This window comes from Streptomyces sp. ADI96-02 (genome assembly GCF_003846185.1).
GTDB lineage: Bacteria > Actinomycetota > Actinomycetes > Streptomycetales > Streptomycetaceae > Streptomyces.
Genome location: NZ_ML123034.1, coordinates 6,768,312 through 6,820,706, shown reverse-complemented (window position 1 = coordinate 6,820,706; position 52,395 = coordinate 6,768,312). Strand labels below are relative to the sequence as shown.

The 52,395-nt window shown below is 72.9% G+C and carries 35 protein-coding genes; 15 read left to right on the top strand and 20 right to left on the bottom strand.

Annotated features, from left to right (window positions below):
• Positions 1-52: 52 nt before the first annotated feature.
• On the bottom strand, positions 53-571 hold the full coding sequence (locus EES43_RS29765) for a GNAT family N-acetyltransferase (RefSeq protein ID WP_241192738.1): 519 nt from the start codon (positions 569-571) through the stop codon (positions 53-55).
• Between the two features lie 569 nt (positions 572-1,140).
• Entirely contained in the window at positions 1,141-1,350 is a 210-nt protein-coding gene (locus EES43_RS29760) for an MbtH family protein (RefSeq protein WP_124271647.1), read from the bottom strand.
• Between the two features lie 473 nt (positions 1,351-1,823).
• Here EES43_RS29760 and EES43_RS29755 point away from each other — a divergent pair, with 473 nt between their 5' ends.
• Positions 1,824-2,936, top strand: a complete 1,113-nt coding sequence (locus tag EES43_RS29755; RefSeq protein WP_124271646.1) for an alpha/beta hydrolase-fold protein — start codon at positions 1,824-1,826, stop codon at positions 2,934-2,936.
• Between the two features lie 49 nt (positions 2,937-2,985).
• On the opposite strand, the gene EES43_RS29750 is transcribed toward EES43_RS29755, so the two are convergent.
• The 8 genes from EES43_RS29750 to EES43_RS29715 all read right to left on the bottom strand — a co-directional run bounded on the left by EES43_RS29750 (position 2,986) and on the right by EES43_RS29715 (position 23,375).
• Positions 2,986-4,686: an ABC transporter ATP-binding protein gene (locus EES43_RS29750; protein WP_124271645.1), complete on the bottom strand. Its 1,701-nt coding sequence runs from the start codon at positions 4,684-4,686 to the stop codon at positions 2,986-2,988.
• Positions 4,673-15,568, bottom strand: a complete 10,896-nt coding sequence (locus EES43_RS29745) for a non-ribosomal peptide synthetase (RefSeq protein WP_124271644.1) — start codon at positions 15,566-15,568, stop codon at positions 4,673-4,675. Before EES43_RS29745 ends, EES43_RS29750 begins: the two co-directional genes overlap by 14 nt.
• 57 nt (positions 15,569-15,625) lie before the next feature.
• Positions 15,626-17,413: an ABC transporter ATP-binding protein gene (locus EES43_RS29740; RefSeq protein WP_124271643.1), complete on the bottom strand. Its 1,788-nt coding sequence runs from the start codon at positions 17,411-17,413 to the stop codon at positions 15,626-15,628.
• Between the two features lie 46 nt (positions 17,414-17,459).
• Complete coding sequence (locus EES43_RS29735) at positions 17,460-18,512, bottom strand: iron-siderophore ABC transporter substrate-binding protein (RefSeq protein WP_124271642.1); 1,053 nt, start codon at positions 18,510-18,512, stop codon at positions 17,460-17,462.
• Between the two features lie 232 nt (positions 18,513-18,744).
• Positions 18,745-19,587, bottom strand: a complete 843-nt coding sequence (locus EES43_RS29730) for an ABC transporter ATP-binding protein (RefSeq protein ID WP_124271641.1) — start codon at positions 19,585-19,587, stop codon at positions 18,745-18,747.
• Positions 19,588-19,625: 38 nt separating this feature from the next.
• Positions 19,626-20,687 carry a FecCD family ABC transporter permease gene (locus tag EES43_RS29725; protein ID WP_124271640.1) on the bottom strand — a complete coding sequence of 354 codons (1,062 nt, stop codon included), beginning with the start codon at positions 20,685-20,687 and terminating at the stop codon, positions 19,626-19,628.
• Positions 20,684-21,742, bottom strand: a complete 1,059-nt coding sequence (locus EES43_RS29720) for a FecCD family ABC transporter permease (RefSeq protein WP_124271639.1) — start codon at positions 21,740-21,742, stop codon at positions 20,684-20,686. The genes EES43_RS29725 and EES43_RS29720 overlap by 4 nt, the downstream gene beginning before the upstream one ends.
• Before the next feature lie 286 nt (positions 21,743-22,028).
• Positions 22,029-23,375: a lysine N(6)-hydroxylase/L-ornithine N(5)-oxygenase family protein gene (locus tag EES43_RS29715; RefSeq protein ID WP_124271638.1), complete on the bottom strand. Its 1,347-nt coding sequence runs from the start codon at positions 23,373-23,375 to the stop codon at positions 22,029-22,031.
• Between the two features lie 249 nt (positions 23,376-23,624).
• Between EES43_RS29715 and EES43_RS29710 the strand changes: the two genes are divergently transcribed.
• Positions 23,625-24,572 carry a methionyl-tRNA formyltransferase gene (locus EES43_RS29710; protein ID WP_124271637.1) on the top strand — a complete coding sequence of 316 codons (948 nt, stop codon included), beginning with the start codon at positions 23,625-23,627 and terminating at the stop codon, positions 24,570-24,572.
• A 125-nt stretch (positions 24,573-24,697) separates the two neighbouring features.
• Here EES43_RS29710 and EES43_RS29705 read toward each other — a convergent pair whose 3' ends face one another.
• A complete protein-coding gene (locus tag EES43_RS29705; protein WP_124271636.1) occupies positions 24,698-25,378 on the bottom strand; it encodes a TetR/AcrR family transcriptional regulator in 681 nt (226 codons plus the stop codon).
• Positions 25,379-25,438: 60 nt separating this feature from the next.
• Between EES43_RS29705 and EES43_RS29700 the strand changes: the two genes are divergently transcribed.
• Positions 25,439-27,046: an FAD-binding oxidoreductase gene (locus tag EES43_RS29700; protein ID WP_124271635.1), complete on the top strand. Its 1,608-nt coding sequence runs from the start codon at positions 25,439-25,441 to the stop codon at positions 27,044-27,046.
• 37 nt (positions 27,047-27,083) lie between these two features.
• On the opposite strand, the gene EES43_RS29695 is transcribed toward EES43_RS29700, so the two are convergent.
• Positions 27,084-29,153 carry an FUSC family protein gene (locus EES43_RS29695; RefSeq protein WP_241192584.1) on the bottom strand — a complete coding sequence of 690 codons (2,070 nt, stop codon included), beginning with the start codon at positions 29,151-29,153 and terminating at the stop codon, positions 27,084-27,086.
• A gap of 259 nt (positions 29,154-29,412) precedes the next feature.
• Between EES43_RS29695 and EES43_RS29690 the strand changes: the two genes are divergently transcribed.
• From EES43_RS29690 to EES43_RS29680, 3 genes are all read left to right on the top strand, one after another.
• Positions 29,413-30,009 carry a DoxX family protein gene (locus tag EES43_RS29690; RefSeq protein ID WP_124271634.1) on the top strand — a complete coding sequence of 199 codons (597 nt, stop codon included), beginning with the start codon at positions 29,413-29,415 and terminating at the stop codon, positions 30,007-30,009.
• Positions 30,010-30,259: 250 nt separating this feature from the next.
• Complete coding sequence (locus EES43_RS29685) at positions 30,260-31,714, top strand: carotenoid oxygenase family protein (protein ID WP_124271633.1); 1,455 nt, start codon at positions 30,260-30,262, stop codon at positions 31,712-31,714.
• 155 nt (positions 31,715-31,869) lie between these two features.
• Positions 31,870-32,298, top strand: coding sequence for a pyridoxamine 5'-phosphate oxidase family protein (locus EES43_RS29680; protein WP_124271632.1), 429 nt, complete (start codon positions 31,870-31,872; stop codon positions 32,296-32,298).
• Positions 32,299-32,375: 77 nt separating this feature from the next.
• On the opposite strand, the gene EES43_RS29675 is transcribed toward EES43_RS29680, so the two are convergent.
• Positions 32,376-32,627, bottom strand: a complete 252-nt coding sequence (locus EES43_RS29675; protein WP_124271631.1) for a hypothetical protein — start codon at positions 32,625-32,627, stop codon at positions 32,376-32,378.
• Between the two features lie 367 nt (positions 32,628-32,994).
• Between EES43_RS29675 and EES43_RS29670 the strand changes: the two genes are divergently transcribed.
• Positions 32,995-35,208 carry a HelD family protein gene (locus EES43_RS29670; protein ID WP_124272214.1) on the top strand — a complete coding sequence of 738 codons (2,214 nt, stop codon included), beginning with the start codon at positions 32,995-32,997 and terminating at the stop codon, positions 35,206-35,208.
• Here the strand turns inward: EES43_RS29670 and EES43_RS29665 are convergent, their stop codons facing one another.
• Positions 35,209-35,577, bottom strand: a complete 369-nt coding sequence (locus tag EES43_RS29665; protein ID WP_124271630.1) for a low affinity iron permease family protein — start codon at positions 35,575-35,577, stop codon at positions 35,209-35,211.
• A 177-nt stretch (positions 35,578-35,754) separates the two neighbouring features.
• Between EES43_RS29665 and EES43_RS29660 the strand changes: the two genes are divergently transcribed.
• Positions 35,755-36,870: an AI-2E family transporter gene (locus EES43_RS29660; protein WP_124271629.1), complete on the top strand. Its 1,116-nt coding sequence runs from the start codon at positions 35,755-35,757 to the stop codon at positions 36,868-36,870.
• Between the two features lie 135 nt (positions 36,871-37,005).
• Here the strand turns inward: EES43_RS29660 and EES43_RS29655 are convergent, their stop codons facing one another.
• Positions 37,006-37,770 carry an SDR family oxidoreductase gene (locus EES43_RS29655; RefSeq protein ID WP_124271628.1) on the bottom strand — a complete coding sequence of 255 codons (765 nt, stop codon included), beginning with the start codon at positions 37,768-37,770 and terminating at the stop codon, positions 37,006-37,008.
• A gap of 378 nt (positions 37,771-38,148) precedes the next feature.
• Here EES43_RS29655 and EES43_RS29650 point away from each other — a divergent pair, with 378 nt between their 5' ends.
• The 4 genes from EES43_RS29650 (at position 38,149) to EES43_RS29635 (ending at position 43,155) form a co-directional block, all read left to right on the top strand.
• Positions 38,149-39,033: an SIS domain-containing protein gene (locus EES43_RS29650; protein WP_124271627.1), complete on the top strand. Its 885-nt coding sequence runs from the start codon at positions 38,149-38,151 to the stop codon at positions 39,031-39,033.
• 23 nt (positions 39,034-39,056) lie between these two features.
• Positions 39,057-39,923, top strand: a complete 867-nt coding sequence (locus tag EES43_RS29645; RefSeq protein ID WP_124271626.1) for a class II fructose-bisphosphate aldolase — start codon at positions 39,057-39,059, stop codon at positions 39,921-39,923.
• A 219-nt stretch (positions 39,924-40,142) separates the two neighbouring features.
• Entirely contained in the window at positions 40,143-42,557 is a 2,415-nt protein-coding gene (locus EES43_RS29640; protein ID WP_124271625.1) for a polysaccharide lyase 8 family protein, read from the top strand.
• A gap of 82 nt (positions 42,558-42,639) precedes the next feature.
• Complete coding sequence (locus EES43_RS29635) at positions 42,640-43,155, top strand: DinB family protein (RefSeq protein WP_124271624.1); 516 nt, start codon at positions 42,640-42,642, stop codon at positions 43,153-43,155.
• Positions 43,156-43,211: 56 nt separating this feature from the next.
• Here the strand turns inward: EES43_RS29635 and EES43_RS29630 are convergent, their stop codons facing one another.
• The 5 genes from EES43_RS29630 to EES43_RS29610 form a co-directional block, all read right to left on the bottom strand.
• Positions 43,212-43,397, bottom strand: coding sequence for a DUF6381 family protein (locus tag EES43_RS29630; RefSeq protein WP_124271623.1), 186 nt, complete (start codon positions 43,395-43,397; stop codon positions 43,212-43,214).
• Positions 43,398-43,505: 108 nt separating this feature from the next.
• Positions 43,506-44,546 carry an iron-containing redox enzyme family protein gene (locus EES43_RS29625; protein WP_124271622.1) on the bottom strand — a complete coding sequence of 347 codons (1,041 nt, stop codon included), beginning with the start codon at positions 44,544-44,546 and terminating at the stop codon, positions 43,506-43,508.
• Entirely contained in the window at positions 44,546-44,785 is a 240-nt protein-coding gene (locus tag EES43_RS29620) for a CDGSH iron-sulfur domain-containing protein (RefSeq protein ID WP_124271621.1), read from the bottom strand. The genes EES43_RS29625 and EES43_RS29620 overlap by 1 nt, the downstream gene beginning before the upstream one ends.
• A complete protein-coding gene (locus EES43_RS29615) occupies positions 44,769-45,458 on the bottom strand; it encodes a HemK2/MTQ2 family protein methyltransferase (RefSeq protein ID WP_241192583.1) in 690 nt (229 codons plus the stop codon). Before EES43_RS29615 ends, EES43_RS29620 begins: the two co-directional genes overlap by 17 nt.
• Before the next feature lie 158 nt (positions 45,459-45,616).
• Positions 45,617-49,444, bottom strand: a complete 3,828-nt coding sequence (locus EES43_RS29610) for a DUF4132 domain-containing protein (RefSeq protein WP_124271620.1) — start codon at positions 49,442-49,444, stop codon at positions 45,617-45,619.
• Positions 49,445-49,942: 498 nt separating this feature from the next.
• On the opposite strand from EES43_RS29610, the gene EES43_RS29605 reads away from it, so the two are divergent.
• The 3 genes from EES43_RS29605 to EES43_RS29595 form a co-directional block, all read left to right on the top strand.
• Positions 49,943-50,893 carry an ABC transporter substrate-binding protein gene (locus EES43_RS29605; protein ID WP_124271619.1) on the top strand — a complete coding sequence of 317 codons (951 nt, stop codon included), beginning with the start codon at positions 49,943-49,945 and terminating at the stop codon, positions 50,891-50,893.
• A gap of 42 nt (positions 50,894-50,935) precedes the next feature.
• Complete coding sequence (locus EES43_RS29600) at positions 50,936-51,904, top strand: amino acid ABC transporter permease (RefSeq protein ID WP_124271618.1); 969 nt, start codon at positions 50,936-50,938, stop codon at positions 51,902-51,904.
• Positions 51,901-52,395 (top strand): amino acid ABC transporter ATP-binding protein (locus tag EES43_RS29595; RefSeq protein ID WP_241192582.1); only part of this gene is annotated, 495 nt, incomplete at its 3' end. The genes EES43_RS29600 and EES43_RS29595, both read left to right, overlap by 4 nt.

The window sequence follows — 52,395 nt, the reverse complement described above, 5'->3', positions numbered from 1 at the left end:
CGGGCCGCCGACGGCCCCCGCGGCCCGCCGTCACAGGAACCGGGCGACGATCTCACAGGAACCGGGCGAGGATCCGCGCGTTCCGCCGGGGGTCCAGGGAGTCGGCCCAGGCCGCGGGAGCCTGGCGGGCGGAGGCCGGTGCGAACCCGTGGCGCAGGAACAGGTCGCCGCCGCCCGTCGTCGCCGTGAACAGCGCGACGAGAGCCCGGACGCGCGCTCCGGCCAGCGCGGCGTGCAGAAGCCCGGCTCCCACGCCGCGCCCCTGCCGGCGGCCCGCCACGCAGAAGTTGTAGAGCACGCCCACGGGCCCGGTGCTCCCGCTGGTCTCCGCCGCGTACGACCGCAGCCCGACGCAGCCTTCGAGAGCCCCGTCCGCGTCCTGCGCCACCAGGAAGTCGGTCGCGTGGGCGGCGTAGAGGGCGACCGGCCGCTCCCGCAGGGCTCCCGACCGTACGAAGGGCAGCGACAGCTCCGCGAGTGCGGCGGCGTCCTCGGCGCGGGCGGAGCGCACGACGGACGGCGGCGCGGTGAGCGTGTGCGGTCGCGCGGCGGGGCGCGGCGAAGCCGTGATCAAGACGTTCCTTTCGGGTACCGCGGGCGGAGAACGGCTCTCCGCCGCGTCATCCGCGCCTGCGCGCGGGAGAGTTGGGCCGCCGGGCCCGGGAATCGGGGAGGGAGGGCGTCAGCACGCGTGGTGCGCGCGTCCCGGCCGCCTTGACGGCGGGTCTTCCGACGCCGCCGATGCCGACGCGGGCCGCCGCCTCCATGCGTCCGGTGCGCATCGGGCAGGCCCGGGCGGGGCGTCGCCGAGCAGCACCCGGCTGCGTGTCCGCTCGGTGTGAGGCTCTGCGGGGAGTGCTCCGCGCCGGCGGGCCGCGACAGGGTCGCGACCGTACCGGCGCACGGCGTCTGCGCGTGGCCGGGGGCTCCAGCGGCGGTTGCCCGGCGACCGGGGCGAGCTGGTCGCCGACCCCGTCAGCCGGACATGCGGGGACGGCAGGCCCTGTTCGCGTGCCGGAGGCCGACGCGGAGGGCCGGGCCGCCCCCGGGGCGGCCCGGACACAACCGCGTGGCCGGCGCGCTCCGCCCCTGGGCGTCGAGCCGGTGCGCTCGCCCGCCGGGGCGGTTCGTCGTGAACGGTCAGTCGGTGGAGGCCGCGAGGGACCGGGGGCGCAGGTCGGTCCAGTGCGTCTCGACGTACTCCAGGGCCGCCTCGCGGCCGGTCTCCTCCAGGGCGACCGTCCAGCCTCCGGGCACCTCGGCGAAGGAGGGCCAGAGCGAGTGCTGCCCCTCGTCGTTCACCAGGACCAGGAAGCGGCCTTCGGGGTCGTCGAAGGGGTTGGTGCTCATGGCTCGGTTCCTCCACGGGTTCGACCGGCCCGCAGGGGCCGTGTCATGAGTGTGCGTCAATTGGTCGGTACGGTCGGCGGCCGGACGTCGCGCACGTCCGGCCGCCGGAGATGCCGTCGGTCCCCGGCGGGTCCGGCGGGCCCGCGGGAGCCTCGTGCCAGGGCTTCGGCGTCCCATCATCCCCCGGACGGCGACATACGGCCCCACCGGCTGCGGCGCTATCGTGGACGCGTTGCTCGGCAAGGGACTTGGGCCTGTTCGGGAGTCGGGGAGCCAGGAGCCGGATCGGCTACGGCAGGTCATGCGCATTAGGTTAGGCTCACCTAATGCAGGATGAGCCTAACCTCTCCCCCTCCCTCTCACAAGGAGACGTTCATGCGCCCGGTGATCGAACGGGTCAGCCCGGTGAACGGCACGGACACGCCGTCGAGCACATACCCCCGGAGCGCGGACGAGCGCTTCACCGGTCGGCGATGACCGCTCCCGGCTCCGGCCCCGTCGCCGACGACGAGAGCCCCTTCGCCGCCTTCGGTCTGCCGGGCCGGCCGGGCGCCGACGCCTTCTGGGCAGCGGCCCGGTCTCCCGCTTCCGTGCCCGCCGAGGACGGCGGGTGGCGGACGCTGTTCCTGTGGCGCGGCTCCGAGGCCGTGATCGACTTCGAGAGCTGGTCGCCGCCCGTCCCGCTGCGCCGCTGGGCCGACACGGACTGCTGGTACGCCGAGGTGGCGATGCCCGCCCGGCTGCGGGTGACCTACCGCGTCCTCGCCCGGGACGCCGCGTACGCCGATCCGTTCAACCCGGCGGGCGCGGGCGGTGACCGGTCCGTCGCCGCGACGCCGGACGCCCCGGCCCAGCCGCACTGGCCCGGCCTCGGCCCGGACGAGGTCCTGCCCCTCCCCCGCACCCGGATCCGCTGGGCGAGCGAACGGCTCGGCGGACGACGCACCGTGCGCGTGCACCCGGTGGGCGGCGGCGGGCCGGTGGTGCTGCTGCTCGACGGGGACGACTGGCTGCACCTCCACCCGGCCATGACCGCGTTCGACGCGGCCCACGCGGCCGGCGAGATGCCTCCCGTCACGCTCGTCTTCCTCCCGTCCAAGGACCGGGAGGCCGAGTTCGGCTGCCGGCCCGAGCTGTGGGAGGCGGTGCGGGACGAACTGCTGCCCCTGGTGGCGAAGTCCGGCGTGCCGGCCGACCCGGAGCGGATGGTGGTCGCCGGGCAGAGCCTGGGCGGGCTGAGCGCGCTGTACGCGGCGCTGGAGTTCCCCGGCCTGGTCTCGCGCGTCGCCTGCCAGTCGGGGTCCTTCTGGTGGGCCCCCGGCGCCGTGGACCTGCCCGACCCCTTGGGCGGCGCGCTCGGCGGCGCGGTGGCCGAGCGCCTGCGCCGGAGCCCCGACCTGTCGGGGCTGCGGTGCGCGTTCGACGTGGGCGAGCACGAGACGCGGATGCTGCCCCACTGCGAGCTGACCGAGACGCTGACCGAACAGGCCGGCGCGGCGGTGCGGGTCTCGCGGTCGGCGTCCGGCCACGACCGGGCGGGCTGGCGGCAGGCCCTGCTCACCGACGTCGCCTGGGCTCTCGCCTGAACGGCTCCGGGGACGTGTGCGGAACACGTCCCCGGAGCCCCTGGTGGTGCTACCGGGCGACGGCCAGGCAGTACGCCTCGTCGCCGGCGAGGAGGTTGCGGTGCGTGTCCTCGGCGGTGATGACGCCGTCGTCCAGGACGAGCACCCGGTCGGCGGCGTCCAGAAGGGCGGGGCTGCTGGTGATGACGAGCGTCGTCCGGCCCCGCCGCATCCGCGCGACGTTGCGCGCGATGAGCTGCTCGGTGACCGCGTCGACGGCCGTCGTCGGATCGTGCAGCACCAGCACCTCGGTGTCGGCGGCGAGGGCCCGGGCCAGCGACAGCCGCTGCCGCTGCCCGCCGGAGAGATTCGCCCCGCGATCGCGGACCTCGTAGTCGAGTCCATCGCGGTGGAGCGCGACGACGTCGGTGAGCATCGACGCCTCGACGGCCTCGGAGACCGCCCGGCCGGAGCCCGACGGGTCGATGTTCGTCCGGAGCGTGCCGGCGAAGATCTCCCCGTCGTACGGGTTGACCAGCATGTGCTCGCGCACCGCCTCGATCGCGAGGTCCTGGATCTCCTCCCCGCCCAACCGCACCGCTCCCTCGTACGCGTGGGGCGCGACGTTCACGGCGAGGACGGAGGCGAGGTCGGCGGCCGACCGCGGCTGGTAGACGGCGATCGCCACGAACTCGCCGGCGGCCACCGAGAACTTCAGCCCGCGCAGCGTCCCGTGCCGGACGCAGTCGACCTCCAGAGCGCCGCCCGGCTCGGGGCGCCGCGGCCCCGGCGTCGCCACCGGCGGGGCGGACAGCACCAGGGCCATCCGCTCCGCCGACGCCCGCGCCATCATCACGTACTTGGGCATCTCCGAGAACATCTTCAGCGGTTCCATGATGAACTGCGCCAGGCCCACGGCCATGACCAGTTCCCCGATGCTGATCCGCCCCTCGAACGCCAGCCAGCCCGCCGTCAGGGAGACGGCGGCGGCGAGGACCGCGTTGAGGGCCAGCGCGGTGCCCGCGTACGTGCCGTTCACCCGGGCGACGGTGATCGCCTGGCGCTTGGCGTCCGTGGAGACCTTGCGGTAGGAACCGAACGCCGCGTGGTTGCCGCCGAAGCCGTGCAGCGGGCGCAGGCCGATGATCAGGTCCGCGACCTTGGCGCCGGCGCGGGCGACCCGGGCCTGCTGCTCCTGGGTGCTGGCGCCGATCCGTTTCGACATCACGGCCAGGATCGACAGGATCGCGACCGTCCCGGCGATGACCAGGAGCCCGAGCCGGATGTCGGCGAGGCTCAGCGCCACCGCCGCGACCACCACGGCGACCAGGGAGCTGATCAGCAGCGGCACCACCTCGATGATGTCGGCGGTCTGGTCGGCATCCTCGGTGGCGATGGTGAGGATCTCGCCGGACTTCAGGTCGACGTCCCGGGCCACCGGCTGGAGCCCGCAGGCGGCCACCTGGACCCGCCAGCGGTGGGCCTCGGTCGTGTTGGCCTTCTGCAGGACGCGCATGCCGAACCGCCACGACAGGGACACCGTCGTGATGATGACGGCCAGCGCGCCGATCGACACGCCGAGGGAGCCCGGGCTGCGGTCCTGCATCGTGTGTTCCACGATCAGGCCCAGCGCGATGGGAAAGGCGGTCTCCCCGGCCTGGTACAGCCCCATGAGGACGGTGCCCGAGATCATCGCGCCGATGTTGCGGCGCAGCGCGGTCCGCAGGATGGCCGACCCCGGTCGGGGCCGCTGCGTGTCAGGAGTTTTCATCAAGGTGGCGGGCAATCGCTTCCGGGGTTCGCAGGGTGAACAGATCGCGGATGGTGACAGAAGGACCGTACTCCCGGCGGAGCAGCCCGATCAGCCGCACCGCCAGCATGGAGTGTCCGCCGAGGGAGACGAAGTCGCTCACCGCGCTCACCTCGTCGTCGTCCAGGTCCAGCGCCTCGGCGAAGAACTCGCAGACCACGGTCTCGGTCTCCGTCTCGGGGCCGCGCTCCCCGCCGGTGGTCAGCGCGCCGAGCGGCTTCGCCTCCGGCAGCGCCTTGGTGTCGGCCTTCCCGTTCACGGTCAGCGGGATGCCGTCGACCCGGGCGAAGTGCGTCGGGCGCAGGAAGTCCGGCAGTCCGGCCCCCGCCTCGCCGGCGACCCGCGCCAGATCGGCGGAGTCCTCCAGTACGAGGTAGGCGGCCAGCCGGTACGCCCCGTCGACCTGCGGATCGGGCTGGGCGACGGCGGCGACGAAGCGCACCGCCGGGTGGGCGGCGAACACGGCCTCCACCTCGCCCGGTTCGACCCGGTGTCCGCGGATCTTGACCTGCTGGTCGGTGCGGCCCAGGTAGGAGAGGTTCCCGTCGGGGCGGCGGACCACCAGGTCCCCCGTGCGGTACATGCGCTCGCCCGGCTCGCCGAACGGGCAGGCCACGAAGCGGTGCGCGGTCTGCCCGCTCTGCCCGAGGTAGCCGCGGGCGATGCCGATCCCCGCCACGTAAAGCTCGCCGGGCACCCCGTCGGGCAGGGGACGCAGCCACGGGTCCAGGACGTAGACCTCGGTGTTGTCGATCGCCACGCCCACCACCGGGTCCTGGCACTCGAAGGTGCCGACGCCGAGGGTGTTGATGGTGTACTCGGTGGGCCCGTACAGGTTGTAGCCGACCGTACCCTCGGTCTCGGCGAGCCGCTGCCACAGCGTCGGCGTGACGGCCTCTCCGCCGAGCAGCACCAGGGCCGGCCGCCGTTCGGGGTTGTCGAGCAGTCCTTCGGCCACCAGTTGCTGCGCGTACGTCGGCGTCACGTTGATGACGTCGATGGCGTGCTCACCGCAGTACTCGACGAGCCGGGGCGCGTCGCGGCGCAGTTCCTCGTCGCAGATGTGGACCTCGTGGCCGTCGGCGAGCCACAGCAGCTCCTCCCACGACATGTCGAACGCGAACGAGACGGTGTGCGCGATCCGGAAGACCCGGTGGTCGTGCTCGGCGAGGACCGGTTCGAAGATCCGCCGCTGGTGGTTGACGAGCATGTTGGTGAGCCCGGCGTACTCGGTCACCACGCCCTTCGGCTTCCCGGTCGAGCCGGAGGTGTAGATCGTGTACGCGGGGTGGCGCAGGCGGTCCGGGTCGTCCGGCGCGAACGTGACGTACGGCTCGGCATCGGGCAACGGCCGGTCCAGCTCGATCAGTTCGCCGCTCAGCCGGGGCGAGACGGCACTGACCGTGAGGATCACCTCGGGCCGGGCGTCCGCGACGATCCCCGCGATGCGCTCGTCCGGGTGGTCCAGCTCCAGCGGTACGTAGGCGGCCCCGACGCGCAGCACCGCGAACAGCGCGGCGATCCAGTCGAGGGAGCGCGGTATCGCGAGGCCCACGGTCGTCTCGGGGCCGATGCCCCGCTGGGCGAGTACGCCCGCCACGGCGCGGCTGCGGTCGCGGAGTTCGGCGAACGTCCACCGCGCGTCCCCGGCGACCAGGGCGACCCGGTCCGGGTCGCGGTCGGCCGCCCGGTCGAAGCGGTCGACGACGGTGTCCGTGCCGACCTCGGTGCGCTCGGCGGGCTCGGGGTCCGGCCCCGGTCCGGGGAGCGCGCCCAGGAGTCCGGTCGATCCGGCGACGTCCGCCAGTACGCGCAGGTAGGCGTCGAGGAGACCGCGGGCGTGGTCCGGGTCGCCGTGGCGGTGTTCCAGCTTGACCGTCAGCCGGTCGCCGGGCGTGACGACCCAGGTGTACGGGTAGTGCGTGGAGTCGTCGGCCTGCACGGAGGTGATGCCGTGGCGGGCGTTCATCCGGGCGAAGGCGTCCATGTCCAGGAAGTTCTGGAGCACGAACAGGTTGTCGAAGAGGGTGTCGTGCCCGCTGGCCCGCTGGATCTCGCCAAGTCCGAGGTGTTCGTGCTCCATCGCCTCGACGCGGGCCGCCTGCACGGCCGACAGGTACGCGCCGACCGTGTCGCCGGGCCGTGCCCGGGTCCACAGGGGCACGGTGTTGAGCAGCACGCCGACGATGTCGGAGTGGCCCTCGCCCTCGCGGCCCGAGACGGTCACGCCGAAGACGGCGTCGCCGCGTCCCGTGCGGGCGCCGAGGAGGAGGCCGAACGCGCCGGTCAGCACCGAGTTCAGGGTGACTCCGTGCACCCGGGCGGCTTCGCGCAGCCGGTCGGACAGTTCGGTGGAGAGGGTGTGCACGAGGGGGCTCGGCAGTTCCTCCGAGAGGACCGGCGCCGTTCCGGCGAGGAGCGTGGGGCCCGGCAGTCCGGCCAGGTGCTCCGCCCAGAAGCGGGTCGACACGGCGGGGTCCCGGGCGTCGAGCGACCGCGCGTAGTCCTCGAAGCTCGGCACGGCCGGGGAGGCGTCCAGCGGTTCGCCCGCGAGGACGGCCCGGTAGGCGTCGAACAGGTCGCGCAGCACGATCTCGCGGGACCAGCCGTCCCAGAGCAGCAGGTGGTAGCTGAGGAGCAGCCCGTCGCGGCCCTCGGGCAGCCGTACCACGGTCACCCGGATCAGCGGCGGCTCGCCCGGGTCGAACCCGGCCGCGCGGTCGCGGGAACGCAGGTCCTCCACGTCGGCGTCCGCGGCCAGTTCGACCGTGCGGACGTCGATCCGGCGACCGGCCCTGAGGACCTGGACCGGGCTGCCGTCGTCGTCGGTGGTGAAGCCGGCGCCCACGACGGGGTGGCGGGCGATGACGTACGCCATCGCGTCGGCCAGCGCGTCGGTGTCCAGGCGCCGGTCGAAGGTGAAGTAGCTCTGCGCGACGTAGTGTCCGGCCGCGCCCGCCATCTGCGCCTGGAAGTACAGGCCCCGCTGGAGCGGGGTGACCGGCGCGGTGCGCTCGGCCGTCGCGGAGGCACGCTGGATCTGCTCCAGCGCGGTGAGCCAGTGGTCGGTGATCTCGTCGGGCACGCCCTCGGCGAGGGTGAAGGAGGCGTGCAGGCTTCCGGTGGCGTCGTCGGTCCAGGCGTTGACCTCGACGGCGTACGGGCTGCCCTGGTCCTCGCCGGTGACCTGGAGCGCCTGGGACTCGCTGCCCCGGCCGAGGTAGTTGAAGAGGACCTGCGGCCGGGCGGTCAGCAGCGGGGCCGTCTGCGGGTTGAGGTAGCGGAGCCGTCCGTAGGCGACGTGCCCGTGCTCGTCCGGCTGGCGGGCGGCGATCTCGCGGGCCGCCTCGACGGGGTCGGTGTGCGCGGTGAGCCGCACGGGGGCGATGGAGGTGAACCAGCCGACGGTGCGCGAGTAGTCGTGGTGTTCCAGGGCCGGGACGCGGCCGTGCCGCTCCAGTTCGACGGCGAGGTCGGTGGGTGCGGGCTGGACGCGGGTCAGGGCGGTGCGCAGGGCCCCGCACAGCAGCTCGGTGAGGCCGACGCCGAGGGCGGCGGGCGCGGTGCGCGTGACGCGGTCGCTCGCCTCGGGCGGCAGGACGACCGTGGTCTCGCGCGGTTCCCGGACGGAGGGCAGCAGCGGCGGCGCCGCGAGCGTGGTGATCCAGTGTCCGAGGTCGTCGGCCGCGTCGGCCGACCGGACCGTCAGCGCCTCGGCGTACTCGGCGTAGGACGTGGTCGGCGGGGCCGGGGCGGCCCCGGTCAGGGCGCCGGCCAGGTCGTCGAGGAGGACGAGCCAGGACACCGAGTCGACCGCAAGGTGGTGGACGGCGACCACCAGGGTGCGGGTCGCCTCCAGCCAGGAGAACGCGACGACGTTCCCGGCCTCGGGGTCGAGCCGGCCGGCGGCCTCGTTCGCCGCGGCGGTCGCGTCGGCCGTGTCCACCGGTTCGACGGCGGCCTCGCGGGCGGGCTCGGTGCGCAGGCTCCACACCCCGTGCTCGATCCGCAGCCGCAGGCGCAGCGCCGGGTGTGCGGCGATGACGGTGTCAGCCGCGCGGCGGATGTCGTCGAGGCTCGTTCCCTCGGGCGCGACCAGGCTCCTGGCCTGGGCGAACCGGTCGAGCGAGCCGCCCAGTTCCCGCTGGCGCAGGATGATCGGCGTGGCGGGCAGCGGGCCGTCCTCGTGGCGCGCCGGTGCGGGCGCGGCGGCGCGCGGGGCGCTGGTGGCGAGGTGGCCGGCGAGCGCGCGCGGCGTCTTGAACAGGAAGACGTCCCGGGGCGCGATGGGCAGGCCGATCGCACGGGCCCGGTTGATCACCGTAATGGCGACGATGCTGTCGCCGCCGGCGCCGAAGAAGTCGGTGTCGGCGTCCACGTCCGCGCTGGGCAGCGCGTGGGCGAAGATGTCGACCAGGGCGTCGACGGCGGAGTCGGCCGCGGGCCCCGCCGGGCTCTCCGCCCGGGTCTCCTCCCGCGCGGCGCGCTCGGTGAGCGCCTTGCGGTCCAGCTTGCCGTTGACCGTCAGCGGCAGCGCGTCGAGGGGCAGGACCCGGCCCGGCACCATGTGCACCGGGAGCTTGGCGGCGAGCAGGGCGGCGAAGTCGGCGGGCATGCCGCCCACGACGTGTGCGACGAGGTGGTCGCCGCCGTCCGCCACGGTGACGGCCGTGTCGACGACGCCGTCGAGCTGCCGGACCGCGGCCTCGACCTCGCCGAGTTCGATGCGGAAGCCCTTGAGCTGCACCTGGTCGTCGGCGCGGCCAGCGAACTCCAGCTCGCCGTCGAGCGTGCGGCGGGCGAGGTCGCCCGTGTGGTACATGCGGGAGCCGTCGGCCGCGTACGGGTCGGCCACGAAGCGGCCCGCGGTGAGCCCCGGGCGTCCCAGGTAGCCGAGCGACACCTGGTCGCCGGCGACGTAGATGGCGCCCACCCGGCCCGGCGGCACTGGCCGGAGCCGGTCGTCGAGCAGGTAGGTGACCAGGCCGGGGATGGGGCCGCCGATCGGGCTGACGTCGTCGCCGAGGCCGAAGTCCTCCTCGGTGAGCACCCGGTGGGTGACGTGCACGGTGGTCTCGGTGATGCCGTACATGTTGACGAGCTCGGGCGCGACCGCGCCGTGCCGCTCGACCCAGCCGCGCAGCCGTCCGAGGTCCAGCGCCTCGCCGCCGAAGATGACGCGGCGCAGCGCGGTGAGCGGCCGGCCGGCGTGCAGGTCGGCCTCGATGAACTGGTAGAAGGCCGACGGGGTCTGGTTGAGCACGGTCACACCGCGCTCGTGGACGAGCCGGTGGAAGTCGACCGGCGAGCGGGTCAGCGCGTACTCCGGCACCAGCAGCTCGCCGCCGTGCGCCAGAGCGCCCCACAGCTCCCAGACGGCGAAGTCGAAGGAGAAGGAGTGGAACTGGACCCATACGTCCCGCGGTCCGAAGCCCATGTCGGGTTGGGTGTTCGCCAGCAGCGCCACCACGGCGGCGTGCGGTACGGACACGCCCTTGGGCCGGCCGGTGGAGCCGGAGGTGTAGATCACGTAGGCGGCGTCGTGCGGGCCGACGTCGGGCGCGGTGTCGGCCGGCGGCAGTTCGTCGCCCTGCACGAGCACCCGGGCGTGCACGCCGGCCCGGTCCAGCAGCCGGGTGAACCGGTCGCGCTGTTCCCGGTCCACCAGGACGACCTGCGGGGCCGCGTCGGCGAGGATGTACTCCAGCCGGTCGTCCGGGTAGGCCAGGTCCAGCGGAACGTACGCGCCTCCGGCGGAGACGACCGCGACGAGGGCGACGACCTGCTCCAGTGAGCGCGGGACGGCGACGGCGACCCGTCGGCCGGGGCCGACTCCGGCCGCGCGCAGGGCGCGGGACAGCTCGTCCTTGGCGTCGGCCAGTTCGCCGTAGGTCATCGACCTGGTGGTGCCGTCGAGGGCGCACTGGGTGAGGGCGGTGGCCGACCGGTCGCGGGCGGCGGCGGCGTCGAACAGCTCGCCCAGGGTGGTGGGGGCGATCCGGGCCGGGGCCTTCGCCGCCCGGGGGGCGAGCGCGCCGACCGGGGCGTCGGGCCGGTCGAGCAGGCCGGCGAGGGTGGAGGTGAAGGTGTCCAGGATCGCCTCGGCGCTCTCGCGTCGCAGCAGGGCGCCGTCGTAGATGAGGTTGAAGCGGGGCCGGCCGTCGAGGCTGCGCTCGACCACCAGCGTCAGCGGGTAGTGCGGCGCGCCCTCGTTGACGATGTCGGTGATCGCGAGGGTGTGGTCCGGACCGCGCAGGGCCGCCACGTCGGTGGCGACGTCGAACACCACCAGGGTGTCGAAGAGGGAGCCGGCCCCGGCCTGGCGGCCGATCCTGGCCAGCGAGACGTGCTGGTGGGCCAGTACCCGGCTCTGGTGGTCCCTGACCGCCGCGAGCAGGTCCGCGGCCGTGGTGGCGGCGGTCCAACGGGCGCGCACGGGAATGGTGTTGATGAAGAGGCCGACCATGTCCCGGATGCCGGGCACCTCGGCGTCGCGTCCGGACACGGTGGAGCCGAAGACGACGTCGGCGCCGTGCAGGATGCCGCCCAGCGTCACGGCCCACGCGCTGTGCACGGCCACGCTGAGGGGTACGCCGGCCGACCGGGCGGCGGGGTCGACGTCGTCGGCGGGTTCGGCCGTGACGTCGGCGAACCGTTCGGAGGGGGTGTGGCCCTCGGCGACGAGCGAGGGGCCGGGCAGGTCAGCGAGTTCGCGGCTCCAGACCCGGTCGCTCTCGTCCTGGTCGCGTTCGGCCAGCCAGCTGACGTAGTCGCGGTAGCCGCCGAGCGGGTAGACGGCTCCCGGCGCGTGGTACTCGGCCAGCAGGGCGCGCAGCATCGGCGGCACCGACCAGCCGTCGGCGATGATGTGGTGCACGGTCTGCACCAGGACCGTGCGGTCGGCGGCGCGGACCAGGGTGTAGCGCATGAGCGGCCCGGTGGCGAGGTCGAAGCCCGCGCGGCGGTCCCGCTCGGCCAGCTCGCGGATCTCCGCGTCGGTGATGGAGGGCCGCTCCAGCGTGGTGAAGGGCGCTCGTACGCCGCTCTCGAAGACGGAGACGACCCGGCCGTCGGCGAGGGCCGTGAACCGGGCGGCCAGGTTGGGGTAGAGCTCCAGCAGCCGGGTGGCCGCCGCCGCCAGGCGGTCGGCGTCCACGTCGCCGTCCAGGGTCAGCAGCTGCTGTTCGACGTAGCTGCCCGTCGCGTCGTCGTCGAAGACCGAGTGGAAGTACAGGCCCTCCTGGAGCGGGGTCAGCGGCAGGACGTCCCGCAGCGCCGGTCCGTCCAGGTCGTCGACGTCGGCCTGGGAGAGCCGCACCAGCGGGAAGTCGCTGGGCGAGTGGCCGCCTTCGTCGAGCGCCGCGAGCGCGGTCAGGGCCGCCTGGAAGTATCCGCCGAGGGTGGTGACGTCCTCGTCGGTGAACACGCCCTCGGGCCAGGAGACGGTGGTGACCAGCTCGTAGGCCCCGCTCGCGTCGGGCTCGGCGATGGCGTTGAACTCCAGGGCGCGCGGCATGCGCATCCGGGGGTCGCGCTTCTCGCCCAGCTGTCCGGTGGTTCCGGCGAGCTGCCAGTCCCCGGCGGAGCCCGCGTCGAAGCGGCCGAGGTAGTTGAAGAGCACCTGGGGCACGGGGGCGGCCTGGCCGGCGGCGGTCAGGTAGCGCAGGGCGCCGTAGGAGAGGCCGTTGCTCGGCACCCGCGCGAGGTCCTCCTTGACCGCCTTGAGGGCGGCGGCCAGGTAGGCGGGGTCGGTGAGGTCGTCCGCCGCGCCGGGGTCCACGGTGACCGGGAAGAGGGTGGTGAACCAGCCGATGGTCCGGGAGAGTTCCGGCTCGAAGCCGGCCGCGTCCGCGACGAAGCGGCCCTCGCGGCCGTGGCCCTCCAGCTCGATGTGGGCGAACGTCTGGTCCTGGCCGCGGTCGCGACGCCAGCGGGCGAGGGAGACGGCGAGCGCGGTGAGCAGGACGTCGTTGACGCCCGCGTGGAACTTCGCGGGTATCTCGCCCAGCAGCGCGGCCGTCACCCCGGGTCCGACGGAGAGGGTCCGGGTCCGCTCCCGGGCCACGGTGTCGGCCTCGGTCAGCACGCGCCTGCCGATCAGGGCGTCCGGCGCGGGCGGCGGGGCTCCGAAGTACGCGCGGTCGGCGTCGAAGGCCGTGCGCTCCAGCAGCTGCGTCCAGCGGCGGAAGGAGGTGCCGACGGGAGGCAGCTCGACGGGGGCGTCCGCCGTGAACTGGCGCCAGGCCGTGGCCAGGTCGTCCATGAGGATGCGCCAGGACACGCCGTCGATGACGACGTGGTGGGCCACCAGGACGAGCTGACGCGCCTCGCGTCGCCACACGGCTCGGAGCATCACGCCGTCGTCCGGGTCGAGTCCGCCGGTGGCGAGCTCGACGCACTCCTCCAGCGGGCCGTCGCTCTCCTGCCATCCGGCGGCGGCGGTTCCGGCCTGCGGGATGTCGAAGCTCCAGCGCTCGCCGCGCACCAGCCTGGCGCGCAGCATGTCGTGGCGTTCGAGGACGGCGGCGAGGATGCGGTCGAGGGCGTCCGGGGTCAGGCCGGCCGGGGTGTTCAGGACGACCGACTGCACGAAGCCGTCGATCGCGTCGGTGGTGCGGCCGAGCCACTGGACGATGGGCGAGCCCACCACGGAGCCGGTCGCGACGTCGCCGTGGTCCACGGTGGCGACGTCCTCGCGGCCGGCCACGGCGGCCAGCGCGCCGACCGTGCTGTGGGTGAAGATCTGCCGTGCGGTGACGTAGAGGCCGGCGTCGCGCAGGGCGCTGAGCAGCGAGATGGCCAGGATGCTGTCTCCGCCGAGCTGGAAGAAGTCCTGGTCGACGCCGACCTGTTCCAGTCGCAGGACGGAGGCGACGGCCGCGCACACCGTGCGTTCCTCGTCGGTGGCGGGCGCCGCGAGGGAGCCGGCGTCGACGGTGGGCTCCGGCAGGGCGCGGCGGTCGATCTTGCCGTTCGCGGTGAGCGGGAACTCGGTCATGACGACGAGGTGGGTGGGCACCATGTACTCGACCATGTGGGCGGCGGCCCATGCCTTGACGTCGTCGGCGCGCAGGTCCTGCTCGCCGGCGGCCGGGATGACGTAGCCCACCAGGTAGGTGCCGCCGGCGGTGTTCTTCTTCGCGACGACGCAGGTGTGCCGTACGCCGGGGTGTTCCGCGAGTCCGGCCTCGACGTCCTCGATCTCCAGCCGCATGCCGCGGATCTTGATCTGGTTGTCGGCGCGGCCGAGGAAGTCGAGCGAGCCGTCCGGGGCGTAGCGGGCCAGGTCGCCGGTGCGGTAGAGCCGGGAGCCGTCCGCGGCGAAGGGGTTCGCCACGAACCGCGAGGCGGTGAGGCCGGGGGCGTTGACGTAACCGCGTCCCAGGAGGAGTCCTCCGACGTACAGTTCGCCGCCGACGCCGACCGGGACCGGGCGCAGTTCGTCGTCCAGGACGTAGAGCTGGGTGTTGGGGTTGGCCTTGCCGATGGACGTCGACAGGCGTTCGGCCGCGCCGCGGTAGATGACGTGGGAGACGCCGATGGTCGTCTCGGCGGGGCCGTAGCCGTGGTACATGGGGATGTCGAGCCGGGTGCGGAACCGCTCGTACAGCTCGGGGGTGAGGACCTCGCCGCCGCACCAGACGTGCCGCAGGCTGTCGAGGCGTCCGGTGTCGCCCGCGATCTCCAGCAGCACGTCCAGCATGGACGACACGAGGTAGGTGAAGGTGACGCGCTGTTCGGCGATCACGCTCAGCAGGTGGTGCGGGTCGCGTTCGCCGCCGGGCCGCAGGACGACCAGCCGGCCGCCGGAGACCAGGGGCAGGAAGATCTCGTTGATGGAGATGTCGAAGGACAGCGGGGCCTTGAAGAGCGACGCGTCGTCGTGGCCGAACCGCAGGATCTCCTCGACCTGCCACAGCAGGCGCTCGCTGATCGCCTCGTGCCGGATCATGGCGCCCTTGGGCCGGCCGGTGGAGCCGGAGGTGAAGATGACGTAGGCCAGGGCGGTCCCGGCGACGGCCGTCCGCGGGGCTTCGGCCGGGTGGGCGGCGTACTTCCAGTCGCCGAGGTCCACGGCGAGGGCGTCCGGTTCACCGGCGTCGGCCTTGCCGGTGGCGTTGAGCTGGAGCACCACCCGGGCGTCCTCGACGACGACGGCGCGGCGGGCGGCGGGCCACTGGGGGTCGAGCGGCACGAACGCGCACCCGGCCTGGAGGACGGCCAGGAGGCCGATGACCATGTCGGCGGAGCGGCCGAGCGAGATGCCGACGACCTGCTCGCCGGTGAGGCCGCGTTCGACGAGGTGGTGGGCCAACTGCGCCGAGTGCTCGGCTGCCTCGCGGTACGTCAGCGACCGGTGCTCGTCGACGACGGCGACGGCGTCCGGCCTCAGGCGCGCCTGCTCGCGGAACATCTCCATGATGGTGGGGCGTATCCGGTCGGCGTGGGTGTCGTTCCACCGGGCCAGGGCCTCGATCCTGGCCGCCGGACCGTCCGGGCCCAGGGTGCCGAGGGGCCGGTCGGGGAAGTCGGCCAGGTCGTCCAGCGCGCGTTGCGCGTCGGCCTGTGCCACGCCGGCCGGCAGGCCGATGCTCCCGGCCCGCGCGTCGGTCTCCCAGCCGTCGGTTCCGCCGCCGCCGTTCTCGACCCATCCGAGGACGTCGGCGAAGAGCGTGGCGGGCGTGAGGTCGATGCCCTCCGGGCCCGTGCCGGTCGCCCAGTACGCGAGGGCGACGGCGCACGCCTCGACGATGGTCCGGTCGCCGTAGTCGCCGGTTCGACGGCGTACGTCGGCCAGCCGGGTGGGGGAAAGCAGTACGCGGGGAGCGCTCGGTTCCATCATCGGAGTCTCAGCATCCTTCCAAGGTATGCGAGTTAGCCTAGCCTCAGTAAGGCTCGCCTAACTACCTTCTCGCCAAGCGCGCCACAGTCGGGCGTACTGGCCGCCCAGGGCCACCAGCTCCCTGTGCGTTCCTTCCTCCACCACGCGTCCCGCGTCGAGCACGGCGATGCGGTCCGCCGCCATCGCCTGCGTCAGGCGGTGGGCCACGAACAGCGTGGTGCGGCCCGAGCACGCGGCCAGCACGGCTCGTTCCAGTTCGGCGGCGCCCTCGCTGCCCGCCTCGGCGGTCGACTCGTCGAGCACCACGACCGGGGACCGGCTCAACACGAGCCGGGCCAGGGCGATCTGGGCCACCTTGGTGACGTCCAGGCGCTCGCCCCCCTCGCCGACCATGGCGTTCAGGCCGTCCGGCAGCAGCTCGACCCAGTCCCCGGCGCCGACGGTGCGCAGCGCGTCCATCAGCTCGGCGTCGCTCGCGTCGGGCGCGGCGAGTCTCAGGTCGTCGGCGAGCGTCCCCGAGAAGACGTGGGTCTCCTGGGTCAGAATGCTCACCAGGGCGCGCGCGCCGGCCTCGTCCAGATCGGCGAGGTCGTGCGAGCCGATGCGCACCGATCCGGCCTGCGGCGTGCCGGTTCCGGCGATCAGCGCGGCCAGGGTCGATTTGCCGGCGCCCGTCGCCCCGACCAGGGCGAGCGAGCCGCCTGCCGGGATGGACAGGGACACGTCCCGCAGGACCGGTTCGTCGGCGCCGGGATAGCTGAAGGTCAGCCCCTTCACCGCGACCGGGTGCGGCGCGGCGCCGGCCGGCGGCACCGACACGTCGCCGACGAGCCGTTCTTCCGCGGGCTCGCCGAACACGCCGACCAGGCGGGTGAGGCTCGCGCCCGACTTCTGCGCCTCGTCGAAGGTGAACATGATCGCGCCCAGCGGGGTGAACAGCCGGTGGAACATCAGCGGGGCCGCCGAGACCTCGCCCAGCGTGGCGGCGTCGGCCTCCAGCAGGGCGTAGCCGACGACCAGGATCAGGACGAGCCCGATGAACTCGGCCCGGTTCTCCCTGCCGACGAACCGGCCGAAGAACCGGAACACGTCGACCCCGAGATCGCGCACCCGCCACGACTCGGTGGTGACCTTCTCGCGGACCGAGTCCTCCAGGCGGTAGGCCCGGACGGTGTCGATCCCGTTCAGTCCGCTGATCAGCGCCTGGGCGCGGTCGGCCTGGGCGATGCGCTGTCTGCGGTAGAGCGGTGCGGAGCGGGGCAGGTACCAGCGCAGCGCCAGCGCGTACGCGGGCAGCGCGCAGGCGCCGGCCAGGCCGAGCCGCCAGTCCAGTCCGAACATGCCGACCGTCGCGATGACGACCAGCACGCCCGCCGAGAAGACCGTGGGAATGGCCGTCCGGATGCCCTTGGACAGTACGGCCACGTCGTCGCCGACGCGGGAGAGCACATCGCCCCGGCCGACCTGTTCGACGCGTGCGCTCGGCATCCCCAGCACGGCCCGGACGGCGTCCTCCCGCAGACGCGCGAGCAGATCCGCTCCGAGCCGCCCGATGAGGTACGTCGAGGCCGCGGTGGCCGCCGCGCCGAGCAGCGCGGCGGCCCCCATCAGCACGCCGACGGTGAGCAGTATCGAGCGCGACCCGCCCCCGACCACCCCGTCGACCACCCGGCCCAGCAGCAGCACCGGGAGCACCTGGAGTGCGGCTCCGGCCACCGTGGTGAGCACCGTGGAGACCGTCAGCCAGGGGGCTTCGCGGCAGTGCCGGGCGACCCATCGGGCGGCTTCGCCCCCGGTCGCGGTGCGCAGTTTCGTCGAGACGACGCGGGTGTCGGTGGCACTCACACAAGAACCAAATCTCGCCGGGGACGGGACTGTCGGATCGTCATCTCTACTTGGCCGACTTGACGAGCTCGTCGATCGCGTAGGGCAGGGACAGCAGGGTGCCCTGGGACATCGCGGCGCCGACCGCCGGGCCCTCGCTGTCGAGCAGGTAGGAGACCTTGCCGTTCTTGACGGCGGGCAGGTTGCTGAAGAGCTTGAACTTCTTGAGCGCTTCGGTGTCCGCCTTGTCGTTGATGACGAAGACGCGGTCGACGTCGATCAGGTCGATGCGCTCGGGCGAGAGCTCGGTGGAGAAGCCGCCGTCCGCGATCTTGTCGATCTCGGTCTGGTACGTGAAGCCGGCGCCGGTCAGGAGCCGGCCGCGCACGTCGGTGGAGGTGAACGGCGCGATCGAGTCCTTGTACCAGGAGAACGCGACGGCGGTCTGGCCGGCGAACTCCGGGTTGGCCTTCCTGGCGGCGTCCAGCTTGTCCTGGATGCCCTGGACCAGTTCGGCGCCCTCCTTCTCCTTGCCGAGCGCCTTCGCGATGTGCACCGCGTTGTCCTGCCACGGGGCGCTGAAGAGCTCCTTCTCGCCCTTGGTGCGGCCCACGGTCGGAGCGATCTTGGAGAGCTTGTCGTAGGCGGCCTTGTCGACCTCGGAGTAGACCGCGATGATCAGGTCCGGGCGGAGGGAGGCGATCTTCTCGAAGTTGGGGCCCGCGTCACCGTTCTTCATGATGACCTCGGGGCGGGCGTCGCCCCACTTGTCCTTCACCCAGGGCCACTGGGTATTGATGTCGGGCGACTGGCCGGCCGGGTTCGGGTACTGGTCGACCATGCCGACGGGCTTGATGCCGAAGGCCAGGACGGCCTGGTCGTCGGTGTAGCCCACGGTGACGACCCGCTTCGGAGCCTTGGTGACCTCCGTGGATCCGAACGCGTGCTCCACGGTGACCGGGAACGCGCCGTCGGCCGCCGCCGCGGGGGCCTTGTCGCTCTTCTCGTCCGCCGTGTCGGAACCGCAACCCGCGAGAAGACCGACGCCGAGAGTCGCGGCGGAGACTGCCGCGGCGAGCCGCTGCCACGGCTTCACGAGCGTCGTTCGATGGAGAAGCATCCGGAATCCCTTGCTTTCGTGCTGTCCACTGCGCCCTGTGTCAGGGCAGCCAAACCTTAGCCTGGATAGTGAGGTCAGCCTAGCCTAACTTTTTAACTTTCCTGAGTCGGAGATCAGTTGGTTCCCCCACACCGGCGCAGGACTCCGCGCACCTGCCCGCAGCAGCGCGAGAAGGGCGGGCCGGCGTCCCGTCAGAAGCCGCCGGGACGGCCTCCCGTCGGCCTTCCGCGGCCTACTGGCCGACGCGGACGTGCGTACGGCCTATCGGCACGATGAGCGGCCGGTCGCCGACCGGGTCGTCGATCACACGGGCGTGCAGGCCGAACGCGTCGTGCAGCAGCTCGGCGGTGACCACGTCGCGCGGATGCCCCTGTGCCAGGACGGCCCCGTCCCGCATGACGACGAGGTTGTCGCTGTAGCGCGTGGCGAGGTTGAGGTCGTGCAGCACCATGACCACGGTGCACCCCGACTCGTGGAGGTCGTCGACCAGGTCCAGCACGTCGATCGCGTGGGCCAGGTCGAGGTAGGTGGTCGGCTCGTCCAGCAGCAGCAGATCGGTGCCCTGAGCCAGGGTCATCGAGATCCAGACGCGCTGACGCTGACCGCCGGACAGGGAGTCGACGGGGCGGTCGGCCAGGTCGGCGACGCCGGTCATGGCCAGGGCCCGCCGTACGACGTCGGCGTCGTCGGAGGACCACTGTCGCAGCCAGCTCTGGTGCGGGTGGCGTCCCCTGGCGACCAGGTCGGCGACGGTCAGCCCCTCCGGGGCGACCGGCGCCTGCGGCAGGAGCCCGAGCTTCTTCGCCACGTCCTTCGTCCGGAGCGTGCCGATGTCCTCGCCGTCCAGCACCACCGTGCCGCCGGCCGGTTTGAGCAGTCGCGTCAGGGTGCGCAACAGCGTGGACTTCCCGCAGCCGTTGGGGCCGATGATCGTGGTGATCACTCCGGGCGGAATCGCCACGTCGAGCCCGTCGATGACCGTACGGCCCCCGTACCCGACCGTGATGCCGCGGGCCGCGAGCCGTGCGGTGTCCGGGGCCCCGGGTGCGGTCCCGGTGATGAACTGAGCGGCCACAAGTCCCCCTTGTTGAGGTTCGCCTTACTTCTTACCATCTACCTGACGTTCGCCCGTACCAGCAGGTAGACGAGGAACGGGCCGCCGATCGCGGCGGTGACCACGCCGACCGGAAGACTGATCGGCAGCGCCGCGCGGGCCACCAGGTCCGAGCCGATCAGCAGCAGGGCCCCGACCAGACCGGAGGCGATGACCGGTGGCGTCGGCCACTTGGCCAGACGCATCGCCACCTGCGGCGCGACCAGCGCGACGAACGGCACCGGCCCCGCGGCGCTCACTCCCACGGCGGCCAGCAGGACGGCGCACAGCAGCAGGACCGCCCGCACCCGGTTGAAGCGGACGCCCAGTCCGGCGGCGACGTCGTCGCCGAGGTGCATCGGCTTGAACTGGAAGGCCACGGCCGCCACGACCGCCAGGAGCACCAGCGTGCACCAGAAGGCGGTCCGGACCTCCTCCCACGGCCGGTTGTCCAACGAGCCGACGAGCCACGCCTGGGCGCGGGCCACGTCCCGGATGTCGGCCGAGACCAGCAGCCAGGTGGTGATCGCCTGCGTCACGGCGGTGACCGAGATGCCGATGAGGATGAGGCGGAAGCCGTCGACGCCGCGCCGCCACGCCAGGAAGTAGACGAGCAGCCCCGTGCCGAGACCGCCCGCGAGCGCCGCCGCCGACAGCCCCACCGAGCCGGCGACCGCCGCCGCGGTCCCGCCCGTCACCGTCACCAGGAACACCGCGACGGCGGTGGCTCCGCCGGTGATGCCCAGGATGTCCGGACTGGCGAGCGGATTGCGGGCGACCGACTGGGTGAGCGCCCCGGACGTGCCCAGGGCGATGCCCACGACGAGGCCGGCCAGGGCCCGCGGCATCCTCAGGTCCATGACCACGAACGCGTCGACCTGTTCGCCTCGGCCGAGGATCGTGGCGATCACCCGGGGCAGGGCGATCGGGAAGTCCCCGATGCTGATGGAGAGGCAGAAGACCAGGAAGGTCGCGGCCGCCAGCAGCAGCGTGACCAGGACGAGCCAGGGCCGCCAGACGAACGACACGTGGCCGAGCCGCACGCCCGGCGCCAGCGATGGGTTCACTTCAGTCCCGTTCATGCGCTCTTGAACTTCCCTCGCCAGACCAGGACCGCGAAGAAGGGCGCGCCCAGCAGGGCGACGACGACACCCGCGTCCAGTTCGCCCGGCCGCACCACGAGGCGGCCCACGATGTCGCAGACCAGCAGGAAGCCGCCCCCGAGCAGGCCCGCGTACGGCACCAGCCAGCGGTAGTCGGGGCCGGTGAGGTACCGGGCCACGTGGGCCACCATGAGCCCGAGGAAGGCGATGGGGCCGCAGGCCGCCGTGGCCGCGCCCGCCAGCAGGGTGACGGCCGCGATGCCGACGGTCCGGCTGAGGGCGATGTTCACGCCCAGCCCCCGGGCCACGTCGTCGCCGAGGTTGAGCAGGTTGAGGGCCGGCAGCGTGATCAGCGCGAGGAGCAGTCCGGCGGCCACGAAGACGGTCACGGGCCGGATGACGTCGAATCCGACACCGGCCACGGAGCCCGCGTTCCAGAAGCGCAGCGCGTTCAGCGACTCCTTGTCGGTCAGCGCGACCGCCGTGGTCATCGCGGCGAGGAAGACGGTGACCCCTTGCCCGGCCAGGGCGAGCGTCAGCGGATTGCCCGCTCCCCTGCCGATGCTCGCCAGGCCGAAGACCACGACCCCCGCGACCGCCGCGCCCGCGAAGCCGAACCAGACGTACTGGAACGGGTCGGTGAAGCCGAACAGGGCGATGCCCGCCACGACGGCGAACGAGGCGCCCGAGTTCACCCCGAGCAGACCGGTGTCGGCGATGGGGTTGCGGGTGTAGCCCTGGATCAGCGCACCGCCGACGCCCAGGGCCGTGCCCGCCACGAGCGCGAGGACGGTCCGGGGCACGCGCACGGTCTGCACGATGAGCCGGATCTCGGTGAGCCGCTGGTCGGGGTCGGGCGTGCCGAACAGCCCGTGCCAGACCTCGGCCGGGCTCAACGCGCGTGCGCCGACGGCCAGCGACACGCCTGCCGCGATCACCAGAGCCACCGCGAGGATGCCCAGCCCCGCGACCCGCCGCCCACGGGTGTCCGTAGCCTCCCCGGGCACGGGGCGTTCCACTGCAGTCGTGCACATGTCGACGAACGATATCCCTTGGTTCGAACAGAGACGCACGGACGGTCGTGCGCCTGATCGGCCGTGCGCCTGGCCGGTCGTGCGCCTGGTGCTCGCGCGGGGCGCGTGCCGCCGTATGCGCCCCTGACGCGGAGTCGCCGAGCGGCTGCGCGCCCGACCCCCCGGCACGCGGCCGAGGGGCCGGGCGCTCGACCCGCGTGCGCCGGGGGCGGTCTGGGGCCTGTCTGATAATTCCCGCCTGCCTCACGACGCCCTGCGGGCGACGACGGGAATGGTCGGACAGGCCCTAGCGGCCGGTTCCCCCGGCGACCGGACTGGCCTCGTCAGAGGTGGCCTTGACGCGCCGGTCGAGCAGCGAGTCCAGGATCTCGCCGACCCGTATCGCGGTGTTCGACAGCAGCGACGTCGTGATGCCGTGCGTGTGCTCCGTACCGCCCTGGAGGTAGATGCCGCAGTGCAGGTAGGGGTCGGTCGCGAGCCGGTAGTCGCGCTCGACGCGGACACGGCCCTCGTCGTCGCGCAGGCAGCGCTCGGCGACCTCGCCGAGGAGGCCGAGCGGGTCGGCGGGGCTGTAGCCGGTGGCGAACACCACGACGTCGGCGTCCAGCGAGGACTCCTCCTCGGTCACGAGGGACTTCACGAGGGCGTGGACCCGGTCGGGGGCCTCCTCGACGCCGGTGACCCGGGAGACGTTGATGAAGCGCAGCCGCTCGGTCCCGAGGACCTTCTCCCGGTACATCTGCCGGTAGAGGTCGTCGATCAGGTCGATGTCCACCACGGAGTAGTTGGTGTTGCCGTGGTAGGCCATGAGCCGGTTCTTGACGCTGTCGGGCGCCGCGAAGTAGTCGTCGACCGCGCCGGGGTCGAAGATCCGGTTGGCGAAGCTGCTGTCGTCGGCGGGGCTGTAGCCGTAGCGGGAGAAGACCGCGCAGACCTCGGCGTCCGGGAAGCGCCGGTGCAGGTAGGCGACGTTCTCGGCGGCGCTCTGCCCCGCGCCGACGACGACGAACCGCGAGGGCGAGGCGCCTTCCAGTCCGTCGACCTTCCGCAGCAGGTCGGAGTTGTGCCAGACGCGTTCGCCGCGCTCGACGCCCTCGGGCATCCGGGGGCGCAGACCGGTGCCTATGACGAGGTTGCGCGCGCGATGGGTCTCCAGACCGCCGCCGGAGCGGACGGTCACGTCCAGGTACTCCACGACGCCGTCGTGGACGAACGGCGTGACGGAGACGACTTCGTGGCCGTAGGAGACCATGTCGTCGACCTTGGCCGCGGCCCACTCGAAGTAGTCGTGGAACTCCACCCGCAGCGGGAAGAGGTTCTTGTGGTTGATGAAGTCGATCAACCGGCCCTTGTTCTGCAGGTAGCACAGGAAGCTGAACTCGCTGGACGGGTTCCGCAGGGTCACCAGGTCCTTGAGGAACGACACCTGCATGGTGGCGTCGTCGATGAGCATGCCGCGGTGCCAGCCGAAGCTCGGCTGCTGCTCGAAGAAGTGAGCGGTGACCGACTCCTCCCTGCCGACTTTGGCGTTGTGCTCACTGAGCGCGATCGCCATGGCCACATTGGACGGGCCGAAGCCGATGCCAATGAGGTCGTGGACCAGTGGTGCGTCGCCAGGAAGAACCTGTGACATGTCACTCCCATCGTGCGGGAAAGCCGCCTGTCAGGCGTGGGGGAAAATACGAAAAGATGGGCACGCCGACAGAGCTGCCCACTTGAACTTAGGTGAGCCTAAGCTAATCTTGCGGTGTTGTCGACCGGGGCAAAACGGACGGCTGCTCGTTGACAGCTCATCAACCGCTGCGCGACGTAGCACTGTTGCAGCATAAAGTAAGGCTTGCTTTACTTGCCGCGATCTATCCCTGCTCCAAGGAGGAACCCCATGCGGGTCGTCATGTTCGGTTACCAGACCTGGGGCCACCGCACCCTGCAAGCCCTCCTGGAGTCCGAGCACGACGTCGTGCTGGTCGTGACCCATCCCAAGAGCGAGCACGCGTACGAGAAGATCTGGAGCGATTCGGTCGCCGACCTCGCCGAGGAGCACGGCGTCCCGGTCCTGATCCGCAACCGCCCCGACGACGAGGAGCTGTTCGAGCGCCTCAAGGAGGCGGACGCGGACATCATCGTCGCCAACAACTGGCGCACCTGGATACCGCCGCGCATCTTCGGCCTCCCGCGCCACGGCACGCTGAACGTCCACGACTCGCTGCTGCCGAAGTACGCGGGCTTCTCCCCGCTGATCTGGGCGTTGATCAACGGCGAGTCCGAGGTCGGCGTCACCGCGCACATGATGGACGACGAGCTCGACGCCGGCGACATCGTCCGGCAGGAGGCCATCCCGGTCGGACCGACGGACACGGCCACCGACCTCTTCCACCGCACCGTCGACCTCATCGCCCCGGTCACCATCGGCGCCCTCGACCTCATCGCCTCCGGGCAGCCGGAGTTCACCCGGCAGGACCGCTCCCGCGCGAGCTTCTTCCACAAGCGCTCCACCGAGGACATCCGCATCGACTGGACCTGGCCGGCCCAGGACCTCGAACGCCTGGTCCGCGCCCAGTCCGCGCCCTACCCCAGCGCCTTCACCTTCCACCGGGGACAGCGGCTGGAGGTCCTCTCCGCCGTGGTGTCCGAGGGCCGCTACGGCGGGACGCCGGGGCGCGTCTTCTACCGGGAGGGCGAGGGCGTGGTGATCGTCGCCGGAGCCGACGCCCGCACCGGCCGCAACCACGGCCTGGCCATCACGCGCGTACGGACCGAGGACGGCCGCGAGCTGCCCGCGAGCGAGTACTTCACCTCCATGGGCGGCTACCTCACCGCCCGCCCCTGACCGACCGGCAGCACAGCCCGCCCCGAGGACGGCCCCGGCACCGCACGCCGCCGGGGCCGTCCTCGGCGTACGGACCCACGCCCGTGATACGCGTACGGGCCCCGCCGCAAGTGGACGCGGCGGGCTCAGGCCCCGTCCCGGATCGCGGCCAGCAGGCGGGAGCAGCGCACCGCCATGTCCCGGGCGGACTGGTCGGGGTGGGAGATCCACCAGCCCACGAGCGCGCTCACCGTCCCGGTCCACACGTGTTTGAGCGCGTCCGCGTCCAGCGGATCGTCGTCGCCGTGCGCGCGCAGCACCTCGGCGGTCCCCGAGACCGCGAGCGCGTCGATCCGTCCGCGGTGGCGCCGCGCGGCGGTGTGCAGCTCGCTTCCGGGCCGCAACGTCCTGTCGTACAGCACGAACCAGGCGTGCCGCCGCCCTTCCAGGGTGCGGAAGACCGCTTCCAGGACGAGTTGGGGGACGCTCGCCCCGGGAGTGCCGGATCCGGGCGGGCCCTCGGCCATCGCCGCGTCGACGGCCGACACGAGAGGGGCCGCGATCGCCTCCAGGCAGGCGAGGTAGAGCCCGTCCTTGGAGCCGAAGTACGTGTAGAGCAAGGGCTTGGTGACGCCGACGCGCCGCGCGATCGAGGCCATGGAGGCGGCGGCGTGTCCGTGCCGGCCGAACTCCTCCGTCGCCGCGCCGAGGATCTGCGCCTCGCGCCGCGCCCGGGGAACGCCCTTCGTCCCCACCGGGTTCGCCGCCGCGGGCTTCGCCCGTGCGGATTCGGCCGCGGAGTCCGACGCACCTCTTGCCGTGTCCATGCCCGGACTATACGTTGCAGTAAATTACCTCGCGGTAAATTACCGGAAGGTCATATGCCCATGGACACGACCTCGACATCGCGCCGAGCCGGCCACGCCCGGTCCTGGTGGGGCTGGGGATCCCCGGAACGGGCGCTGCCCGACGCGGAATGCCTCGCGCTGGCGCAGCTCGTCCCCGGCGCGGCACACGCCCCGCGGCCCGTTCCCCCCATCGCCTCGCTCGACCTGCCGCCCGCCCGGATACCGATGTCTCCGACGCTCGCCCACCTGATGTCGGCCGCGCCCGCCGACCGGGCGGCGCACACGTACGGCAAGGCATTCCGCGACGTCGTGCGCGCCCTGGACGGCGACCTGTCGGCCGCCCCGGACCTGGTCGCCTTCCCGCGGGACGGGCGGGACGTGGCGGACCTCCTCGACTGGGCCTCCGGCGCCGGCGTCGCCGTCGTCCCGTACGGAGCGGGCAGTTCGGTGGTCGGCGGGGTCGAGTACCGCGCGGGTCTCCACGCGGGCGTCCTGTCGATGGACCTCTCGGGGCTGAACCGGGTGCTGGAGATCGACCGCGTCAGCCGGGCGGCGCGCGTCCAGGCGGGCGTTCTGGGTCCCGATCTGGAAGCACAACTCAGGCCGCACGGGCTGACGTTGCGGCATTTTCCGCAGAGCTTCGAGTTCTCGACACTCGGCGGATGGCTCGCCACCCGGGCCGGCGGCCACTACGCCACCCTGCACACCCACATCGACGACCTGGTCGAGTCCCTGAACGTGGTGACGCCCGTGGGCGTCAGCCGGTCGCTGCGGCTGCCGGCCTCCGGAGCGGGCCCCTCCCCGGACCGGCTGTTCCTCGGTTCCGAGGGCGCGCTGGGGGTGATCACCGAGGCGTGGATGCGCCTTCAGGACCGGCCGCTGCACAAGGTCTCCGCCTCGGTGGCGTTCACCGGCTTCCCGGCCGCGGTGGAAGCCCTGCGGGCCATCGCCCAGTCGGGCCTGCACCCGGCCAACTGCCGTCTGCTCGACCCCGGCGAGGCCGCACTGTCGGGGGTCGCCCGCGGCGGGGAGAGCGTACTGGTGCTGGGGGTGGAGTCGGCCCACGGCCCGGTGGACGGCCGGCTGGCCGAACTCGTCGCCCTGGCCCGCGACCACGGCGGCTCCCCCGCGGACCCGGCCCCCGACGGCGGGGGCTCGGCGGCGGACGCGTGGCGCTCGGCGTTCCTGCGCATGCCGTACGTCCGCGACGGGCTGGCGAGGATGAGCGTGATCAGCGAGACGTTCGAGACGGCCTGCACCTGGGACCGCGTACCGGAGCTGTACGAGGCGGTGCGCCGCGAGGTGGGGGCCGCCGTGCACCGGGTCACCGGATCCCCCGGCCTGATCAACTGCCGTTTCACTCACGTCTATCCCGACGGAGCCGCCCCCTACTTCACGGTGGTCGCTCCGGGCCGCCCCGGGCAGGAGGTCGCGATGTGGGACGAGATCAAGTCCGCCGCGACCGAGACGCTCGGCGAGCACGGCGCGACGGTCACGCACCATCACGCGGTGGGACGCGACCACCGGCCCGGCTACGACCGCCAGCGGCCGGAGCCGTTCGCGCTCGTGCTGCACGCCGCCAAGCGCGCACTCGACCCGGCCGGGATCCTCAACCCCGGCGTGCTGATCGACGCGACGGCCTCCTGACCGGACGCCCCGGGGGCGTGCGGCCCGCCGCGTGCGCTCAGGGACGCGGCGGCGTGATGGACCCCTCGATGCGGCGGAACTGGTGGGCGAGGCCCGTCATCCACACCTCCAGGTCGACCGGCAGCGGCGCCTGCGGTACACCGCCCGCCGCCGGAAGGAGAGACGCGCCGGGCACCGGTCGGCCGCCGGTGAGCAGGAGTGCGATCCGGTCGGCCTCCGCCTCCAGGTCCGCCGCCGTGCCCCTGGCCCGCTCGATGGACGGGGCGGTGGGGGCCGCGAGCGGGCGGAGGCCGAAGCGAGGCAGCCAGTGGGCGCCGAGGATGATGTGGTTGGCCGAGATGAGCACCGCGTGCCAGTCCGCGCCGCCGGGCTCCCGGGCGCTCGCGGACTCGCTGCGGTACTGCCCGTACGCCGCCTCGGCCAGGCGCAGGAGATGGACGCTCGGCAGGGTCTGGGGTGAGGCGCTCGCGCCGGACGACGGTTGCAGCAGTTCCTGGGCCGTCACCGGCACCAGCGTGCCGCAGGAGCGCAGCAGCCGCGCCATCGCGCGGTGGACTTCCCGCCCGGCCCCGGCCGGCCAGGCCAGCAGCCCGCACAGCAGGCCGATCACGCTGCCGGTGACGACGTCGATCATCCGGGCCTCGGAGAGCCGCCAGGTGACCGGCGAGACCTGCGCGAAAGCGGTGGCCACGATCAGGGTGAACAGTCCCTGCGTGTAGGCGAGCCCGAGCAGCGGCCCGAGCGCGAAGCCGACCAGCATCGCGGGGGCCAGCAGGCCGGCGTAGACGTCGGTGTGCGTGCCGAGTCCGACCAGGAGCAGTCCCGCCACCAGCGCTCCGACGGCCGTCCCGGCCACTGCCCGGCGGACCGCCTGCCAGGTCTCGCCCGCCGTGGTGCGTCCGAGCGTCAGCACGGCCAGCAGCACCCAGAACCCGTGAGCCAGATCGAGGTACCCGGCCACCAGTCGGGCCGCGGTGAGGCCGAGTGCCGTCCGCACGGCGTTCTGGAACAGCACCGATCTGAGCGTCACGTTCCCGGTGACCCGCCGGGCCCACAGCCTCGGGTTGGAGAGTTCGGCGTACCAGAAGAGCCGGCGCGGTACGGGCGGTTCGGTCGGCCTGCCGTGCACCCCGATGTCGGTGGTGATCTCCACCATGCGCGCGGACTCGGCCAGGGCCAGCACCCGCGACTGATGGCGCAGCACGTCGTCCGGCGGCGCGCTGCCGGGCGGCCCGGACGTCAGACGGACGCGCTCCGCCTGGAAGCTCCGCATGGCCCGCTCCAGTTCCCCGGCGGCCGGCTGGTCCTTTCCGGTGCGCAGGAAGCGCGCGGAGGCGGTGCACAGCTCCGCGACCCGGCCCAGAAGCGTCGCGGAAGCGGGATCGACGGCCGGCGACGGGGCCGCGGCCAGCGCCGCCAACTGGTCCAGGAGGCGGCGTACGGTGCGCCCGCCCTGTTCCAGCGCGCGCTCCCGGCGGCCGGCGCCCGCCGGGCATTCCGCGGGCGGGACGTCGCGCAGGCGGAGCCGGGAGCCGGCCTCGCGAAGCTCCCCGGGCGTCGGCCCGCCGGGCGACGCGCCCCGGGCGGCCGTGTCCAGCGCGGTCGCCAGCCGATCCCGGTAGGAGTCGGCGGGCGGCTCCGGGAGCAGCATCTCGCAGAGGGCGAGCACCAGCGTTCCCACGGCCAGCCCCGACAGCCGCTCCGCCAGCGACCCGGGAGCGTACGGCGGGAAGCAGGCGAGCATGTAGAAGAGCTGGAGGCCCGGGGCGGCTCCGGCCGCACGGGGCCCGGCCACGGCGGCGAAGGCCAGGACGAAGCCGACGACGAGCATGCCCGCGGCGGCGGCCCAGGTGTGAGCCGCGAGGAACGTTCCGAGGATCACCAGCACGAGGGCCACGGGAAGGGCCCGCAGCACGACGGACGCCCGCTGCCGGCCGGACCCGGGGATGGCGGAGAGCAGGCCGAGCGCGATGGGGGCGAAGAGCGCGTAGACGGCCGCGATGGGCTGCCCCGCCGCGTACAGCAGCGGGTAGAAGCCGGCGCTCACCGCGACGGTCACCCGGACCGCCCGGCGGAGGATCGGGGCCCTGTCAGCGCCGGTGATCACACCCGCGTCCCCTTCGCTCCGGACCGCGTGCCCGGCCTCGCGCGCGCGGCGCTCCCCGGGCGCGGAGCCCGGTGCGCCGGCAGCGGCTGTCCGCCCATGCCGCCGTTCCTCCTCTCGGCCGGGACGGCGGCGTGGTCGGCCGCCGCCGGCTCCTGCCCGTCATTGTCGATCAGCTCCGCGTCCCCCGCTCGCGGTACCGCCGGACGCGGTCCGTCCTCGGCCACGTATGCCGGGCGCCGCACCGGGCAGACGACGGGGCATGGCTGTCCTGAGAAGAATCGCCCGGCCCCTGCTGGCCGCACCCTTCGTCGCCGGGGGCCTGCGCACTCTGCGCGACCCGCACGGGGCGGCCCCGGCCGCCGAGGCGGTCGCGGTGCCCCTGGCGCGACGTATCGGCCCGCTCACCGAGGACCCCGTCCACCTGGTCCGGATCAACGCGGCCGTGCAGTTCGGCGCGGGCGCGCTGCTCACACTGGGCAGGTTCCCGCGCTTCGCCTCGCTCGCCCTGGCCGCGAGTCTCGTGCCGACGACTCTCGCCGGCCACGCCTGGTGGAAGGAGGAGGACCCCGATCGGCGCACGCTGCAACGGCTCCAGTTCGCCAAGAACCTGGGCCTGATCGGCGGGCTGCTCATCGCCGCCGCCGACACCCACGGCAAGCCGTCACTCGCCTACCGGACCCGCACGGCGGTGTCCCGGGGCAACAGGACGGTGCACCGTGGGGCGACCTGGGCAGGCGATCGCGCCCAGCGGGTGGCGGCGACGGCCGGCAGGTCGGCGTCCGACGCCGTGCACGGGACCGGGCAGGCCGTCCGCTCCGTCGCCGGCTCGGCCCGCGAGGCCCTGCCGGGCGGCTGATACCGGGCGGCCACCCCGCCGCATGAGGGGGCGCGTACCGGCCCGGACGGGGCGGGTACGCGCCCTCTCGACGTACGCGCCCCCTCGACGTACGCGCCCTCTGGACGTACGCGGGAGGCGCTCGGCGATCGCTCCGCCCGCGAGCTTCGCGAACCACGGCTCCTCCCCGACGCGACAAGTCGCCCGGCGGCACCCGCGGTGGTCGAATCGAGGGAGCGCACGCCGCTGCCTTACGCCGCAGGAGGTCACGATGAACGCCCAGGCCGCCACGTTCGACCCGTCGCGGGTCGCCCACCTCACCGGACGGTTCGCCCCGGTCACCGAGGAGGTCGACGAAGCCGCTCTCCAGGTCGTCGGCGAGATACCGGCCGATCTCGACGGCTCCTACGTACGCAACGGGCCCAATCCCCGCTTCACGCCCATCGGCTCCTACCTGTATCCGATCGACGGCGACGGGATGCTCCACAGCGTCCGCGTCTCGCAGGGTTCGGCCGGCTACCGCAACCGCTTCGTGCGGACGCCGAGCCTCCGCGCCGAGGAACGTGCGGGACACGCCCTGTGGGGCGGCGTCGAATCGCTGGTGACCCCGGGTCCGGAGGAGGTGGGGCCCGATCTCGCCAACACCTTCAGGGACATGCCCGACATCAACGTGGTGCGGCACGCGGGGCGGCTCCTCGCCCTGGCCGAGTCCGGCTGCCCGTTCCTGATGAGCCCGGAACTGGAGACCCTGCGCAAGGAGACCTTCGGCGGGCGACTGCCCGCGGGCATCACGGCGCATCCCAAGATCGATCCGGTCACGGGCGAGATGGCCGTCTTCTGCTACGCGCTGGAACCGCCCTTCCTCACCTGGTCGCTCATCGGTCCGGACGGGACCGTCCGGCGGGGCCCGACGCCCGTGGCCGGTGCCGACCGACCCGTGATGATCCACGACATGGCTCTCACCGAGCGGTACCTGGTCCTCGTCCTGGCGCCCGCCTTCTTCGACATCGAGGCGGCCATGAGCGGCGGGGCCTTCATCGCCTGGCGCCCCGAGGAGGGAACCCGGGTGGTGCTCATCCCCCGGGACGGCGGGCCCGTCCGCTGGGCGCACGACGACGCGTTCTGGCTCTGGCACACCGTCAACGCCTACGACAACGCCCCGGACGGCGACGTCGTGCTGGAGTACGTGCAGTGGCCGAGCCTCACGCTCGGGCCGGCCCCTCTCGACGCGGGCAGCGGAACGTACAAGGGGCTGACGAGGGCCGTCATCGATCCGGTCGCCGGCACCCTGCGCCGCACGCAGTTGGACGACCGGAGGATCGAGCTCCCCCGCATCGACGACCGGATGACCGGCCGCCCGCACCGGCGTTCGGCCGTCGCCGCCGACAGCGGCCGGACGGCCGGGCTGCTGTCCGGCGAGTACGACGCGCTGCGCTGGTACGACCACCGGGGCTCGGAGACCGCCTCGCAGACCTGGAACGCCGGAGACCTCTCCGTCGGCGAGCCGGTGTTCGCCCCGGCGCCCGGACCGGACGGCGGCGACAGCGACGGCGGATACTGGATGACCTTCGCCACCGACCGTACCGACGGCACGAGTTGGTTCCTGATCATCCCGGACCAGGACCCCGCGAGCGGCCCCGTGGCCCGGGTGCGCATCCCCGTCCGCGTGCCGCTCGGCCTGCACGGCGCCTGGCTGCCGGCCGAGGACGACGGCGCGACCGGCTGAGCCGGCGGGCTGACGGCGGGCTGACGGCTCAGCGGCCTCGGTGGCTCGGGGAAGAAGCCGACGCGTGCGGCGGCGACGGGACGCGGGACGCCCGGTACTGCATCCTGGAGACAGGACAACCGGACGCAGCACGACCAGTCGATGAAGGAGTGCCCGTGGCGCTGACCCACGAGGAACGCGAGCAATTCCTGGCCGAGCCGCATGTCGCCGCGCTGGCCGTGGCCTCGGCGGAGAAGGGGCGCGCCCCGCTCACCGTGCCCATCTGGTACCAGTACGCGCCGGGCGGCGACCTCTGGATCATGACGGGCCGCGACTCCCGCAAGGGAAGGCTGATCGCCGGGGCCGGACGGTTCAGCCTGATGGTCGACCGCGTCACGCCGACCGTTCGGTACGTGTCCGTCGAGGGCCCCGTCGTCTCGACGCTCCCGGCAACGCGTGAACAACTCGTCGAGATGGCGTCGCGCTACCTGCGGCCCGAGAAGGTCGACGCCTACGTCGACTTCGCCTGGCGGGAACACGGGGAGCAGGTCGTCATCTCCATGCAGCCCCGCCACTGGCTCAGTTCGGACCTCGGCGAGGTCTGACCCGCACCACCTCTCCGCGCGGTGACGGAACAGGGCCCACCCCGTGCGGGGTGGGCCCGGTCGTGCCGCTGGAGAGGTCAGCGGCCCTGAAGGTACTCGGCGTAGAAGTAGCCGCGCTCGGCGCGGAGGTGCTCCATCTCGCCCTTGGCGTAGGTGATCCCGTACGGGCCGCCCAGGTTCAGGAACTCCCCGCTCGCGCGGTGCCCCTCGATCTCCTGGTAGCCGGCGGCGACCTTTCCGCCCTCCCGGTCGGACGCGGCGGCGGGGGCGGCCGCGACGAATCCGGCGACGGCGACGGTGGCCAGGGTGAACGCGATACGGCGAAGCATGAGTGCTCCCTCTCGGAGTGCGTACGTAACGAATGGTTCCGAGATCCAACCCTTACCCGCAGACGCGCCGCGGACGTGAGGACACGCCCCCTCCGGACGGAATGCACCTGGACGGACGCAGAGTTGGGTGCGCACTCGCGCGGGGGCCGGCCTCTCAGCGCCGACAGGTGCGCTCCGGGCCCGACGCCGCCCGCCGCCCGCCGCCCGCCGGGACAGCGGAAATCCCCGGTCCGTAATTGCGCCCCGGGGATTTTCGCGCGTATATTGGATTCTTCTGCGTGAAACGAAGAAAGGCCCCGCGAAGGGGCCTTACAAGAGGAACCATATCCGGCGGGGAGTTGTTTTGTCAAACCGGGAGAGCGTCGAATTGCACGAGGAGCAGGAATTCATCGACCGGCTCCACGACCGTGTCGACGATCTGCGCGGAGTCGCCGCGCGGGGCGTCGAGGAGGCGCTGACGCCGGTCGGGACAGGGCTCCAGGCCCGGCTGGAACGGGACGTCCTCGTCGCGGAGCGTTCGGGCCTGCTGGCCGCGCTCAACGCGGTGGACGGCTCGCTCTGTTTCGGCCGCATCGACTTCGCCGACGGCACGTCGCACCATATCGGCCGTGTCGGCATCCGCGAGGACGACTCCGCGCGCACGCCCCTCCTCATCGACTGGCGCGCGCCGGTCGCCCGGCCTTTCTATCTGGCCACCGGCCACACCCCGATGGGGTTGCGCAGACGTCGCCACATCGCCACCGAGGGGCGTTCGGTGACCGAGCTCCATGACGAGATCCTCGACCTCGGGGACCGGGAGCGGACCGGTTTCGAGGATCCGAACGGCGACACCGTCCTGCTGGCGGCGCTCGACGCCGCGCGCACCGGCCGCATGGGCGACATCGTGCGGACCATCCAGGAGGACCAGGACCGCATCATCCGCGCCCCGCACCGCGGTGTGCTGGTCGTCGAGGGCGGCCCCGGCACCGGGAAGACCGCGGTCGCTCTGCACCGGGCCGCCTTCCTCCTGTACGAGCAGCGCGAGCTGCTGGCCAAGCGCGCCGTGCTGATCGTGGGCCCCAACCCGGCGTTCCTCCAGTACATCGCCGAGGTGCTGCCCGCGCTCGGTGAGACGGGGGTCCTGCTGGCCACGCAGGCGGAGCTGTTCCCCGGAGTGCGGGCGACGGGCTCCGACACGCCGCGCGCGGCGGCGGTCAAGGGCGGCGAGGCGATGGCCGAGGCGCTCTCCCTCGCCGTACGCGACCGGCAGCGGCTGCCCGAACCCGGTGCCGCGCTGGTCATTCCGCACGACGACGGCGGTGACCTGATCCTGGACTGGGAGATCGCCTACGAAGCTCGGCAGGCGGCCCGCGACACCCTGCTGCCGCACAACCTCGCCCGCCCCCACTTCGCCTTCCGGGTCATCGACGCGCTCACCGCGCAGCTCGCCGAGCGCATCGGCGCCGACCCCTACGGCGGGCCCAACTTCCTCGGTCCGGACGACATCGCGCAGCTCGGGCGGGGCGTGGCCGTGAGCAAGGAGGTGCACGCCGCCGTCGACGAGCTGTGGCCGCCGCTCACCCCGGAGGGCTTCCTCACCGAGTACCTGGCCGATCCGGTCTACGTGTCGGACGCGGACGCCGAAGCCATCAGGCGCTCGCCCCTGGAGAGGCGCTGGACGCCCGGCGACGTACCGCTGCTCGACGAGGCGGCCGAACTGCTCGGGGTCGACGACAGCGCCGAGCGGGCCGCCGCCGAGGCCGAGCGGCAGGAGCGCGTCGCCTACGCGCAGGGCGTCCTGGAACTGTCACGGGGTTCGCAGTCCTACGAGTTCGAGGACGAGGAGTCCGAACTCCTCGCCGCCCACGACATCATCGACGCCGAACGCATGGCGGAGCGCCAGGAGGAGGCCGATCACCGCAGCGCGGCCGAACGTGCCGCCGCCGACCGGAGCTGGGCGTTCGGGCACATCATCGTCGACGAGGCGCAGGAGCTGTCGCCCATGGCGTGGCGGCTGCTGATGCGGCGCTCGCCGACCCGGTCGCTGACGCTGGTCGGCGACCCGGCGCAGACCTCCGAGGAGGCGGGCGTCGGTTCGTGGCAGGAGATCCTGCGGCCGTACGTCGGCGACCGCTTCGAGCACGTGAAGCTGACGGTGAACTACCGGACGCCCGCCGAGATCATGGAACTGGCCGCAGCGGTGGTGCGGGAGAAGGACCCCGCCTTCGAGCCGCCCGGGGCGGTGCGCTCCACCGGCCGGACGCCGTGGCGGCGGAACGCGGGCGCGGATCTGGCGGGCGCGGTGGCGCGGGCGGTGGTGGAAATGACGCCCGGGGAGGGGCGGCTGGCGGTGATCGCGCCACGGGAGCTGCACGAGGAGATCGCCGCTCCGCTGGACGGAGTCGCGGCCGGCGGCGAGCCCGACCTCACCCGCCCGGTGGTGCTGCTGGACCCGCGCCAGGCCAAGGGGCTCGAATTCGACCACGTGCTGGTCGTGGAGCCGGGCCGGTACGGCACGAGCGATCTGTACGTGGCGCTGACCCGGGCCACCCAGCGGCTCGGCGTCATCCACCGCGAGGAGCTGCCCGCGGCGCTGCGCTGATCACGTCTCCTCCTCGATCCTGATGGCCTTGCGCAGCTCCTGCTGGGCCGGGCCGACGTCGCCCCGCTGGCCCTCCAGAAGAGCGGCGGCGATGGCGTCGAGCTTGCGCTGGACGGCGTGCTCCGCCCGGCGCTCGCTGTTCTTGAGCAGGGCGAGCAGGAGCAGGGTCACGGCGGTCATCGATTCGCCGGCGAGGAGCATCCACGTCAGGGGCGCCTTGGCGATGTGCACCCCGATCACGGTGCCGACGAGGAGCAGGCACACGCCGAAGAAGGCCGGACTGCTGGTGAAGTTCGACGCCTTCTCGGCGAGTGTCCCGAAGGCGCCGCGCTCGTTTCCGCCGCGCTGCGCCGGATGTTGCAAGGTCATGCGGCGCTCGTACCCCAGTTTGCGGCCGTGGCACGGTGCCGGGGCGAAAGTGCGGCGCGGATCACGGGCCGATGGTCGGCGAACCCTCCCTCACCAGGGCATTTCACCGGATCCTGCGTTCCGCTCCGGATGGGCGGGCGTGCCGGGGTGGAGGCGGGAAGCCCATAGGGTGACGCCATGTCTTCGACGCTGAGTTCGAGAAGGACCGCTGCCGCCCTGCGGAGATCGGCGCGTGTCTCCGCTGAATCGCTGCTGGTCATCGTCATGGCCGGGGTCACGCTGTGGCTTCTCGGCCGGATGTGGTCCGTCGTGTGGCCGCTCATAGTCGGCCTTTTCCTCACCACGCTGACCTGGCCGGTGGCCCGCTTCCTGCGGCGGCGCGGCTGGGCTCCGGCCCTGGCCGCCTCGGTGGTGACCGTCCTGTTCCTGCTGGTCGGCACGGGCATAGTGGCGCTCATCGCGGTGCCGGTGGCGGACCAGTCCGGCGAGCTGGCCGACGGCGTGGTCGAGGGCATCGAGCGGCTGCGCGAGTGGGCGGCCGGGCCTCCGCTGAACATCGGGGACGACCAGATCACCGGCGCCCTCGACTCGGCGACCGCGCGTCTCCAGGACAGCGTGGGCAGCATGGTCACCACCGTCGTCACGGGGGTGAGCACCGTCGTGAACGGGCTGGTCACCGCCATCCTGGCGCTCTTCTTGATGTTCTTCTTCCTGAAGGACGGCCCGCGCTTCCTTCCGTGGCTGACCCGCCAGCTCCCCGGCCGGCTCGCCACCGACATCCCGACCGTGGCGGAACGCGGCTGGAACACGCTGGGCGCGTTCGTGCGGTCCCAGGCGTTCGTCGGTCTGCTCGACGCGGTCTTCATCGGGCTCGGCCTGTGGCTCCTGGACGTGCCGCTGGTGCTGCCGCTGGCGGTGCTGACGTTCGTTTCCGCCTTCGTGCCGATCATCGGCGCCCTGTTCGCGGGGTTGGTGGCGGTGCTCATCGCGCTGGTCTCGAACGGCATCACGGACGCGTTGATCGTGCTGGCGATCATCGTGGTGGTGCAGCAGTTGGAGGGCAACGTGTTCCAGCCGATGATCCAGAGCCGCGGGCTCGGGCTGCACGCGGCCGTGGTGCTGCTCGCCGTGACGCTGGGCGGGAGCCTGGCCGGCATCGTGGGCAGCCTGCTCGCCGTTCCGGCGGCGGCGCTGATCGCCGTGGTGTGGAACTACGTGCGTGAACAGCTCAGCGATCCGCCGCTGGAGCCGGAGGCCGCGGAGACGCCGCCGGGTGCGTCCGTGCCCTCGTAGCCGCGGGCGCGGGCCGGGGCGGCGGCGGGGAGGAGGGAGCCCACGGCGGTGGCCGGGCTCCCTCCTCCCCGCCGCCGTCCTCCGCGTCGAGTACGCCTCTCCCCCGCCGCGTCGCGGGCCCCGGGCGGGCGCGGTTCAGAGCCCGGTGCCTCCGGTGGCGTCGACGCACTGGCCGGTGACCCAGCGCGCGTCGGCGGAGGCGAGGAAGGCGACGACGTCCGCGATGTCGGCGGGGCTGCCTATCCGTCCGAACACGGAGTGCGCCGCCAGGGCCGCCGCCGCCTCGGGCGTGCGGCGCCGTCCGGCGTTCATGTCCGTCGCCACGAACCCGGGGACGACCGCGTTCACCGTGATCCCGCGCCCCGCCACCTCCTTGGCCAGCGCGCGGGTCATCGTCTCGACGGCGCCCTTCGTCATGGCGTAGGTGACGGATTCGGGGAAGGCGATCCGCGCGGCGGCCGACGAGATGTTGACGATCCGCCCGTCGTCGCGCAGGAGTTCCAGGCCCCGCTGTATGAGGAACAGCGGGGCTTTCACGTTCACGGCGAACATCCGGTCGAAGTTCTCGGAGGACGCCGCGCCGATCCGCCCGGACCCGCTCACACCAGCGTTGTTCACCAGGATGTCCAGCACCGGGCTCTCGCCCTCGGCGGCCATCCCGGCGGCGAACCCGCCGTAGAGCGCTTCGGCGTCCCCCTCCACCCCGAGCGGGGCTCCGACCGCGAAGGCTCTCCCGCCGTCCTTCCGTATCGCGTCGACGACTTCCAGGGCGGCCGGCTCACGCGTCCCGTAGTGCACGGCGACCAGAGCGCCGTCACGGGCGAGACGCCGGGCGATTCCCCGGCCGATCCCCCGGCTCGCACCGGTGACCAGAGCGACTTTTCCGGCCAGTGAATCCATGGAACCACCCCTGTACGTCGAAGAATTCATTCCCGCAAACCAGGCCACCCTACCCACCGCCGCCTCCCGGCCGCGGACGTGGACGGCGCGCTCGGGAGCCCCGCCGGGACGTGCGGCGACACCCGCCCCGAGCACCGCCCGGATGACGCGATGTGCGCGCCGGATGCTCACTTCTTGCGTTCACGCGCACCGGACCGTGCGCATCGGCGACGAGCCCTGTCGCGGTGTTCGCGGCCGTCCGGTACGGATGCCCTGCTCGCGCCGGGGTCGGAGTCCGGCGGGCAGCCACGGACGACCTTGAGCCTGCTGCTTGATATTGCTTGAAACGGGGGCCTAATATGCAGCTTCGAGCATCCGGAACCAGGGACGGGAAGAGCAATGACGCATGTGGCGCAGGAACTGGCCAGTCAGCCCGACTGCTGGCAGCGGGCGGCGGGAATGGCGGACGGTCTCGCGAGCCGGCTCCCGCGGACCGGGGAGCGCATCGCCGTGATCGGCTGCGGCACCTCGTACTTCATGGCCCAGGCGTACGCGGCCCTGCGCGAGGGCAGCGGACAGGGCGAGACCGACGCCTTCGCCGCGTCCGAGTTCCCGGCCGCCCGGCAGTACGACCGTGTCGTGGCGCTGAGCCGGTCCGGCACCACGACCGAAGTGCTCGGCGTCCTCGCCCGCACCCGGGGCACCGTTCGCAGGACCGTGCTGATCGGCGACCCGAACACCCCGATGGCGGCGATGGCCGACGACACGGTGGTGCTCGACTTCGCCGACGAGAAGTCCGTCGTGCAGACCCGCTTCGCGACGTCGGCCCTGACGCTGCTCCGCGCCCACCTGGGCCTGCACCCCGACTCGGTCGTCGAGGACGCGCAGGTGGCGCTCGCCGAGCCGCTGCCGGCCGGGCTGGTGGAGTGCGGCCAGTTCACCTTCCTCGGGCAGGGCTGGAGCATCGGGCTCGCCAACGAGGCGGCGCTGAAGATGCGCGAGGCCGCGCTGGCCTGGACGGAGGCGTATCCGGCGATGGAGTACCGGCACGGCCCGATCAGCATCTCCACCCGGTCCACCGCGACCTGGATGCTCGGCGACGCCCCGGCCGGGCTGGCCGACGAGGTCCACGCCACGGGCGCCCGGTGGGTGGCCGGCGGCCTCGACCCGCTGGCCGAGCTGGTCCGGGTGCAGCGGCTCGCCCTGGCCGTCTCCGCCGCCCGCGGCCTCGATCCGGACCGGCCGCGCCACCTGACGCGTTCGGTCATCCTCAGCACGGCCTGACGGCCTCTCACCACGGAGTTGCCATGCCCATCGCCGCCACCGGCGACCTGATCGCCGCAGCCGCCGCGCAGCGCACCGCGGTCGCCGCGTTCAACGTCATCACCCTGGAGCACGCCGAAGCGATCGCGGAGGGCGCCGAGGCCGCCGGGACGCCGGTGATCCTCCAGATCAGCGAGAACGCCGTCGCCTACCACGGCGGCAGGCCGCGCCCGCTGGCCCGCGCCGCCGCGGAGGTGGCCGAGGCCGCCGCCGTCCCGGTCTCGCTCCACCTGGACCATGTGCAGTCCACCGAGCTGCTGCACCGGGCGGCGGACTGCGGATTCAGCTCGGCGATGTTCGACGCCGCCCGGCTGTCGTACGCGGAGAACCTGACGACCACCCGCGCCGCCGTCGTGTGGGCGCACGAGAACGGCCTGTGGCTGGAGGCCGAGCTGGGCCAGGTCGGCGGCAAGAACGGCCAGGCTCCGCTCGACGCCCACGCGCCGGGAGCCCGCACCGATCCGGAGGAGGCCAGGTCCTTCGTGGCCGCCACCGGGGTCGACGCGCTGGCCGTGGCGGTCGGCACCTCGCACGCCATGACCTCGCGGGACGCCCGCGTCGACCACGAGCTGCTGGGCCGGCTGCGGCAGGCCGTGCCGGTGCCGCTGGTACTGCACGGCTCGTCCGGAGCGTCGGACGAGGAGCTGGCGCGGGCGGTGTCCGGCGGCATCGCCAAGGTCAACATCGGGACGGCGCTGAACATCGCCATGACCGGCGCGATACGGGAGAGGCTCGCCCAGGACGCGCGGGGCGTCGATCCGCGGGCCTACCTCGCGCAGGGGCGGGACGCGATGGCGCGAGCGGTGACCCGGCTGATCTCGGTGCTGCCGCGCACGGTGGCGGCGGTCTGATCCGGCGACGGCCGGGGACGCGTGCGGCGACCGTACGCGACCCCGGCCGTACGCGTGCCCGGCCTGGGCGACCCGGCCGTGCGCGTGCCCGCCCGGCCCCCCGCCCGACACGCCCCGGCCCCGTCGTCGGCCTCCGCTCGAAACGCTCCCCCTCCGGATACGGTCCCGTTCGGCCGGACGTCACGCAACGTCACGTCACCGACCGACCCGGAGCCTCCCATGACATCTGCCTGGTCGCGCCGCGGCTTCCTGACCTCCTCCGCCGCGCTCACGACCGCGGGCGGCGGCGCACTCCTCACCCCGGCGGCCCGTGCCTCGGCCGCCGAGGATGATCCCTACGCCTCGCTGCGCGCCACCTGGAGCGCACTGCTCCTCGGCGAAGGATTCAGCCCGACCGCCGAGCCGTTCAGAAGCCGGCTGGCCGCGCTGGGAACCCGCGCGGCGCGCTGGCTGGACGCCATGGACCCGGTGGACGGATCGCTCTGGCCGGACGCCGTCTTCGCCGATTCCGGCCCTGGCGCCGACGCCGACGCCGATCCCTCCGGCCTCTCGGCCAGGATGGCCGACAGCTTCACCCGCCTCCACACGATGGCGCAGGCCTACCGGCAGCAGGGGACCGGACTGACCGGGAACAGCGGTCTGCGCGACGCGGTCGTCACCGGCCTCGACCACCTCGACGGCCAGGTCTACAACGACCGCCGGAGCCGGTACGGGAACTGGTACAGCTGGCAGATCGGCGCGCCCCAGGCGCTGCTCGACGTCTGCGTCCTGATGGCCGACGCCCTCACGCCGGACCGGATCGGGCGCTACTGCGCGGCCGTCGACCACTTCGTGCCGGACTCCGCCGTCGCCTCGTACACCGGCACCAGTACGGGCGCGAACCGGGTCGACCTCTGCCGGGTGCTGGCCCTGCGCGGGATCGTGGGCGCGAGCGCGGCCAAGCTGACCCTCGCCCGCGACGCCCTCTCCCCCGTCTTCCCGCAGGTCGCCGAAGGAGACGGCCTCTACGCCGACGGCTCGTTCGTCCAGCACACCACCGTTCCCTACACCGGCAGTTACGGCTCCGTGCTGCTCGGCGGGCTCGGCATGCTGTTCGCGCTGCTCAAGGGAACCGCGTGGGAGGTGACCGATCCGAAGCGCCAGGTGGTCTTCGACGCGGTCGAGAACGCCTGGGCGCCGTTCCTGTACAACGGCCTGGTGATGGACGGTGTCGCGGGCCGCGCCGTCAGCCGCGGCGAACAGGACGACCACCGGCGCGGCCACTCGATCCTCGCCTCGATCGTGCTGCTGGGAGCCGGGGCGTCGGCCGCCGAGAGCGCCCGGTGGCGCGGGCTCGTCAAGGGCTGGGTGCAACGCGACCGCTACAGCCCTCCGATGGACGACCCGACCCTCGCGCCCAGCGCCCTCGCCCGGATCGCGTCCGTCGTCGACGACACCGGGCTCGCCGCGCTCCCCGAACCGGTCGGGCACCGCCTCTTCCCGGACATGGCGCGGGCGACCCACCGGCGACCGGGCTGGGCCGCCTCGCTCAGCATGGCCGGCCGGCGGACCACGTACTACGAGAGCGGCAACGGCGAGAACCCGCGGGGCTGGCACACCGGGTCCGGGATGCTCTACTGGTGGGGCGACACGTTCGCCAACGGCCAGTACAGCGACGCCTTCTGGCCGACCGTCGACCCCTACCGCCTGCCGGGCACGACGGTCTCGCGCAGACCTCTCGCCGACGGGGAGGGCGGCGACTGGGGTGTGTCGCTGCCCGAGGCGGACTGGGTCGGCGGGGTCACGGACGGGAAGCGGGCGACCGTGGGGCAGCACCTCAAGGGGCTGTCCAGCACCCTGCTGGCGAGGAAGTCGTGGTTCTTCCTCGACGACACCGTCGTATGCCTGGGAGCCGGCATCCGCTGCCGGGACGGCGCGGCTGTCGAGACCACCGTCGAGAACCGGAACCTGGGGCAGGCCAAAGACGCCGTCCTCACGGTCGACGGCGCGGCGACGCCCGCCGGCCGCCCGTGGTCGGCGACGCCGGCCGACGTCTCCTGGGCGCATCTGGCCGGGCACGGCGGTTACGTCTTCCCGGGCCGGGCGTCCGTCGGCGCGCTGCGGGAGGAACGGACCGGCCGCTGGCGCGACATCAACACCGGGGGCTCGACGGCCGACGTCTCGCGCACCTACCTCACCCTCTGGTTCGACCACGGCCGGGATCCCTCCGACGGCTCGTACACCTACCAGTTGCTGCCCGGGGCGTCCGAGCGGCGCACGGCGGCCAGGGCGGCGGACGGCGGCCGGCTGCGCGTGCTGGCCAACACCGACGACCGGCAGGGCGTGTCGGTCCCCTCGCTCGGGCTGAGCGCCGTCAACTTCTGGTCCGCCGCCGTCGCCGGACCGCTCGTGGCGGACGGCCCCTGCTCGGTGATGGTCACCGAACACGCCGACCGCACGGCCACCGTGTGCGTCGGCGACCCGACGCGGACCCGCACGGCCCTGACCGTCACCTGGAACCGACCCGTCGCCTCGGTCCTCGCCCGGCCGGCGACGGTCGTCTCGGCCGCCGCCGGAGCGGTTCTGCGTCTCGTGTTCGGCGATCTGTCCGGCACCCGAGGGGCGACGCAGACCGTCCGGGTGCGGCTGCCCTGAAGCCGCCCGGCGGTCGTCCCGTGCGCGGAAGTCCGCCGGGCGGGATACTGGCGGCCGGCACGCGGCGATGAGGAGCATGATCATGACGAGTACGAGCGACGAGCGGGTGGGCCCTCCCTCCTTCGGGAGCGAGCGCGAGACCCTGCGGGCCTTCCTCGACTACCACCGGGCGACCCTGGCGATGAAGTGCGCGGGGCTGACCGACGACGAGCTGCGCGAGCGGTCCATGCCGCCGTCGACCCTGTCGCTGCTCGCCCTGGTACGGCACCTCGCCGAGGTGGAACGCGCCTGGTTCCGGCGGACGTTCGAGGACGGCGAGACCCCGATGCTCTGGTCCGAGAAGATCGATTTCCAGGCGGCGTACGACGTGAGCGGGTCGGGCCGGGCCGAGGCGTTCGCCGCCTGGGAGGCCGAGGTGGAGACCTCGCGGCGCATCGAGCGCGAGGCCCCGTCCCTGGACCTGGCCGGCTACCAGCCGCGGTGGGGCGAGGAGGTCTCGCTGCGGATGGTCATGGTGCACGTGCTGCTGGAATACGGCCGGCACAACGGGCACGCGGATCTGCTGCGGGAAGGGGTGGACGGGACCGTCGGCGCCTGATCCCGGGCCGCGTCCGCCGCCCGCGCGGCCCGCCGCGCCGAACGGCCCGGAGCCGCTCAGGACGGGTGCGGGCCCGGCTGTCCCGCCGTCGGCTCCGGCTCCTCGCCGAGCAGCCGCAGGGCCTTCTCCCGCAGGCGGCGGCTGTGCTCGGGGTCCGTCGCGCGGTCGGCGGCGCGGCTCAGCTCCTCGGCGCGCTCACGGGTGCGGCGGGCTCGTTCGACGGGGCTGTCGGGCAGGTTCATGGCGGTGTCCTCCGTAGTGGGTCCTCCGTCGGCAACGGACGCTGCGCGGTGCGGCCGGAGCCCCAGCGTCACCGGAGTCGGCCCGGACCGCATCTCGTGCTGCTGCGTTCAGTGACGTTCGGCGGGCGTGAGCGCCGGGGAGAGCGGCCGGAGCAGGGCTGTCGCGCTGTTTCGCCAGGAGGCGAGGAGACGGGCGGCGAGCCGGTCCTCCAGCAGCCCGGTGGCCTCGATCCCGAAGGCGATGTCTCCCTCCAGCGCGGGTTCGTCGGCGAGGAGCCCGCCGACGACGTCCCGCCGCACCACCTGCTCGTGCACGGCGTCGGCCTCGACGTGTTCGTCGTAGAAGCGCTGGGCCGCGGCTCCCGCGCCCAGCCGCCGGAGCGCCGAGGCGAGCCGGCGCGAACCGGGCGACGAGGTGATCTCGACGGCGGCGAAGTGGCCGACGAGCGCGCCCCGCAGGGAGCGGTGGAGCCCGAACAGCGACATGAGGTTGACGGTCGCGAGGAGTTCGCCGGGCGCGGCGTCCAGGTAGTGCCCGTACGCCGTCTCCAGCGACAGGTCCGCCATCAGGTCGGCGAACAGCCGGGCGTGGACGTCCGCCTCCCGTCCCGCGCCGAACTCGTCGAACTCCACCGCCGCCATCGCCGCCTTGGCCCGCCCGTACAGGCGCGGAAGCACCCAGGCGTGCGGGTCGGCCTCCTTGAGGTGGTACAGCGAGCGCAGGGCGGCGTACTCGCGTACGTGCCACAGCTCGCCCTCGGCGTCCAGGAAGCGGCTGACGCTGCGGCCGTCGTCGCCGACCGGCTCGACGAGGAGGGGCGCCAGCGCGCCGTCCACCGTACCGTCGGTGCGGACGCCGGCGCGCAGCGCCCGCAGGAAGCGGTGCTCCAGGGCGCGGCGCAGCTCCAGCAGGCCGGGGTCCCACTCGCGTTCGGCGTCCACGCCCGCGAAGCCCTGGTAGTGCAGTTCGTACAGGACGTAGAGGGCGAGTTGGAGGTCGTCGCCGCCAGGGTCCGCGCGGGCGACCAGGGCGGGTCCGACACCGTGCGGCCCGGGGCCGCGCAGGGCTGCGGTGACGGCGGCGGACAGGGGGCCGCGCGGATCCGGGAGGGCGGGGCGGTGCCGCCGGGGCTCGGGGCGGGCGGGCATCAGGCCGCTCCGCCGCTGTCGCCCGGGGCGCCGCCGTTGCCGGGCCTGACGCGTCGGCGGTGGCTGGTGTCGCACCAGGGGTGGGTGCGGGTCCGGCGGCAGGTGCAGATGGCGACGGTGAAGCGGTCGGACGTGTAGCGGACTCCGTCGTCGCCGACCACCTCGACGGGCCCTTCCACCAGCAGGGGGCCGTCGCGGCCGACGGTGATCCGGCACGGGCGGTCAGCGCTGTTCGGCACGGACGACCACCAACTCCTCCCGGTCGGCCCGCCGGTCCAGCAGGTCCCGGCCGTGCAGCCAGGACATCCGGGACAGGACGACCGGCCCGAACGGTACGTGGGCCACGTCGCTGACGGTGGCGGACAGTCCGTGCTCCGCCAGCCGCCGCAGGGTCTTCTCCGTGCCGCACAGCCCGGAGTGGACCATGAGCAGAACGCCGCCGGCTCGCAGCAGGGAGGGGGCGGCCTCGCAGATGCGGTCCACGACCGCCCGCCCGTCGGGACCGGCGTCCCAGGCGCGGGCGCTGCCGCGGCGCGGGGGCGGGCCGTGCGGGGAGGGCACGTACGGCGGGTTGCTGATGACCAGGTCGTAGGTGCGGCCCGGGACGGGGGCCGCCAGATCGCCGCGGTGGACGGCGACCCGCCGCCGGGCTATCAGCGCGTTCAGCCGGGCGGTCAGCACGGCCCGGCGGGCGACGTCGACGGCGGTCACGTTCGCGCCACGGCGGGCGGCGGCCACCGCGAGGAGTCCGCTTCCGGTGCCGAGGTCGATCACGTCGGCGCCGGGACGGATGGCCTCCCGGGCCAGCGCCCGCAGCAGCAGATGCGTGTCGTGCTGCGGAGCGTAGACGCCGGGCAGGACGCGTACGCGCCGACCGGTCGGGGCGGTCAGCGCCGGCAGGGCTGCGGACACGGGTCACCTCCAGCACGTGCGGGCCGCGTCGATCGCGGGCGTCCCACCCCCCAAGGCTCCGCTCGTTCCGCTCGGCGCGCCATTCCTGCGATCGCGCAGCGTGACCGGCCGGGCGCTCCGGCCGGTCACGAGCCGACGCGCCGGGCCGGGCACTGCTGTCACCGCGGCTCTTCCAGGAGGGAGGTCAGGTCGAGGAGCAGTTCGGAGGCGGTGAGGGCGTCGATCTCGCCGAAGCACGCGTCTCCCTGCCGTGCGTTGCCGTCGATCGAGACGTCGGACAGCTCGACCGTGCCCGCGTAGTCGATGTCGTTGACGTTGAAGCCGTCGCGGGGCATCACGTTCACCGTCCGGCCGGGACCGAGCACCTTGAAGACACCTCCGAAGCTGCCGGCGTCCAGGACTTCCATGCGCTGCCAGCCCCGCTCGGTCAGGCCCAGGAGCGCGCCGACGGCGACCGACTCCTTCTCGAAGCGCGGAAGCCGCCGCCCCTTCGCCTCTTCGGGGGTGAAGGCGAGGACGGGGCGAGCGAGCTGGGGGAAGGGCTGGAGGATCCCGTGCGCGGCGAAGACCTCCCGCCACGCGTCGACGGCGTCCGCGAGGTGCAGCGGGTGCGGGAGGGTGACGGTCGCGTCGTCCGGCAGCGCGTACGCCTCTTCGCCCTGGCCGGTGAGGGAGCCGTCCTCGGTGACGCGAAAGGTCCGGTCGCCGGACGGGTGGCTGCTCCGCCACACCAGTCGGCGGGACAGGTGCCGCATCAGGGGATGGTGTGCGAACAGTTCGCGGAACTCCGTCGCCGTCCAGTCGCCGCCCCGCACCATCGCCGTTTCCAGCCGCCGGATCCGGTCGCGAGCGACGGTCCGTACGTCCTTCTTCAGGGCGCTGAACCGCTTCCGCTCGGCGGTCGCGAGGTCGGTGTCGTCGGCGGTGCCGGGCTTGGGCAGGTCCTTGCGGCGTTTGCCGCCGCCGTCCAGGACGTAGGGGCGCAGGAGTTCGTCGAAGCCGACGGTGAATCGGCGCGGTCCGTAGTCGATGACCGCGGTCCCGTCGGAGCGGAGCCCGAGGTCGGGCACGAGCCGGTCGGACAGCTGATCGGGGGTCAGGCCCCGGGTCGCGGCCACCTCAGCGATCTTCTCTACGGCGCGCTCCTTGAGGCCGGTGAACTTCACCCGTTGCGCGATGCCGTGCAGATGCGTCAGGGCCACGTCCGTGCCGATCTCGGCCAGAACGTCCAGGCCGTCCACCGCACGCCGGTGCGCCGACTCGCCCGGCCAGGCGCGGATGACCGGGGTCAGCCGGCGTACGGTCTGGTCGTCGCCGACCCGCCCCAGTGCGGTGAGGGCCCAGCTCTCCTTGGCCGGCATGTGGGCCTGACGCCAGCGTTGGAACAGGCACCACGCGAACTCGGCGAGCGAATCGGGTTCGCAGAACTCCTCGACGGTGTCCAGCCCCGGGTACGGTGCGCCCGGCTTGCACAGGGCGAGCATGGTGATGACGTGCCGGGTCGCCTCGGCGGGCAGCGCGCCTCCGGTGCGTACCGCGATCTGCGGCAGGAGCCCTGGGTCGGACCAGTCGGGCGCCTTGGGCATGGTCCGGGGCAGGCCGGTGAGCAACGGGTCGGCCGTGTCGATCAGTTGGCCGATGACGGCCGCTGCCTCAGTCCCGTACGCCTCGGCCGCTTCGCGTACCGCGGTGTCGCCGTGCCGGGAGGCTATGCGCAGGAGCGCGGCCTCCGCGGCCCGCCGGGCCCCTCCCGTCGGACCGACCGCGTCCGGTACGAGGAGTTCGGCGGCGCGCGGTCCGTGCCGGTCCAGCCAGGCGCGCGCGACGGGCGCCGACGCCGCGAGCCGCACCAGCCAGTCCGCCGCGATACGGGCGATGTCGGCGCTCACGAACGGCATGAGCAGTCGTCCGGCGATGTGCGGCTGACGGGCCGCGAGCCGGACGAGAAACGTGTGGGCGGTGAGCCCGAACAGGGCGGTGAACGGCCTGAGGACCTCGCGCCCGTCGCTGAAGTAGCGGGGCGCCCAGTCGTCGAGCAGTGGCGCTATCCGGGCCGTGGGGAGCTCCATGTACCAGCCGGCCACGCGCACCTGGTCGGACAGCCTTCCCTCCCGCAGCAGTCCCTCGTCGTACCGCATGGACTGGGGCCAGGGCCAGGGCACGTAGTCGCTCGGGGTGGCCGCCCACTCCTCGCGCTCGCCGGGCAGCCATGCCTCCCGCGGTTCGGCGGGCGGGGTCAGGCCCGGTACCGTCCGAGCCTTGGCGGTCCTCCGCGGCTTCGTCCAGGGAGGGCTGGTCAGCAGGTCCGGGAGGTTCGTGGCGTCCGGCAGTCGACCGGAGCCTTCGAGGATCGTCCGTACGGTCTCGGCGCCCGGCGCGTCGAGCGTGTGGAGGTGTTCCTCGGTCAGCTCCGGGTGGGCGCCGAGGTGGGAGACGAGCAGGGAGCGGGTCACCGAGTCCGGCCCGTCCGCCGCGGCGGCGCGTGCCAGCAGCCGCAGCGCGCGTACGGGATAGCGTTCGGCGGCCTGGACGACGTAGGGCCGCACGGCCTTGTCGCCGACGCGGTCCAGCAGAAAGGAGAACGCCCGGTCCGTGGGGACGTGGAGCAGCGCACGACGCAGGTCGGTCGGATTGCGGTACCCGTGCCGCCAGCTCCCCCACACCTCCAGTCCGTGGGTGACCAGGTCCTCCACGGCCGTGCCGGCCCCGTCGGCCACCGTGGCGAACTCCGCCGGGGAGGGTGGTTCCCGGTCGTGTTCGGTCAGGATGGAGATCTGCTCCGCCGTCACCGGCAGACACCGCAGCAACGCGCGCAGATCCCCGCCGAGGCCCGCCAGGCGGGCGGGATCGGCGAAGCAGTCGGCGACCCAGGCGGTCTCGGCGGGGGCGAGGTAGGCCGCCACGACCTGCCGGGCGAAGCCCTCGCGGCGCTCGGCCAGCCGGGCCACGGCCTCGTGGTAGGTCTCGTCGTCGCAGGCCGCGAGCAGTTCGCGGACCCGGTCGAGCGCTTCGCGCCGCCCGTGGCGGAGCGGCGGATCGGCGACGGTGACGGCGGCGACGGACGGGTGGATCGGTCCGGCCATGTCGGACACCCTGTTCCCGAGTTCGGCCAGCTCGTCGCTCTCGTCCGCGGAGTCCGCTCTCCCGAACAGGGCGAAGGACCGATTCCACAGTTTGTCGCGCAGGCGTGTCAGGCGGGGATCCTCCTCGTGCTCCCACACGACCTCGACGTCCAGCATCGCGACAGCCGCGCACGCCGCGAACGGCAGGCCGTGCGCAGCGGCCCACGCGTCGACGAGAGCCGCGCGGCCGATGTCCAGCGTGGTCGCCATGGTGCCGATGACGGCCGCGCCGAACGGATCGGCCGCGCCCTCCAGATGGGCCAGGGCGGCCCGGACCAGCGCGGGGTCGGTCCGCTCGCTGAAGGTCGCCGGAGTCCAGTGCCCGCGGTCGCGCAGCGACTCCAGCGTCCGCACGTGCAGCGCCGGGTCGGGGGCCGCGGGCCGGCGGGGCGCACCGCCCCTGCGGGGGTACATCCGCTCGCGCCAAGTCGCGGGGAGCCGGAAGGTGTCCTCGTCCCGGCGGTTCGCGGGCACAGGCGCGTCCGGGGCGGGCGTCTCCGGCGCGGGCGTCTCCGGCGCGGGCGTCTCCGGCGCGGGCGTCTCCGGCGCGGGCGCGTCCGGCACAGGCGCGTCCGGCACAGGCGCGTCCGGCACAGGCGTCTCCGGCTCCTCGGCCGTCCCGGTGTCCGCACGTACGGTGACGGCCGGGGTGGCTCCGGCGGTCACCTCCTGGTAGCCCTTGCGTTCCTTCTGCGTGATGGTCCGGGCCAGGTGAGCCCGCGCCGCCGCGTCGTCGGCGAATTCCTTGTGCTGCTCCTGGCCCTGCGTGCCGGTGCGTCCGTAGCGGACCGTCACCGTCGTACCCGACAGCCCGGCCTCCCAGAACTTCGACGAGTCCTCCCGGTGGAATTCCCAACGCCGCATGACGCTGACCGTCCTTTCTTCTCGCTGTGCTGGTACGGCAACCGTTCAGGGTCCTGGCGCCGGTCGTCCGGCTCGTCCCACAACCGGAACCCTGGCATCCGCCACTGACATCGCCCGGCTGCCCCGAACGGAACGACGCCCGCTTCCACCAGACGCATTTCCCGAAGAAAGCCCAGGTCACAGGCGTGTGCTGCCGTACGGTTCCGTGAGTGCGGCGAACAGGAACCGCTCATCATCACTGCTCAGTTCCCCTCGGGCCGGCCGATCCAACAACGGGGCGCGGAAGGCCGAACGCAGATGTGCACCGGTGTGCGGGCCGGAAGGCGCGGACGGAGAAGCGTACGAAGAAGAAAAGCGGAAACACCGAAATGCTCGTCGCGCAGTTCGGCGAACAAGCCAGTTCCGAATGGCAAGATGTCGGAACACGCCAGGTCGCCGCACTCGAATGTGACGGCACGAGCGACTGGACATTCCCCCACTTGTCGCAGGAGCACCACCATGACTCCGAACACCACCCCTGACACGACCGCAGCCAGGCCCCGAATTGCCGCGGTCGGCGCGATCGCGCTCGCCGGCGCACTGATCCTCGCCGGTTGTGGTGACCAGACGGGATCGAGTTCCAGGGAGAACGGGGGCAGCAGCGCTCCCCTGTTCCACAAACTGCCGAAAAAATACCAGGATTCCGGCGTCATCAAAGTCGGAACGGACGCCACATACACGCCGATGGAGTACGAGCAGGGCGACAAGATCGTCGGAATCGACCCCGATATCGCCGCCGCGCTCGGTGCGGAGCTGGGCGTCATGTTCCGATTCACCAGCGGCACCTTCGACGGTCTGATCTCCTCGCTCAATACCGGCCGCCAGGACATCGTGATGGCCGCCATGAGCGACACCAGGGCCCGCCAGGAAGGACTGGACGACAAGGGCAAGAAGACCGGTGAGGGCGTCGACTTCGTCGACTACTTCACCTCCGGCGTCTCGCTGCTGGTCAAGAAGGGCAACCCGAACAAGATCGCCTCGCTCGACGACCTGTGCGGCAGGACCGTCGCCGTCCAGCGCGGCACGATCTACGAGGACACGTTCAAGGCCCAGGCCGCCACGTGCAAGAAGGACGGCAAGCGCACGCTGACCATCGAGGCGTTCGACACCGACGCCGAGGCCCAGACCCGGGTGACGTCCGGCGGCGCGGTGGCCGACCTGAACGACTACCCGGTCGCCGCGCACATCGCGAAGACCGCGGGCGGCGGCAACGACTTCGAGATCGCGGGAGGCCAGGTGGACGCCGGTCTGTTCGGCATCGCGATCAGCAAGGACAACACCCAACTGCGCGACGCGCTGAAGGACGCGCTGAACGCCATCATCAAGAACGGCACGTACGCCAAGATCCTGAAGAAGTGGGACGTCACGAGCAGCGCCGTGACCGAAGCGACCATCAACGCCGGCAAGTGATCCCTGACGTACTTCGCCCCGTTCCGCCGAAGGGCAGCCACGGTGACTGACAATTCCGACCGACCGCCGGCCGACGAGCCTCCGGAAAGGCCGTCGGCGAGCAAGGAGCCGCCGCCCGCGGCACACCCCGAGCAGATCAACGCCATTCCCGTGCGGCACTGGGGACGCTGGGTCTCCGGCGTGGTCGTGGTGGCTCTGCTGGTTCTGCTCGTCTATTCGTTCGCACAGGGTGACATCGACTGGGACACCGTCGGAAGCTTCATCTTCGACTCCCGAATCCTTTCCGGCCTGGGCCACACGGTGCTGATCAGCGTGCTGTCGATGCTGATGGGTCTCGTCCTGGGCATCGTCTTCGCGGTGATGCGACTGTCGAACAACCCGGTCACGGGTGCGGTGTCCTGGCTGTACATCTGGTTCTTCCGCGGCACTCCGGTGTATGTGCAGCTGCTGCTGTGGTTCAACCTCGCACTCATCTTCCCCATCCTGAACCTCGGGTTCTACAAGGATCAGATGGTCGACGTGATGACCCCCTTCGTGGTGGCCCTGCTGGGCCTCGGCCTGAACGAAGGCGCCTACATGGCGGAGATCGTCCGGGCCGGCATCCAGTCGGTCGACGAGGGCCAGACCGAGGCGTCGCACGCGCTCGGCATGTCCAGCGGCAAGACCACGCGGCGTGTGGTGCTGCCCCAGGCGATGCGCGTGATCGTGCCGCCGACGGGCAACGAGTTCATCAACCTGCTCAAGACGTCGTCGCTGGTCTCGGTGGTGCAGTACACCGATCTGCTCCGGGCCGCGACGAACATCAGCGCCACGTCGTTCGCGGTCATGGAGATGCTCCTGGTGGCCTCGTTCTGGTACCTGACCCTGACCAGTGTGTTCAGCGTCGGCCAGTACTACGTCGAGCGGTACTACGCCCGCGGTTCGCAGCGGCAACTGCCGCCCACCCCGTGGCAGAGGATCAGGTCGAACCTGCGGTTCGTCTCCGCGGGCCGGGGAGGTGCGTCCGTATGACCGCGATGGTGAAGGCCGAAGGCGTCCACAAGTCCTTCGGCTCCGCGCACATCCTCAAGGGCATCGACCTGGAGGTCGCCCCCCGGGAGGTGTTCTGCGTGGTCGGTCCGTCCGGCTCCGGCAAGTCCACCTTCCTGCGGTGCATCAACCACCTGGAGAAGATCAACGCAGGCCGGCTGTGGGTCGACGGCCATCTGGTCGGATACCGCCAGAAGGGTGACAAGCTCTACGAGTTGAAGGAGAGCGAGGTCGCAGCGCAGCGCCGGGACATCGGCATGGTCTTCCAGCGCTTCAACCTCTTCCCGCACATCACGGCCCTCGCGAACGTCATGGAGGCTCCGGTCCAGGTCAAGCGCGAGACGAAGGCCGTGGCCCGGGAGCGGGCCGAGCGGCTGCTCGACCGGGTGGGCCTGGCGGACAAGGCGGGGAGCTACCCCTCCCAGCTCTCCGGCGGGCAGCAGCAGCGGGTCGCGATCGCCCGCGCGCTCGCG

Bases quoted from the DNA above. Each gene is read 5' to 3' on its own strand.
- EES43_RS29760 (WP_124271647.1), bottom strand. From the start codon at position 1,350: ATGAGCACCAACCCCTTCGACGACCCCGAAGGCCGCTTCCTGGTCCTG.
- EES43_RS29755 (WP_124271646.1), top strand. From the start codon at position 1,824: ATGACCGCTCCCGGCTCCGGCCCCGTCGCCGACGACGAGAGCCCCTTC.
- EES43_RS29750 (WP_124271645.1), bottom strand. From the start codon at position 4,686: ATGAAAACTCCTGACACGCAGCGGCCCCGACCGGGGTCGGCCATCCTG.
- EES43_RS29745 (WP_124271644.1), bottom strand. From the start codon at position 15,568: ATGATGGAACCGAGCGCTCCCCGCGTACTGCTTTCCCCCACCCGGCTG.
- EES43_RS29735 (WP_124271642.1), bottom strand. From the start codon at position 18,512: ATGCTTCTCCATCGAACGACGCTCGTGAAGCCGTGGCAGCGGCTCGCC.
- EES43_RS29725 (WP_124271640.1), bottom strand. From the start codon at position 20,687: ATGAACGGGACTGAAGTGAACCCATCGCTGGCGCCGGGCGTGCGGCTC.
- EES43_RS29720 (WP_124271639.1), bottom strand. From the start codon at position 21,742: ATGTGCACGACTGCAGTGGAACGCCCCGTGCCCGGGGAGGCTACGGAC.
- EES43_RS29715 (WP_124271638.1), bottom strand. From the start codon at position 23,375: ATGTCACAGGTTCTTCCTGGCGACGCACCACTGGTCCACGACCTCATT.
- EES43_RS29710 (WP_124271637.1), top strand. From the start codon at position 23,625: ATGCGGGTCGTCATGTTCGGTTACCAGACCTGGGGCCACCGCACCCTG.
- EES43_RS29705 (WP_124271636.1), bottom strand. From the start codon at position 25,378: ATGGACACGGCAAGAGGTGCGTCGGACTCCGCGGCCGAATCCGCACGG.
- EES43_RS29700 (WP_124271635.1), top strand. From the start codon at position 25,439: ATGGACACGACCTCGACATCGCGCCGAGCCGGCCACGCCCGGTCCTGG.
- EES43_RS29690 (WP_124271634.1), top strand. From the start codon at position 29,413: ATGGCTGTCCTGAGAAGAATCGCCCGGCCCCTGCTGGCCGCACCCTTC.
- EES43_RS29685 (WP_124271633.1), top strand. From the start codon at position 30,260: ATGAACGCCCAGGCCGCCACGTTCGACCCGTCGCGGGTCGCCCACCTC.
- EES43_RS29675 (WP_124271631.1), bottom strand. From the start codon at position 32,627: ATGCTTCGCCGTATCGCGTTCACCCTGGCCACCGTCGCCGTCGCCGGA.
- EES43_RS29665 (WP_124271630.1), bottom strand. From the start codon at position 35,577: ATGACCTTGCAACATCCGGCGCAGCGCGGCGGAAACGAGCGCGGCGCC.
- EES43_RS29660 (WP_124271629.1), top strand. From the start codon at position 35,755: ATGTCTTCGACGCTGAGTTCGAGAAGGACCGCTGCCGCCCTGCGGAGA.
- EES43_RS29655 (WP_124271628.1), bottom strand. From the start codon at position 37,770: ATGGATTCACTGGCCGGAAAAGTCGCTCTGGTCACCGGTGCGAGCCGG.
- EES43_RS29650 (WP_124271627.1), top strand. From the start codon at position 38,149: ATGACGCATGTGGCGCAGGAACTGGCCAGTCAGCCCGACTGCTGGCAG.
- EES43_RS29645 (WP_124271626.1), top strand. From the start codon at position 39,057: ATGCCCATCGCCGCCACCGGCGACCTGATCGCCGCAGCCGCCGCGCAG.
- EES43_RS29640 (WP_124271625.1), top strand. From the start codon at position 40,143: ATGACATCTGCCTGGTCGCGCCGCGGCTTCCTGACCTCCTCCGCCGCG.
- EES43_RS29635 (WP_124271624.1), top strand. From the start codon at position 42,640: ATGACGAGTACGAGCGACGAGCGGGTGGGCCCTCCCTCCTTCGGGAGC.
- EES43_RS29630 (WP_124271623.1), bottom strand. From the start codon at position 43,397: ATGAACCTGCCCGACAGCCCCGTCGAACGAGCCCGCCGCACCCGTGAG.
- EES43_RS29625 (WP_124271622.1), bottom strand. From the start codon at position 44,546: ATGCCCGCCCGCCCCGAGCCCCGGCGGCACCGCCCCGCCCTCCCGGAT.
- EES43_RS29610 (WP_124271620.1), bottom strand. From the start codon at position 49,444: ATGCGGCGTTGGGAATTCCACCGGGAGGACTCGTCGAAGTTCTGGGAG.
- EES43_RS29605 (WP_124271619.1), top strand. From the start codon at position 49,943: ATGACTCCGAACACCACCCCTGACACGACCGCAGCCAGGCCCCGAATT.